Genomic DNA, 56,651 nt, shown 5'->3' with positions numbered 1-56,651 from the left:
GATCATCGGGTTCATGCCAATGCGCTTGTACAACGGCAGCATGGCCGCGCAGGTAATCATGTAGGTGGTGGTGCCGTCACCGTCCAGCGCCACCAGCAACGACAACAGCGCAGTGCCGATGGCGATCTTGATCGGGTCGCCATTGACGCGTTTGAGAATCTTGCGAATCAGCGGGTCGAACAGACCGGCATCGATCATCAGGCCGAAGAACAGGATGGCGAACAGCAACAGGGCCGCTGAAGGCGCCACCATTTTCAGGCCATCGAGCATCATCTTGCCCAGTTCGGGGGCAAAGCCGCCGATCACGGCGAAGACAATGGGGACTACGGTGAGTGCAACAATTGGCGACAGGCGTTTACTCATGATCAGGTAGGTGAAGGTCACCACCATGATCAAGCCCAGGAGTGCGAGCATGGTTTTTTCTCTTGTTTTTATTCTGTTGCGGCCGCCAGCAAGGCAGACAGCCCCCTACCCCACTCGACACCGCCGGGATGTCGAGTGGAATTTTATGACAGCAACGCGTGGTGGAAGAGGCTTTTAGCCGTGATGCCGAGGCTCGGCAGACCAGTCGACCCGCACTGCGTCAGCCTCGTCTGCTGCGACCGGAGTGCCGTTCAGCCGACCCAGCAAGGTCTCCCGATCACAGGCATTCTCCGACAACGAGATGACCACGGTGGCTACAGCGTTGCTGGCCAGGCTGGTCAGGGCGCGCGCTTCGGACATGAAGCGGTCGATGCCGATCAGCAAGGCAAGCCCTGCCAACGGGATGTCGTGAATCACGGTCAGGGTCGAGGCCAACGCCACGAAGCCACTGCCGGTCACACCTGCAGCACCTTTGGACGACAGCAGCATGATCGCCAGCATGGTCACTGTCTGGCCGAGGGTCAGGTCGATGTTGCAAGCTTGCGCAATGAACACCGCCGCCAGCGACAGGTAGATGGCCGTACCGTCGAGGTTGAAGGAATAACCGGTGGGCAGCACCAACCCCACCACACCTTTCTTGCAGCCCAGCTTCTCCAGTTTTTCCAGCATGCGTGGCAGCACAGGCTCGGTGGACGATGTGCCGAGCACCACCAGGAACTCCTCGCGGAAATAACGCAGCAGTTTCCACAAGCTGAAGCCATGGGCACGGCAGATGCCGCCGAGCACCACCAGCACGAAGAACGCACAGGCGATGTACAACGTGCCGACCAGCTTGGCCAACGCGCCAAGCGACGTCACGCCGTACTGCCCAACGGTGAACGCCAGCGCACCGAAGGCGCCGACCGGCGCGAAGCGCATCAGGTAGCCGAAGATGCGAAACACCATGGTCGAGGCCGACTCGAGTACATCGAGTACCGGCTTGCCCTTCTCGCCCATCGACGACAGGGCAAAACCGCTGAGCACCGCGATGAACAGCACCGGCAGCACTTCCCCCTTGTTGAACGCACCGATGAAGGTGTCGGGGATGATGTGCATGAAGAAATCGACCACGCTGAGCTTCGCTGCAGATGCCGCGTACTGGCTTAGCCCGGCGGTGCTGAGGGTGGCCGGGTCGATGTTCATGCCAACCCCCGGACGGAACAGATACACCGCCGCCAGGCCGATCATCAGGCTGACGACGGTCAGCACCAGGAACAGCAGCAGGGTCTTGCTCATCAAGCGCCCCAGTGAGCGCTTGTCGGTCATGCCAGCGATGCCGGTGACGATGGTGCAGAACACCACCGGGGCGATCATCATCTTGATCAGCTTGATGAACGCGTCACCCAGCGGCTTGAGCGCAACGGCCTGTTGCGCCCAGAAGTGGCCGACCACCACGCCCAGCAGGACGGCGCAGAGGATCTGGAAGTACAGCGATTTGGCGAGTCTCATGAGGCATCACCCATTGTTGAAATTGTGCGGATGCGCTTGTTGCGAATATAAAGCTCTCTCTATGCCTGGCCTATCCCGCCAACCTGCGGAATGTAGGGGCATAGACGAAGCCGGAGAACAGCCGTCGGGCGGTTCGCACCACCGAGGCCTGGAGGGTCTTGCCATCGGCACCGCTGCGCGACAGGGCAACATCGATACCGCCGCTTGGGTGCTCCAGGCGCACCTCGGTCAATTGCGCGGCGCCCTCGCCCAGCAGCTCAGCGATGACCGTATCCGGGCTGACGCAGGCAGTCGCCAGCCCTATCGCGCCGGTGATGGCCAAGGCGCGGTGACAGGTGTGCGGCATGAAGTAGCGAACCTGCAAGGTGCCGTCGTAGCGGGGCTTGGATACCAGCACCGGTTTGGGAATGACCATACCGCTGACATCACCCAGCCCCATGGCCTTGCCGGCCTTCAGGCGTAACGCCTCGAGGCGCTTGAGCAGTGCACCGTTGGCGTCGAGTTCGGCCGGGGTCTGCGAGCCACTGACGCCGAGCTGGCTGGCTTCGACCACCATCATTGGCATGGCCATGTCGATACAGGTGACCGCTACACCGTCAATCACATCCCTGGCCTGGCCAGTCGGGAACAGTTTGCCGGTCTTGCTGCCAACTGCATCGAGGAAGGTCAGGTGCACCGGGGCGGCAGTGCCCGGTACACCATCAATCGCCGTACGGCCTTCATAACGCACGATGCCACCGGGCGTTTCAACCAGCGAGTTGACGAACGTTCCGGTGTTGAGGTTGCGAATACGCACCAGAGTCTTGCCTTCCTGGCCTTTGACCAGCCCTTGCTCGATGGCGAACGGGCCAACCGCGCACAGCATGTTGCCGCAGTTAGGCGCGGTGTCGACCCGGCGCTGGGCAACCATGACCTGGACGAACAGGTAGTCGACATCGGCGTCGGCATGCAGCGAAGGGCTGACAATCGCTACCTTGCTGGTCTGCGGGCTACCGCCACCAATACCGTCGATTTCCAGTTCATGCCCGGAACCCATCAGGTTGATCAGCAATTCGTCGCGTTCGACCACATTGGCAGGCAAATCCCATGCATGGAAAAAGGGCCCTTTGGAGGTACCACCGCGCATGAGTACGCAAGGAATTCGTTGCATGTTTTCGCACTCTTGTTGATCAATGGACATCATTGATGTTGTGGACACAAGATTGACAGGGCCGAATAAATCAATCCAATGCAAATATCGTAGGTATTATTCCACTATAAGCATCAATAAAATCCCCAGGCCAAAGGGCACTCCAAGATGGAATACGAGCTACAAGACATTCGATCTTTCGTGAAAATCGCCGAACTTGGCAGCTTCCACGAAGCTGCAGAAGCGCTGCACTTGTCGCAACCCGCCCTCAGCCGGCGGATCAAGAAGCTTGAAGAAGGGTTGGGCACTTCCCTGCTGGAGCGCACCACGCGTCGTGTCAGCCTGACCAGTGTCGGGCGTGATTTCCTGCCCAAGGCCAGGCGCCTGCTGGATGACTTCGAGGACTCGATCCTGAGCATTCGCGAGCTGGCCGAGCGGCAGACCGGTCAAGTCACGCTCGCGTGCATCCCGACTGCAGCGTTCTATTTCCTGCCGTCGGTGATTCGCGACTACAACGAGCAATACCCGAAAATCCGTATTCGCCTGCTTGACCTCAGCGCCAACGATGGCCTCGAAGCCGTGCTGCGCGGTGAAGCCGATTTCGGTATCAACATGATGAGTGGCCAGCACCCGGACATCGAGTTCGTTTCCCTGGTCCAGGAGCATTTCGTGCTGGCCTGTCGCCGCGACCACAAGCTGGCCAAGCGTGACACGGTCACCTGGACAGAACTGACCGACTACCGGCTGATCGGCGTGGGCCGCCTGAGCGGCAACCGCATGCTGCTGGACCATGCCTTGTCCGGCCTCAACCTGCGGCCCAAGTGGTTCTATGAGGTTCAGCACCTGTCGACTTCGCTGGGCATGGTCGAGGCCGGGCTGGGCGTGTCGGCCATGCCCAGCCTGGCCATGCCCAACGCCGACCACCCGACGCTGGTCAGCGTGCCGCTGATCGAACCCCAGGTCACCCGCACCTTGGGCCTGGTCTACCGCCGAGGGGCCTCGCTGTCGCCAGCGGCGGAAAAATTCGTATCGATCCTGCTGGAGAAGTGGCCCAACCGTTGAACGGTATGCCTTGCTTCTGCCAGGGCGTACGCTGGGCAACAGCACGGCATCACTATCACCACTGCATACCCCTGTCGGAAACTGACCGTCTCATGCCTGTTAGCGAAAGCGCATCGATCATCTGGGCGGTAGCCGCCCTGGCCACCTGCGGCGTCATCCTGCGGCCGTGGCGGGTACCGGAATACGTCTGGGCAATGGCAGGCGCGTTGCTGCTCGTCTGCCTTGGCCAGATAACGCCACGCAGCGCATTGGCCGCAGTCGCCGAAGGCAGCGACGTCTACCTGTTTCTGATCGGCATGATGGTGCTGGCTGAACTCGCCCGCCAGGAAGGGTTGTTCGACTGGCTGGCACGCTATGCGGTCCAGCATGCCCGGGGCTCGGGGCAACGGCTGTTTGACCTGGTGTTCCTGGTGGGCACGCTGGTCACGGTATTCCTCTCCAACGATGCCACCGCCGTGGTGCTGACGCCGGCGGTGTATGCCGCCTGCAAGGCCGCCAGGGCCGAGCCGTTGCCCTACCTGTTCATCTGCGCCTTCATCGCCAATGCCGCCAGCTTCGTGCTGCCCATATCCAACCCGGCCAACCTGGTGGTGTTCGGCAGCCATATGCCGCCCCTGCTGGATTGGCTGAGGCAGTTCAGCCTACCCTCGCTGGCGGCAATCGGCTTGACCTACCTGGTGCTGCGCCTGACCCAGCGCCGGCAGATCTGCCAGCCGCTTGCGCTGAGCGTAGACAGCCGGCCACTGAGCGCCGGCGCCCGCCTGTGCGCTGTGGGCATCGTTTTAACCGCTGGCTTGCTGCTGGGCGCTTCGGCCATGGACCGGGCGCTGGGCCTGCCGACGTTCTGTGCCGGCGTAGCGACCACCGCATTGATCCACCTGCGCCAGCGACGCAGCCCAATGCGGGTGCTGCGCCATGTGGCCTGGGGCGTGCTGCCTCTGGTAGGCGGTTTGTTCATACTGGTCGAAGCCGTCGGCCAGACCGGCGTGCTCATGCGTCTCGCCCAGGCGCTGGCCGCCCTGTCGGCACAGGCGCCGATCAGCGCCAGCTGGGTGGGCGGCGTGGGCGTGGCGATCGCCAGCAACTTGATGAACAATCTGCCGACCGGGCTGATTGCCGGCTCCATGGGTTCGCTGGTGGCGCTGCCGCAGCAGACGACCGCGGCATTGCTGATCGGCGTCGATTTAGGGCCGAACCTGTCGATTACCGGGTCGCTGGCTACCCTGTTGTGGCTGGTGGCGATTCGCCGGGAGGGTGAACATGTCAGTGCATGGCGCTTCCTTTGCCTCGGCATGCGGGTAATGCCACCGGCACTGGCGGCAGCCCTGCTGGCATTGTGGGTATGAACGCGGAGAAAAAGAATGGTTGATACGTACCCCAAAGTGAACGGGCATTCGTCAGCGCCAGTTACCCTGCAACCCATTGGCTTGTACGAGGCCTTCCTGTTCTGGCTGAAATTAGGCTTCATCAGCTTTGGCGGACCCGCCGGGCAGATTTCGATCATGCACCAGGAACTGGTTGAGCGTCGGCGCTGGATCAGCGAAAAACGGTTTCTGCACGCACTCAACTACTGCATGTTGCTGCCTGGTCCCGAGGCTCAGCAGCTTGCCACCTACATCGGCTGGCTGATGCACCGCTCCTGGGGCGGCGTGATTGCCGGCGCCTTGTTTGTGCTGCCATCGCTGTTCATCCTGATCGGTCTGTCCTGGGTCTATCTGGCCTTTGGCGCGGTACCGGTCGTCGCGGGGATCTTTTACGGCATCAAGCCGGCGGTCACGGCCATCGTTGTCCACGCTGCCCATCGCATTGGCTCACGGGCCCTGAAGAACGGCTGGCTGTGGGCCCTCGCCGGCGCTTCATTCGTTGCCATCTTCGCCCTCAACGCGCCGTTTCCGCTGATCGTGCTGGTGGCCGCTGGTATCGGCTACGTGGGCGGGCGGGTCGCCCCGGGCACGTTTACGATCGGCGGCGCTCACGGCGCGGCAAAGAACAGCTACGGCCCTGCACTGATCGATGACGACACCCCTCCCCCTGCGCATGCGCGCTTCAGTGGGTGGCATCTACTACGCCTGCTGCTGATCGCGGCCGGGCTCTGGGCCTTGCCCATGGGGTTGCTGACGGTTTCGTTTGGCTGGGATGGAACGCTGACGCAGATGGGCTGGTTCTTCACCAAGGCCGCACTGATGACGTTTGGCGGTGCATACGCTGTGCTGCCGTATGTCTACCAGGGCGCTGTCGGGCATTACGGGTGGCTGACGCCAGCCCAGATGATCGATGGCCTCGCCTTGGGGGAGACCACGCCAGGGCCATTGATCATGGTGGTAGCGTTCGTCAGCTTCGTCGGCGGCTATGTACATCCGATGTTCGGTGCGCAACACCCATTTCTTGCCGGCGCAGTCGCGGCAAGCCTCGTCACCTGGTTCACCTTCTTGCCTTCGTTCATCTTCATCCTTGCCGGTGGGCCGCTGGTGGAGACGACCCACAACGAGATGAAGTTCACTGCGCCACTGACTGCCATCACCGCCGCAGTGGTCGGGGTGATCCTCAACCTCGCCGTCTTCTTCGGCTACCACGTGCTTTGGCCAACGGGCTTCAGCGGGGCGTTCGACTGGCCTGGGGCACTGATCGCAGTGGCAGCTGCAATTGCTTTGTTCCGCTTCAGGAAAGGCGTCATCCCGGTGTTGTTTGCCTGCGCGCTGGCTGGCCTGGCCATATTCATGCTACGTGCCTGACGGCGCCGTCAGGGCGGAAAATGGCAAGGTGTTCTCCGTGCCTTATGCAGCGCCTGGTAGATCGAGCGCCGCCCGCGCGGCGCTTCGCGGCACAAGGCCGCTCCCACATCTGTTTCGGGCCAGTTACTCCTGCCATCTGCGCACTCGCACCCTGGGTGCATGGCTGGAAACTGATGATGAGCAGCGTCACTGCCGGTGTCGAAGGGAACATACAGGGCGGCCAGAGGTTATCTCACAGGAGTAATTGGCCCGAAACAAATGTGGGAGCCTGGTAGATCGAGCGCCGCCCGCGCGGCGCTTCGCGGCACAAGGCCGCTCCCACATTTGTTTCGGGCCAGTTACTCCTGCCATCTGCGCACTCGCACCCTGGGTGCATGGCTGGAAACTGATGATGAGCAGCGTCACTGCAGGTGTCGAAGGGAACATACAGGGCGGCCAGAGGTTATCTCACAGGAGTAATTGGCCCGAAACAAATGTGGGAGCGGCCTTGTGCCGCGAAGCGCCGCGCGGGCGGCGCTCGATCTGACAGGCAACCAAATCCCAAGGCAAGCACCTGTCAGCCTTTACCGCTTACCTGACTGGTTTCAAATTTCCACTGCACCGCTGATCAACCCATCAAGCACGCCTGCCACATCGCCATCCTGCAACCGCAACAACCGGATCGGCACGCCCCGCAGCTCCGCCGGGGTATCAACCAGGCCCTCACCTGTCACGGCCAACGGGCAGGCGACTTCCATCTGCAGTGCGCGCAGGGTTTTCAGCAGTTGCGGTTTCACCGGTAGCTGCAGCGCAATCACCAACGCCGCGGGCTGAATCGCGGCGCACAACAGCGCCAGTTCGTCCAGCGGCTGCCCGACGCCGAGCACATCGATGCGGTGCCGGTCGCTACAGAGCGCCAGGCCGATTGCCAGCAATTCCAGTTCCGCCACGCCGTCGACGCCGGCAAGCAGTACCCGCGGGACGTCGGGCTGGTTCATCTGCAGGCGCAACAGCAAGCGGGCGCGCAGAAAACTGTCCAGGAACAACCACTGGCTGTGCGCGCCAAACGCGGTTGTACCCTGCAGGCTGCGCCATACCGGCATCAATACCTCGCGCCACACGGTGGCCTTGGGTAACACCGTGAGCAGCTGCCCGTGTAGGCCCTCCAGCGCCGGCATGTCAAAGGCGCGCGTGGCGCGCAGCACTGCCGCGCGCCACTGCGCCAAGGCATCGCCCTGCTGCGCAGGCACTTCATGCTGACTGGCGAGCATTTCGCCAACCTTGCTGATCGGCAGGCCGTTGGTCGTCCAGCCCAGGATGTCGCGGATAAGTTGCACGTCCGCGGCGGTGTACAGGCGGTGGCCACCTTCGGTACGGTGCGGGCGGATCAAGCCGTGGCGCCGCTCCCAGGCACGCAGGGTGACCGGATTGATGCCAGTCAGGCTGACAACGTCGCGCATGGGAAGCAGATCGGGTGGGGTAGGCTCAGTCATTGCATGGATCATCCGAGAAGTGGCCCATTCTAAACCCATACACCCCTTCTGCGGCGAGCCTCGCTGGGTCATCATGCAGCTAAGCCGGACAATGCCCTTCGCACAGGGTTACACGCCGGCACATCACCGACTGCAACCTTCCGGGTGGGCCCACATGATCAATGCAAAACTGCTGCAACTGATGGTCGAGCACTCCAATGACGGCATCGTCGTCGCCGAGCAGGAGGGCAGCGACAGCATCCTCATCTACGCCAACCCCGCCTTTGAGCGCCTGACCGGCTACAGTGATGACGACATTCTTTACCGCGACTGCCGCTTTCTTCAGGGCACTGACCATGCTCAACCGGGCGTGGCCGCCATTCGCGAGGCGATCCGCCAGGGCCAGCCTTGCCGCCAGGTGCTGCGCAACTACCGCAAGGACGGCAGCCCGTTCTGGAACCAGTTATCGATCACCCCGGTGTACAACGAGGCTGACGAGCTCACCTATTACATCGGCATCCAGCACGATGTCACCGCGCAGGTCGAAGCCGAGGCCCGGGTACTTGAACTGGAAGCGGAAGTGGCGCGCTTGCGTGAGCAACTGGCGAAACATCGAGGCTGAATTAAAACTGTACAAGATTATTGTGCTTGTACAATTTTGAGCCTAGGATTCTGGTATATCTGTACAACAAGCCCAGCTTGTACAAGTCTGCCAGGAGCCCTCAATGTCAGCCTTTCTGCAGCAATTCGCCGAGCGCTTCGCGCGCCTTGAGGCGGACCACCTCGACGGCTTGCGAAACCTGTACAGCGACGACATCGTCTTCCGCGATCCTTTGCACCAGATTCACGGGCTGCCAGCCCTGCAGGCCTACTTCGCCCAGTTGTACGCCAATGTGCAGGATATCCACTACACGTTCAGCGGCGCCGACGAAGTGCAACCGGGCCAGGGCTACCTGCGCTGGACCTTGCAGTTCCGCCACCCACGCCTGGCGGCGGGCCGGCAGATCGACCTGCAAGGCTGCAGCCACCTGCAATGGCGTGACCGGGTGTACCGGCACCAGGACTACTTCGACGCCGGTGCGTTGCTTTATGAGCACATCCCGCTCATGGGCGGCGCCATTCGCTGGCTCAAAGGCCGCCTGGCGTGAGCCGCTGCTGGCTGACCGGTGCCAGCAGCGGCATCGGCGCTGCCTTGGCACAATGCCTGCTCGAACAGGGCCACCAGGTTGCCCTGGGTGGGCGCAACGCCGAGCGCCTGCTGCCACTGACCGAGCGCTATGCCGGGCAGGCGCTGCTGGCCGTTGGTGACCTCGACGACCCGGCACAGGTGGCCCGGATCGCGGCGCACATCGAGCAGGCGTGGGGCGCGGTGGACCTGGTGATTCTTAATGCCGGTACCTGTGAGTACCTGGAACCCGGCCGCTTTGATCCGGCCTTGGTCGAACGGGTGCTGCGCACCAATGTTATCGCCCTGGGCTACTGCCTGGCAGCCGCCCTGCCCCTGCTGCGCCGCGGCCGGCAAGCACATCTGGTGGTGGTGGGCAGTTCAGTGAGCTGGCTGGCCTTGCCCCGTGCTGGTGCGTATGGCGCGTCCAAGGCGGCAGTGCGCTACCTGGTCGAGTCGCTGCGCATCGACCTGGACCGCGAGGGCATCGCCACCACCCTGGTCAGCCCCGGCTTCGTCGACACACCCCTGACCCGCCGCAACGATTTCCCCATGCCGCAACTGTGGACGGCCCAGCGTGCCGCCGCCTACATCGCCAGGCGCCTGCCCGGGCGCCCGCTGGAAATAAACTTCCCCGGCCTTTTCATCTTCGCCTTGCGCCTTCTCGGGGCCTTGCCGGTGCGCTTGCGCCTGGCCCTGGGAAAACGCCTGGCACGCCACGAACAGGACTGATCTCCATGCGTATCGCCATTATCGGCAGCGGCATCGCCGGCCTGACTTGTGCCCACCTGCTGTCACGGCAGCACACCGTGACGGTGTTCGAAGCCGAGCAGTGGGTCGGCGGCCACACCCACACGGTCGATGTGAACTGGCGTGGCCAGGCGTACGCCATCGACACTGGCTTCATCGTGTTCAATGACTGGACCTACCCCAACTTCATTCGCCTGCTGGGCCAGCTAGGGGTAGCCTCGCGGCCGACCGAAATGAGCTTCTCGGTGCACGACCCACTCAGCGGCCTGGAATACAACGGGCACAGCCTGAATACGCTGTTTGCCCAACGGCGCAACCTGCTGTCGCCCAGGTTCTGGGGTATGCTCGGTGACATCATGCGCTTCAACCGCCAGGCCCTCGGCGACCTTGCGGCACAACGTATCGACCCGGACACCACGCTGGGCAGCTACCTCGAACGCCAGGGTTACGGGCAGCGCTTCGTCGCCCATTACATCGTGCCGATGGGCTCGGCGATCTGGTCGATGTCACGTCGCGACATGCTCGCCTTTCCGCTGCGATTCTTCGTCACGTTCTGCCGCAACCATGGCCTGCTGTCGGTCAACGATCGCCCCCAGTGGCGGGTAGTGGAAGGCGGTTCGCGCAGCTACGTCGAGCCGCTTTGCCGGCCATTCGCCAAAAACATCCGCCTGGGCTGCAAAGTGCAACGGGTGGACCGTGATGAAGCGGGCGTGAGTGTGCTCAGCAACGCCGGCAACGAGCGCTTCGACAAGGTGGTGTTCGCCTGCCACAGCGACCAGGCGCTGGCCTTGCTCGCAGCCCCCAGCCCGCGCGAGCAGGCAGTGCTCGGCGCAATTGGCTACGCCGACAACGACGTGGTGCTGCACACCGATACCCGCCTGCTACCACGTCGCAAGCGCGCCTGGGCCAGTTGGAACTACCGCCTTGACGCCAGCGCCCAGGCGCCGGCAGCGGTCACCTACAACATGAATATCCTGCAGGGCCTGCAAGCGCCGGCAACGTTTTGCGTCAGCTTGAACCAGACCGCCCTGATCGACCCGTCGCAGATCCTTGCACGCTTTCGCTACGCTCACCCCCAATACAGCGTGGCTGGCGCTGCGGCGCAACTGCAACAGCCCCAGCTGCAGGGTCACGCTCACAGCTATTTCTGCGGTGCCTACTGGGGCAATGGCTTCCATGAAGACGGTGTGGTCAGCGCCCTACAGGTCGCCAGCCACTTTGGTGAGCAACTGTGAAAAGCGCCCTGTGCCTGGGCTGGCTCAGCCATCGGCGGCTGACGCCGCGGCCTCACGCGTTTCGCTACCAGGTGGGCATGTTCGAACTGGATCTGGATGAGCAAGGCCAGTGGCTGGGCTTGTCTCGCTGGCTGGGGCGCTGGCGCCTGGCGCCGCTGTGCTGGCGAGAGACCGACTACCTGCCAGCCCTGACCGGCCAAGGCATGCCCTTGGCCCAGGCCGCAAGGACCCTCGTCGCCCGGGCCACAGGCCACAGCCCCGACGGGCCGGTGCGCCTGCTGACGCAGTTGCGCTGCTGGGGCCTGTCGTTCAACCCGGTGAGCTTCTACTTTTGCCACGATGCCAACGGGCAACTGGTGGCGATCCTGCTGGAAGTACGCAACACGCCCTGGCGCGAGCGCTTCCACTATGTGCTGCCGGTGCAGGGTGACCCGACGTCGCCGTTACGCATGGCCAAGGCCTTCCATGTTTCGCCCTTCATGCCTATCAACATGGACTACCGCCTGAGGTTCAACGTTGAGGCGACACACCTGCGCATCCACATGCAGAACTGGCAGGGCAGGCAGAAAGTGTTCGAGGCCGACCTGGCCCTGCGTCGCCAGCCGCTCGATCGCCGCGGGTTGCATGGCTACATCCTGGCCTTCCCGTGGATGAGCCTGCGCACGGTCGTGGCTATCTATTGGCAAGCCCTGCGTCTGCTGCTGAAGCGAACCCCCATCCACGACCACTGCAAAGGCCAGGGCGACCTGGCCCTTGGCCAACCCTGCGAGGAACCCGAACATGTCCAACCCGACCCTGAGCGTTAGCAAATTCGCCGGCCTGGCGCCATGGCTCGGTGCGCTGGCACGCGGCGCCGTGCTGGCCCAGCTGGGCAAGTTGCGCCATGGCCACCTGCGCCTGCTTAGCCATGGGCAGCAATGGAGCTTTGGCGATGCCGCCAGCCCGCTGCAGGCCGAGGTGGAGGTGCTTGATGACGCGGCGTGGGGGCTGATTGCCGGCAATGGCTCGATCGGCGCCGGCGAGGCCTACATCCACGGTTACTGGCGCAGCCCGGACCTGGCCCTGGTGACCCGCCTGTTCGTTGCCAACCTCGAGGTGCTCGATGCCCTCGAAGGCGGCCTGGCGCGGCTCGGGCGCCCGGCCCTGCGCCTGCTGCACCGGCTCAACCGCAACAGCCGGCGCGGCGCCCGGCGCAATATCCTGGCCCATTACGACTTGGGCAACACCCTGTTCGAGCAGTTGCTCGACCCCACCATGATGTATTCGGCTGCCCAGTTCGAGCACCCTGGGCAAGCGCTGGAGCACGCGCAGTTGCACAAGCTTACGCGTATCTGCCAGAAGCTCGAACTGAGCCCCGACGACCACTTGCTGGAGATCGGCTGCGGCTGGGGCAGCCTGGCCATTCATGCAGCCACCCATTATGGTTGCCGAGTCACCACCACCACGCTGTCCGAAGCGCAGTACAGCCACACCTGGCAACGGGTAAAGGCCTTGGGGCTGGAGCAGCGGGTGACGGTGCTGCGCGACGATTATCGCGACCTGCGCGGGTGCTATGACAAGCTGGTGTCGATCGAAATGATCGAAGCGGTGGGCCATCAGTACCTGCCGGACTACTTTCGACAATGTGCCACACTGCTCAAGCCCGACGGGCTGATGCTGCTGCAGGCGATCACCATCCGCGACCAGCGCTACGCCCAGGCGCGCCGCTCGGTGGATTTCATCCAGCGCTATATTTTCCCTGGCGGCGCGCTGCCCTCTCTTAGCGTGATGCTTGAGGTCGCCAGCCGCCATACCGCGCTGAACCTGGTGCACCTGGAAGACTTCGGGGTGGATTACGCACGCACCCTGGGCCACTGGCGCGACAACCTGCGCCAGGCACGGCCTGTGCTGGCTGACTTGGGTTATGACGATACGTTCCAGCGGCTGTGGGAGTTCTACCTGTGTTACTGCCAAGGAGGCTTCGAGGAGCGCGCCATTGGCGTGGCCCAGCTCATGTGGGCCGCTCCCCAAGCCCGGCGTGCACCGTTGCCGGCGGCCTGATGCGCCCTGGCCCGTGGCGGCTGCTCAACGCGCTGTGGCTACAAGCCGGCTGGTGGCTTTGCGTGCTCGGCGCCCAGCGGCCGTTATTGCTATGGCTGGTGCCGGTCGGCCTCGCCGCGCACCTGTACCTGTGTTCGTCCCCTCGGGCAGAAGCCCGCGCGCTGTGCCGGGTGGCGCTGGCCGGCTGGCTGCTGGACAGCCTGCTGGGGGCCATCGGCGTATTCGACTTTACCGCCTGGCCCCTGCCGTTGTGGCTTGCACTGCTGTGGCTGGTACTGGCCTGCGGCTTGCGCCACAGCCTCGCCTGGGCTGGCCAACCGTTCTGGCTGGGGGCCGCGCTGGGGGCGTTATCCGGCCCGCTGGCCTACCTGGGGGGCGCCCGGCTGGCGGAAGTTACCCTGCCCTTGGGCCAACTGCAGACAGGGCTGCTATTGCTGCCGGTCTGGGGCCTGGCCTTGCCGCTGCTGGTGCGCCTTGCCGCCCGACCGTGAGCGGCAAGGGCTGACAGGTGCTAGCCTTTAGAGGTTGGTTGCCTGTGAGAACGAGCGCCGCCCGCGCGGCGCTTCGCGGCACAAGGCCGCTCCCACATCTGTTTCGGGCCAATTAATCCTGTGCCTTCGCGCGCACCCAGGTGCATGGCTGGAGTTTGTTGAGAGCAGCGGCGCTGCCGATATCGAATGGAAAAAACAAGGCGGCCAGCGATGACTTCACAGGAGTGATTGGCCCGAAACAAACTGTGGGAGCGGCGGTGCGGCGATCCGACTTGCCCCGCGAAGCGCCGCGCGGGCGGCGCTCGATTTCACAGGCGCTGAAAATGTGATGACAAACCCCTGTCAGCCCTCACCCAATCCCCCGCCCTGCCCCCGATACCAACACTCCCTCCACCTGTAAGACATTTCCCCCACGCCCTCCAAGTGATGGCCGGCATCGAAGCAGGGTCGCGTCATGGCTGCCAGGTGTTCGCCAGCACATTTGCAGCGCCTGTGAAATCGAGCGCCGCCCGCGCGGCGCTTCGCGGCACAAGGCCGCTCCCACATCTGTTTCGGGCCAATTAATCCTGTACCTTCGCGCGCACCCAGGTGCATGGCTGGAGTTTGTTGAGAGCAGCGGCGCTGCCGATATCGAATGGAACAAACAAGGCGGCCAGCGATGACTTCACAGGAGTGATTGGCCCGAAACAAACTGTGGGAGCGGCGGTGCGGCGATCCGACTTGTCCCGCGAAGCGCCGCGCGGGCGGCGCTCGATTTCACAGGCGCTGAAAATGTGATGACATACCCCTGTCAGCCCTCACCCAATCCAGGCGCGGCGCGGCTACCACTGGCTAGCCAGGCTGACGGGCAGGCGCAACGGCGCGACCGGCCCTTCCCGCTGCCCGCACATCTCGTCATGCACCACTTGCTGGACGAGCACGCACGGCACGACGGGCAACTCGCCCAGCAAGTCGCGCAGTTCGGTGGTGGAGCGCAGGCGCAGGGGCTGGCCGTGGGCGTCGCTCAGGGTAATCGGGCCATTGGCGGTAAGCGCGCGCAGGAGGTAGAAACCACCCTCCAGCGACAGCAGTTCCAGTTCGTCGACATGGCCGTTGGCGATGTGTTCGCCGAACGCACTCAGTTGCATGACATACCCTCCGACAGGGGGCGGAAGAACAAGGTTATCTGGCCGATCTCCACGCCGAGCTTGCGCATGCTCGAGCGGTTGATCAGGGTGTCGTCGTCCATCAGGTACATCCAGTCGTCCAGGTCCACCTGCCAGTGCTGCCCATCGACCGGCAAGTCCAACCGGTAGCGCCAGCGCAGGGCGTTACCAGCCACTTCGCCACGGGCTTCACCGATCACATCGCCCGCGCTGCCGCGCCAACGGCCAGGGCCGTCCGGTACCAAGGTCCAGACCCTTTGCTGGCGTTCGCCATCGCTGTAGACGAAGCGCTCGTCCAGGATCAGCCGCTGGCCTTCGCGGTGGCTGGTAATGCACACATGAAAGCGCCGGGCCACTTCCCCCGAGCGCTTCTGGAAAATGCCCCACGCCTGAACCGGGCGCGAGAAGAACGCTGCCAGGTCAAGTTTCGGTTGCTCTTGGGCGTAATGCTCGACGCCCACGTTTCCACAGCTACCCAGCAGCAGGCAGGTTACCAGCAGTAATGCTTTGTTCATGGTCGTGGCCCTCCGTCACCTGCCTGACCCAGCAGATGCAACCGTAATTGCGGGTCGCGCGCCCGCGGGTCCAGCCAGATGGCGAAAAACGCTTCGGCAAAAGCAGCATCGCGTACCTCTGCGCTCAACGTGCCGTCCACATAAAAGCGGCACCCGCCCCCAGGCAGATACAAGCCGGCGATCCGCATGCCGGGGCGCACATCGGTAAAGGCCGTTTGCATGATCTGCGCCCAGCTGGCCAGTTGCGCCGGAGTCACAGCGCCATCCCCAAGGCGCCGCATTTCCTGCAAGCTGGCCTGCACCAGGCTGTCACGGGTCAGCGCACGGTGATAAAGCAGTTCGAGGGCAAATGGCCGCGCCCAATCCTGGCGGTGCCCGTCGGTCCACAGGCGGGCGGTGTAGAGCCGAAAACCCCACCATGTAAAGTCGCCACTGCCCTGTTGCTGCGCCGAGGGCAGCGCTGCGCGCCAATCGCCAGCCAGCAATGGCGCTGCGAGCATGACCGCACATAAGGCAGCCCATCGAAGCCTACGCATCATGTCATCGGACCTTGCTTCAAATTACTATACAAGGATAGCCCTTTGTACAGATATTTACAGATATCTGTACAACTTTTAGGCGAGCTGACACGGCGCGCCCCGGAAGATCAGGCGCGCGCCGAGCTGGACATGAAGCATGGGTGAGTGGTCGGCCTGCACCGGCCAATGCATCAAAGAGAGGGCGACGCGGCCTCGGCGGGCTGGGCATCCTGCTGCACCTGGATCGGTGCAGCCTCGGCCGGTGGCGCTACAGGTTGGGACCCCTGTGTGTCATTCACCACCGGCGCCGCCGCTGCTTCACTGGCCGGGGCAACGGCCGCGGCTTCTGGCGCAGCCGAAGGCGCTGGAGCAGGCGCCGGTGCCACCGGGTTCGCCGCCGCCTGCTCTGGCAGCCCAAGGTCAACCGCCGGTTTTTCCTGCTTGGGCGCCTCGACCTTGGCCTCGCTCACCTTCTTCGGCTTGGGCAGGTAGCTTTCCACCAAGGCAAAGTAACGGTCATAGAACTGCGCCGCCGTCACCGTCTCGCTGGCCACCTTGACCATCGAGTCGTCACTGGAGCCGATCGGCATCGACACCGAGCCCAGCACGCCCACGCCCAGGCTGGCGGAGGTGTTGGACTTCTTCAGTGCGTAACGGTCTTGCAAGGCGTTAGCGAACATGGTCGAGCGCTGCTCGTCGCTCACGTCCGGCGCACAAGTGACGTTGAAGCTGATCTGCAGGTGATTCTCGCTGTTCTGCTGGAAGCTCTTGTTGCCCACCACCTGGTTGGCGCCGCTGTTGGTAATGATGTAGCCCTGGCTGAGCAAGGCGCGCCGGGCAGCCTCGCAGGAGCCGGCGTCGCTTACCGGGAAGCTGCGCGAAAAGGTGCCCGAGTCATCGAAGTTCTCGTGCTCGTAGACGGCCGCTTTTTTCGAGGAACAACCGCTCACGCCCGCCAGCACCAGGGCCAGCCCGAGCGCACCAAAGACGGAAGATCTGGTCATTGCGAATTCCGGGTATGTCGAGAAGGTGCCTATTGTGCAACACAGCGGGCAGGCACAGGAACCACTGGTCGGTGAAGAACCTGTCAGGTAGGTGTAAATCTGGGTTAAGACAGGCAATTGCCAGGCGCCAGAACGAAAAAAGCGACCCGAAGGTCGCTTTGACGTTGCTTCAAGGCGTTCATGGGGCCTTGAGGCTAAGATGGCGCAGCGGACGGGACTCGAACCCGCGACCCCCGGCGTGACAGGCCGGTATTCTAACCGACTGAACTACCGCTGCGTATCATTCAGGCTTGCGCCCGATTGAAACCTGGGTCTACCCTTCCGGCGCGATGGCCTCAGGGCAGGCACAAAAAAAGCGATAACGTGATCGCTTCTCTTGTGTTTGCTTCAAGGTGTTCTAGGGACCTTGAAACGAAGATGGCGCAGCGGACGGGACTCGAACCCGCGACCCCCGGCGTGACAGGCCGGTATTCTAACCGACTGAACTACCGCTGCGTATCGTTCAGGCTTGCGCCCGATTGAAACTGGGATCAGCCCAAGGTGTTTGCCTTGTGGCTTCAGACCGGTGCCAGGCACCCATCTGTTACTTGAAAATGGCGCAGCGGACGGGACTCGAACCCGCGACCCCCGGCGTGACAGGCCGGTATTCTAACCGACTGAACTACCGCTGCGCAGTGCGTTCCTCTCTGGCTTTTGGCTTCTTTCGAAACCTGGAGCGGCAGGAACATCTCAGGAAGTGGTGGGTGATGACGGGATCGAACCGCCGACCCTCTGCTTGTAAGGCAGATGCTCTCCCGGCTGAGCTAATCACCCTCGCGATGTTGCTTGTTGCGTTTGCTTCGCTGAGGCCGCGAAATTTACGCAGGTGGCGAAGCTAAGTCAATAGCCCCATTGAATTTTTTTTCAAAGCAGCTGCAAGCTGTAAGCTTCAAGCTGCAAGCAAAAGCGTGGTGTCGCCTGATAAATTTCTGAACCCTGCACATGACGAAGGGACCTTGCGGTCCCCTCTTGTAGCTTGCAGCTTAAAGCTTGCCGCTCAGGTGTAGATCATCTTGCGGCTCATGCCGCCATCGACCACAAACTCCTGACCGGTCACGAACGCCGCCTGGCGCGACAACAGCCACGCCACCATGGCCGCCACATCCTCCACCGTCCCTACCCTGCCCGTCGGGTGCTGGGCATGGTCGGCATCGGTCAATGGTTCGGCACGGCGCTGCGCGGGGTCGCGGGCATCGATCCAGCCCGGGCTTACCGCATTGACGCGGATCTCCGGGCCCAGGCTCATGGCCAGGGCATGGGTCAACGCCACCAGGCCACCCTTGCTCGCGGCGTAGGCCTCGGTATCCGGTTCGGATTGCCGCGCCCGGGTCGAGGTCAGGTTGACGATCGCGCCGTTGTGCGCACGCAGGTACGGCGCACAATGCTTGGCCAACAACATCGGGCCGTTGAGGTTCACCGCCAGTACCCGGTTCCATTGCGCCAGGCTCAGGCTTTCCAGTGTCTGGTTGTGCGGGTTGGCGATGGCGGCATTGCACACCAGGGCATCCAGCCGGCCAAACTGCCCGAGCACCTCAGACACCCCGGCACTGACCTGGGCCTCGTCGGCAACGTCCATGGTGATGAACCACGCGTTGTCACCCAGGGCCTTGGCCACCTTGGCGCCACGCGGGCGGTCAAGGTCGCTGAGCACCACTTGCCAGCCCTCGCAGATCAGCCAGGCGGCAATGCCCAGGCCGATGCCGCGCGCGGCACCGGTTACCAGGGCAACCCGGCCATTGTGGCCCGGGGTACTGCCGCCAATCTGCATCACAGTGCGGCCAACCCACGCGCCAGGTCGGCTTGCAGGTCAGCCACGTCTTCCAGGCCCACGGCTACGCGGATCAGGCTGTCGCGGATACCTGCAGCTTCCCGCTCCTGCGGCGACAGGCGGCCGTGGGAGGTGGTAGCCGGGTGGGCGATGGTGGTCTTGCTGTCACCCAGGTTGGTGGTGATGGAAATCACCCGGGTGGCATCGATGAAGCGCCAGGCGCCCTCTTTGCCGCCCTTGACCTCGAAGCTGACCACCGCACCAAAGCCACTCATCTGGCGCTTGGCCAGTTCGTGCTGCGGGTGGCTCGGCAGGCCGGCGTAATGCACCTTCTCGATACCGTCCTGCTGCTCCAGCCACTCGGCCAGGGCCTGGGCGCTTTCGCAGTGCGCACGCATGCGCAGGCGCAGGGTTTCCAGGCCCTTGGTGAAGATCCAGGCGTTGAAGGGGCTGAGGGTGGGGCCTGCAGTACGCAGGAAGCCCACCACTTCTTTCATCTGCTCGGCACGGCCGGCAACCACGCCGCCCATGCAACGGCCCTGGCCATCGATGAACTTGGTGGCCGAGTGGAACACGATGTCGGCGCCCAGCTTCAGCGGCTGCTGCAACGCCGGGGTGCTGAAGCAGTTGTCCACCACCAGCATCGCGCCATGGGCATGGGCGATTTCGCTGAGGGCGGTGATATCGACCAGTTCGGCCAGCGGGTTGGATGGCGATTCGACGATCAGCAGCTTGGTGTTGGCCTTGATGGCCTTTTCCCAGCCAGCAAGGTCGACCAGTGGCACGTAGTCCACCTGTACGCCAAAGCGCTTGAAGTACTTCTCGAACAGGCTGATGGTCGAGCCGAACACGCTCTGCGACACCAGCACATGGTCACCGGCGCTGCACAGCGACATGACCACGGCAAGAATCGCCGCCATGCCGGTGGAGGTACCCACGGCCTGCTCGGCACCTTCCATCGCCGCCAGGCGTTCCTCGAAGGCACGCACCGACGGGTTGGTGTAACGCGAATAGACGTTGCCCGGTGTTTCACCGGCAAAGCGCGCAGCGGCATCGGCCGCCGTGCGGAACACATAGCTGGAGGTCAGGAACAGCGCTTCGCTGTGCTCACCCTCTGGTGTACGGTTTTGACCGGCGCGCACCGCCAGGGTGTCGAAACCGACACCCTCGAGGTCGCTGTCCAGTCGCCCGGCATCCCATTGATCCGTCATGCCGTCGCTCCCTGAATCAGTTGTTGTAGAGGTCGATGATCGCGCTGACAGCCTGGTTCTTGACCTTGGCCAGGTCATTACGGGCCTGCTCGATACGCTCGAGGTAGGCCTCGTCGATGTCGCCGGTGACGTACTCACCGTTGAACACCGCGCAATCGAAGTGATCGATCTTGATCTTGCCACCACCAACCGACTCGATCAGGTCCGGCAGGTCCTGATAGATCAGCCAGTCGGCGCCGATCAACTCGGCTACCTGTTCGGTGGTACGGTTGTGGGCGATCAGTTCGTGAACACTCGGCATGTCGATGCCGTAGACGTTGGGGTAGCGTACAGCCGGGGCTGCGGAGCAGAAGTAGACGTTCTTGGCGCCGGCTTCGCGGGCCATCTGAATGATCTGCTTGCAGGTGGTGCCGCGCACGATCGAGTCGTCCACCAGCATCACGTTCTTGCCACGGAACTCCAGTTCGATGGCATTGAGCTTCTGGCGCACCGATTTCTTGCGCGCGGCCTGGCCGGGCATGATGAAGGTACGGCCAATGTAACGGTTTTTGACAAAGCCTTCGCGGAACTTCACGCCCAGGCGGTTGGCCAGTTCCAGCGCGGCGGTGCGGCTGGTATCCGGGATCGGGATGACCACGTCGATATCATGCTCAGGGCGCTCGCGCATGATCTTGTCGGCGAGTTTTTCACCCATGCGCAGACGGGCCTTGTACACCGAGATACCGTCAATGATCGAGTCCGGGCGGGCCAGGTAGACGTGCTCGAAGATGCACGGCTGCAGGTTCGGCGCTTCGGCGCACTGTTTGGTGATCAGCTGGCCTTCTTCGGTGATGTACACCGCTTCGCCCGGCGCCAGGTCGCGGATCAGGGTAAAGCCGAGGACGTCCAGGGCCACGCTTTCCGAGGCGATCATGTATTCCACGCCTTCGTCGGTGTGACGCTGGCCGAACACCACCGGGCGGATGCCGTGGGGGTCGCGGAAGCCGACGATGCCGTAGCCGGTGATCATGGCCACCACCGCATAACCGCCAACGCAGCGGCTGTGCACGTGGGATACGGCGGCGAACACGTCTTCTTCGGTCGGCTGCAGCTTGCCGCGTACCGCCAGCTCATGGGCGAACACGTTCAGCAGCACTTCCGAGTCGGAATTGGTGTTGACGTGACGCAGGTCGGACTCGTAGATCTCCTTGGCCAGCTGCTCGACGTTGGTCAGGTTGCCGTTGTGCGCCAGGGTGATGCCATAGGGCGAGTTGACGTAGAACGGCTGGGCCTCGGCCGAGGTCGAGCTGCCCGCAGTCGGGTAGCGCACGTGACCGATACCCATGTGGCCTACCAGGCGCTGCATGTGGCGCTGCTGGAACACGTCGCGCACCAGGCCATTATCCTTGCGCAGGAACAACCGGCCGTCATGGCTGGTCACGATACCGGCAGCGTCCTGGCCGCGGTGCTGGAGGACCGTAAGCGCGTCATACAGCGCCTGATTGACGTTCGACTTACCGACGATACCGACGATGCCACACATGCGACGCAACCCCTACTTTGACGAAACTTGAGTGAATAGCGCTCAGGGCTTTGCCGGCCCGAGCAACTGTTCCTTGAACGGCAGATCAGCCGGAGCGCTGATCAGCCCACCGGGCGACCACTGGCCGGTGAAACCCAGGATCAGGTTTTTCGACCAGTCGGCGACCAGGAGAAATTGTGGTATCAGGCGTGATTCCTGCCACCAGGTGTCTTGTTGAACCGGCCCCAGGCTGATCAGGCCGATGGCCACCACTACCAGCAAGGCCCCGCGCGCGGCGCCGAAGGCCATGCCCAGGAAACGATCGGTACCGGACAGCCCGGTCACGCGGATCAGCTCGCCGACAAGGAAGTTGACCATGGCCCCCACCAGCAAGGTGGCGACGAAAAGAATGGCGCAGCCGGCGATGACGCGCATCGATGGCGTCTGGATATAGCTTTCAAGATACACCGAGAGCGAACCGCCGAACATCCAGGCAACCGCACCGGCAATGATCCAGATGAGCAAGGACAAGGCTTCCTTGACGAAGCCGCGCTTGAGACTGATCAGTGTGGAGACGGCGATGATCGCGATGATCGCCCAATCAACCAGGGTAAATGCCACGGTGCTGCCTGCAGACGTTTGAGGCGGCGCATTTTACCAGAGCGGCGAGCTGGGAGTAAGCGGAATGTCAGTTGGATTGGCGACAGGCCCTTCGCGGGTAAACCCGCTCCCACAGGGACCGCGTTACTGCATGGGAGACGCCAACATATGTAGGAGCGGCCTTGTGTCGCGATCGGCCGCGCAGCGGCCCCAGCAATTCCGGCTGTGGCCGAGATCGTGGGGCCGCTTTGCGGCCCGATCGCGACACAAGGCCGCTCCTACACGGGATCGAGTCAGCCAGGCTTAGCCGCGCTCGGGCTGGAAGCGCACCACAAAGCCCTTTAGGCTGTTCTGGCGGTTGACCGCATCACGCACGCGCTCGGCCTCGGCGCGCTCGATCAATGGCCCTACGTACACCCGGTTCATGCCACCGGCCGAACGGATATAGGCGTTATAACCCTGGCTACGCAAGGTTTGCTGCAGCTTCTCGGCACCGGCCCGATTGGACAGGCTGGCCAACTGGATCGACCAGCTGACCGGCAGGCCATTGACGTCGATCTTCGATGGCGCGGTCGGCGCTGGCGTTGCAGCGGCTTTCGCCTCGACCTTGGGTGCTGGCGCTGGCGCCTGTGGCTTGGCCGGCAGGTTTTGAAGCTGAGCCTGAACCTGCGCCTGGGTCTGCGGCGACGGAGTAATCGGCTGGCTGGGTGTGCTGGCCTGTGCAGTCGATTCGTTGACCACCACTGGCGCCTGCTGCGGCTCGTCCGCAATGACCTGCGGCTCCGGCACGGCGACCGGCTCCACCTTCACTTCCGGCAGGCTGGGCATGGCCGGTGCTTGCGGGGCTTCGACGTGCACCTGGCGCATCTCGTCCTCGCGGGTGAACAGCATCGGCAGGAAGATCACCGCCAGCGCCACCAGCACCAACGCACCCACCATGCGCTGTTTCATCCCTTTATCCAGCACTGCCATCTACTCCACCCTCCTGGGTGTGCCGCTCCAGCCACTCCAGCGCCTGGGCGACACAGAAAAACGAACCGAACAGCAAGACCTGGTCGTCCGCCGTTGCCTGCGCGCATTGCGCCTCAAGGGCGGCGTCGACACTGGCATAAGACTTCACCGCCGCACCGAGGTTCGTCAAGGCTTCGGCCAGCTCCGCAGCCGGGCGGCTGCGCGGGGTGTCCAGCGGTGCCACTGCCCAGTCATCGACCAGCCCCTGCAGCGGCGCAACAACACCGTTCAGGTCCTTGTCGGCGAGCAGGCCGAATACCGCCAGGCGGCGCCCTTTGAGCGGCCGGGCCGACAGGCGCCGCGCCAGGTAATCGGCGGCATGCGGGTTGTGCCCGACATCCAGCAGCAGCTCCACGGGCTTGCCCTGCCAGCTCAGCTGGCGGCGGTCGAGACGCCCGGTAATACGGGTATCCAGCAGTGCCTGGCGAACCTGTGCGGCCTCCCACGGCAGCCCCATCAGCAGGTAAGCCTGCATGGCCAGCGTGGCGTTTTCCATCGGCAGGTCGAGCAACGGCAGGTCACGCAGATCTACCGGAGTGCCCTCCGCCGCAGTACCGCGCCAGGTCCAGCTGCCTTCGGCGCAGGCCAGGTCGAAGTCACGCCCGCGCAGGAACAACGGCGCTGCCAATTCGGCAGCTTTGTCCAGCAACGGTTGCGGCGGGTCGAGGTCGCCACACAAGGCCGGCTTGCCCGGGCGGAAGATGCCGGCCTTCTCAAAGGCCACCCGTTCGCGGGTGTCGCCCAGGTAATCGACATGGTCGACACCGATACTGGTCACCAAGGCCAGATCGGCATCCACCACGTTGACGGTGTCCAGGCGACCACCGAGGCCCACTTCCAGCACCACGGCATCCAGCTGCGACTGGTAGAACAACCAGAATGCGGCCAGCGTGCCCATCTCGAAGTAGGTCAGGGAAATATCGCCCCGCGCCGCCTCGACGGCGGCGAAGGCTTCGCACAGGCGCTCGTCGCTGGCCTCTTGGCCATCGATCAGCACCCGCTCGTTGTAACGCAACAGGTGCGGCGAGCTGTACACGCCGACCTTGAGCCCCTGGGCACGCAGCAACGCGGCCACGAAGGCGCAGGTCGAACCCTTGCCGTTAGTGCCGGTTACGGTTACCACGCGTGGCGCCAGCTTGCCCAGCGCCAGCCGGGCAAGCACCTTCTGCGACCGCTCCAGGCCCATGTCGATGGCCGAGGGGTGCAACTGCTCGAGGTAGGCGAGCCATTCGCCCAGGGATTTTTGTTTCATCACGCGACGGCAGCCGCCTCACGCGCTTGCTCCGGGGTGTCCTGGCCGGTCATCTGCGCCAGCAGGCGGGCCAGACGCGGGCGCAGTTCGCCACGGGAGATGATCAGGTCGATGGCGCCGTGCTCCAGCAGGAACTCGCTGCGTTGGAAGCCCTCTGGCAGCTTCTCGCGTACGGTTTGCTCGATCACGCGTGGGCCGGCGAAGCCGATCAGCGCCTTCGGCTCACCGACGATGACGTCACCGAGCATGGCCAGGCTGGCGGAAACACCACCGTACACCGGGTCGGTCAGTACCGAGATGAACGGGATGCCTTCTTCGCGCAGGCGCGCCAGCACGGCCGAGGTCTTGGCCATCTGCATCAGCGAAATCAGCGCTTCCTGCATGCGCGCACCGCCCGAGGCTGAGAAGCAGACCATCGGGCAACGGTGCTCCAGGGCATAGTTGGCCGCGCGCACGAAGCGCTCGCCGACGATGGCACCCATGGAGCCACCCATGAACGAGAACTCGAAGGCGCTGACCACGACCGGCATGCCCATCAGGGTGCCGCTCATGGAGATCAGCGCGTCTTTTTCGCCGGTCTGCTTCTGCGCGCCGGTCAGGCGGTCCTTGTACTTCTTGCCGTCACGGAACTTCAGGCGGTCGACCGGCTCGAGGTCGGCGCCCAGTTCGGCACGGCCTTCGGCGTCGAGGAAGATGTCGATGCGCGCACGTGCGCCGATGCGCATGTGGTGGTTGCACTTGGGGCAGACATCCAGGGTTTTTTCCAGCTCCGGACGATACAGCACGGCCTCGCAGGACGGGCACTTGTGCCACAGGCCTTCAGGCACCGAGCTCTTCTTCACCTCGGAACGCATGATCGAAGGGATCAGTTTGTCGACTAACCAGTTGCTCATGCTTTCTTTCTCCAGTATTGGCAGGCGGAGGCCGTTATCGCCGGCCCTGCCCTGCCCTTGAGCTCAAAATCTTTATGAAACGATGATGGACCGGCCGCCGGGGCTTCCCGCGTGCCACTCCACCGTTAATGTGTTGTGTTGCCGCCACAGGTACAGGCGGCTGCCCCGCAGGGCTGCGAAAGCTATGGACGATGGCGCGCAGCCAGCCGTCACATCTGCTATCACGCCTGTTTCACCGCATGCATGAAGGCTTCGATTTTCGCCGCGTCCTTGATGCCCTTGGCCTGTTCGACGCCGCCGCTGACATCCACCGCATAAGGCCGTACCTGGGCAATGGCCTGGCCGACGTTATCGGCCGACAGCCCACCTGCGAGAATGATCGGCTTGCTCAGGCGCGCCGGCACCAGAGACCAGTCGAATGCCTCGCCGGTTCCGCCGGGCACGCCGGCCACGTAGGTGTCCAGCAAGATGCCGCGGGCACCGGCATAAAGCTGGCAGGCGGCCTCCAGGTCATCGCCCGGGCGCACCCGCAGGGCCTTGATCCAGGGGCGGTGGTAACCTTCGCAGTCCTGCGGGGTTTCGTCGCCGTGGAACTGTAGCAGGTCCAGCGGAACCACTTCGAGGATCTCGTTCAGCTCGCAACGCGAAGCATTGACGAACAACCCGACCGTGGTCACGAAGGGCGGCAGCTCGGCGATGATGGCCCGCGCCTGGCGCACATCCACGGCCCGCGGGCTCTTGGCATAGAAGACGAAACCGATGGCATCGGCACCCGCTTCGGCAGCGGCCAGTGCGTCTTCGATGCGGGTAATCCCGCAGATCTTGCTGCGAACATTGCTCATGGAACGCGAACCCTGGTTATTACGCTGAGGCCGGATGTTAGCAAAAGGCTTTTCGCCCGTCAGTCTGCCAACGCTTCGTAACCGCTCAAAAAGTGTGGGCCGATGTAACGCTTGGGCAGGGCGAACTGCTCAGGGTACTCCACCTGCACCAGGTACAGCCCGTAGGGGTGTGCGGTAACCCCGCCTTCACTGCGGTTGCGCCCTTCCAGCACTTCACGCGCCCAGGTTACCGGGCGCTCGCCGGCACCGATGGCCATCAGCACCCCGGCAATGTTGCGTACCATGTGGTGCAGGAAGGCGGTGGCGCGTATGTCCAGCACGATCATCTGGCCGTGGCGGGTAACGCGCAGGTGGTAAATGTGCTTGATGGGCGACTTGGCCTGGCACTGGCTGGCGCGGAAGGCGCTGAAGTCGTGGGTACCGAGCAGGAACTGCGCGGCCTCGGCCATGCGCTCGACGTCCAGCGGGCGGTGGTTCCAGGTCACTTCCTCGGCCAGGTGTGCCGGGCGGATCGGGTCGTTGTAGATGACATAACGGTAGCGCCGGGCACACGCCTTGAAGCGGGCATGGAAATCGGCCGGCATCGACCGCGACCAGACCACGCTGATGTCGTGCGGCAGGTTGAAGTTGGTGCCCATGGTCCAGGCGCGCTCGTCGCGCACGGCACGGGTGTCGAAGTGCACGATCTGCCCGCAGCCGTGCACGCCGGCGTCGGTGCGGCCGGCACAGATGACCGAAATCGGCTCGTTGGCGACCGTGGACAGGGCTTTTTCCAGGGCCTGCTGGACACTCGGCACGCCACTGGCCTGGCGCTGCCAGCCGCGGTAGCGCGCGCCCTTGTATTCCACGCCCAGGGCGATGCGGGAGTAGCCTTCGGCCGCGGATTCGGGGGCGGCGGTGTCGATGATGTCCAAGAGCATGAAACCTGTGGGGTGTACGGAATGGCGGGGATTATAACGACAACGGCAGCCTTGTTGGGCTGCCGCTGTCGATGGAACATCAGATTGCCGTAGATCCCCGTAGGAGCGGCCTTGTGTCGCGATGGGCCGCGAAGCGGCCCCAGGATATGTGCTGTGAAGCTGAAAACCTGGGGCCGCTTTGCGGCCCATCGCGACACAAGGCCGCTCCTACACTCAGACTAACCGGGAGAGCATGTCCTCGGCTTCCTGGCGCTGGCTGTCGTCGCCGTCCTTGACGACTTCGTCGAGGATATCGCGTGCACCCTGGCTGTCGCCCATGTCGATGTAGGCCCGGGCCAGGTCGAGCTTGGTGGCCACTTCGTCACTGCCGGAGAAGAAGTCGAAGTCGAGGTCGTCCAGCGGCTCGGGCTCTGGCTGCGCAGCTGCGTCTTCGCTGGTGAAATGCGGCTCCAGCGACGGCGACTCAAGGCTTTGCGACAGCTTGTCGAGCTCGGCGTTGACGTCGTCGAGCTCCGAGGCAAAGCTTTTGGCTGCAGGGGAGTCGTCTTCCAGCGACAGCGACAGGTCGAAGTCCGACGGCAGGTCGAACTCGGAAACCGGGTCGAACTCTGGCACGCTGTCGAAGGCGGCCAGCTCGGCGGCGACATCGACTGGGGTTTCAGCGACTGCTTCCGGCGCAGCCGGGGCAACGGGCTCGCTGACATCAAGGTCGAAATCGGACAGGTCTACCGCAGGCTGCGGCTCGGCCTGGGCCAGCATGGCTTCGAAATCGGCGTCGGCTTGCAGTTCGGCATCCATGGCGAACGGCGCTTCTTCTGGCTGTGCTTCTTCCTGCTCCGGCTCGTCCAGCACAGGCTCGGCAATCACCAGCTCGTCGGGCACATGCTCATTCACCACAGCCTCGTTCACCACAGCCTCGTTCACCAGCCCCTCGTCCAGCGGGTCTTCCCCCGGCAGCTCTTCACCCAGACTCAGGTCGAAAGCGCTGTCCAGGTCCGGCTCGCCCAGGCCCTGGTCCTCCAGGCCCGCAACATCGAGGATCGGCACTTCATCGAGTGCATCCAGTTCAGCATCAGGCTCAAAGGCAACCTCTGGCTCAGCCTCGATTTGCGGCTCGAACTCAGGCGCTTCTTCGGGCACCACATCGGCAGCCACCGGCGCCTCGGGCTCATCGTGCAGCAGTTCCTGCACGTACTGCTCGTCCATTTCGGCAGCCAGCGCCGCCGCACCCAGGCCGGCCGCGGCCAGGCCAAGCATGGCCGGGTAACGTTCTTTCAGCCCGGCGACAGCAGCACTGTTGTGCTCGCTAGCCGGCAACTGGCGCTCCTGGTCGACGAACGCGCTCTGATCACCTTGGCGGGCGTACACGTCCATCAGTTTCAGGCGCAGGTCATCACGCGCCGGGGCAGCGGCTACAGCAGGCTCCAGCAGCGCGCTCGCGCGGTTCAGGCGGCCTTCGGCCAGGCACTGGTCGACTTCCGCCAGGAGTTCGGCATACGCGCCGGCTTGCGACCCCTGTGCCGGCGCTGCCTCGGCAGCAGGCTCAGCCACTTTTTCCGCTGCAACAGCCGCAGCGGCCGATGCGGCTACCACCGCAGGCGACAGGGTAACGCTTGGCTCCGAGACTTCGACGCCGTCGAGGCTCTCGGTATCGCTGTCGAAACCTGTGCCCTGCTCTTCTTCCAGCGCCCGCGCCATGCGCAGGTGCTTTTCTGCCTCCTGCTGGGCCTTGCGCTTGCGCGCCAGCAGCCAGAGCAGCAGCGCCAGCACCAGGATGCTGGAGCCGGCAATCAGCCACAGCAGCCATGGGTTACCGAGAACCTGCTGGAGTGCGCCATCCGCCTGGCTGGCCGGGGCCGGCTTGGCATCCTCTGCTGGCTTGGCTGCGGTGGCCGCCTCGGCAGGTGCCGGCTCGGCCGATGGCTGGGCATCTGCCGCCGGGGCCGCAGCAGGCGTGGCGCCAGCTGCGGTCGGCGCGGCTGCGCCCTGCGCCTGAAGGCGCGCCAACTGGTCGTTTTTCAGGTCGATCAGACGCTGCAGCTTGTCCAGTTGGCTCTGCAGGTCGCTCATGCGACTCTTGAGTTCGTCATTGTCACGACGGCTGGTGTCCAGGCTTTCCTGGGCCACTGCCAACTTGTCGTTGAGCGCTTTAGCCTGGCCGGCACCGGCCTGGTTGCCCGGGCTGACCAGGCGCAGGTTGTCGCCCTGGGCGACACGCGCCGGCGCCGCGTCTGCGGCACCACGGCGGGTGGCGTCGAGTTGGCGGGCACGTGGCCCAAGGCGACGGCCTTCACGCCAGGCAGCATATTGCTCAGCCACTTCGCTGTTGGCCTCGCCCTGCGGGATGCTCTGGACCTGCTGCTGGTCGGGCAGGCGCAATACCTGGCCAACCTTCAGCTGGTTGATGTTGTTGCCGATGAAGGCGTCCGGGTTCAATGCCTGGATGGCGATCATGGTCTGCTGGATCGAACCACCGCCCTGGGTGTTGCGCGCAGCAATCTGCCACAAGGTGTCGCGGCGCTGGGTGGTGTAGCGGCTGGCACCGGTGGTGGCCGGCGTGACATTGCCTGCAGCCGGCTTGTCGCCCTGGGCCTTGGCCTGGTCGAGCAGCACGCTGTAGTCACGCAGCAAGCGGCCTTGTGGCCACATCACCTGGACCAGGAACTTGACCACTGGCCCTGGCAGCGGCTGGCTGGAGGTAACCCGCAGCACACTCCTGCCGTTGGGGTTGATCACCGGTGTGAAGGTCAGGTCTTCGAGGTAGGTCGGAAACGCCACCCCGGCCTTGCTGAACTCTTCCGGCGGCGCCAGGCTTGGCGCCACTTCGGCGGCCTTGAGGTCGCGCACGTCGAGCAATTCGATCTCGGCGTCCAGCGGCTGATTCTGTGCCGACTTCAGGGTCAGCTCCCCCAGGCCCAGCGCATTCGCCATGCCAGACGACAGCGCCGATGCTGCAGCCATGGCCAGAACCAGTTTGCGAATTCGAAGCATGACCTCTTCCCTTGTATGAATCGTCCCGGAACCTGCAAGCGGAGCAGGACAAAAGTGCTCGCCAGTATCTTTTACGGCATGTGTTTAATCAACAATTGTGCCACTTGCACGGCATTGAGCGCGGCGCCTTTGCGCACGTTGTCGGTGGTCAGCCAGAGGTTGAGCTGCTGGTCTTCATCAACACCGTGACGTACACGACCAACATAGACCACGTCTTGGCCGACTGCGTCACCTACCGGGGTCGGATAATCATCGTTCTCCACCCACTCGACGCTATCGGCTGCTTCCAGGGCCTGGTTGACCGCTGCCAGGTCGACCGGGCGGCGGCTTTGCACAGCCACACTGAAGCTATCGCCGAAAAACACCGGGACTTGAATGCAGCTCACGGAAATCTTCAGTTCAGGCAGGCCCAGCAGCACGCGCAGTTCGCTGACCAGGCGGCGCTCCAGCGCAGTGTGGCCTTGCTCGTCGGCAGCACCCACCTGGGCAAGCAGGTTGAACGCCACCTGGCGGTCGAAGAAGCGCGGTTCCAGCGGCCGGGCGTTGAGCAGTTCAGCGGTTTGCCGGGCCAGTTCGCTGACCGCTTCACGGCCTTGCGCAGACACCGCCAGCGCGGCCATCACCTGCACCCGCTCGATATCCAGCAGGCCCTTGAGGGGCGCCAGCGCGACGGCCAGGGCGACCGCGGCCGAGCAGGGGCTGACAATGCGTGCGGGCAGTGCCAAGCCGGCCAGGCGTTCGGCGTTGGCTTCCGGCACCAGGGCCAGGGCATCGTCCAGGCCGCCGGAAAGGTCGATGACCGTGCAGCCGGCCTGCAGCGCTTTGCCGGCAAAGCTGCGGCTGACGGCAGCGCCGGTGGCGAAGAAGGCCAGCTTGACCTGGGCGAAGTCGAAGCTGTCGACCTCACGCACCTTGAGCTTCTTGCCGGCGAACATCACGCTGCTGCCGGCTGATTCCATGCTGGCCAGCAGGTGCAAGGTGGCGACCGGGAAATTCAGTTCTTCAAGGATCTGTACCAAGGTTTCACCGACGCTGCCGGTGGCGCCGACAACGGCGATGTCCAATGGGTGTGTCATGGTAGGGATCCTCTTGCAGAAACGGCGGGGGCGGCACTTTACTCGTATTGTAGGGTTTTGTCTGTGATGACCTTAGCCTCGCCGGGTAAGGTTCTTCAGTAGGTTGTGTGATGGCAGCCTGGGGTTGTCGCAAGATTTGCAGCGCCTGCGAGATCGAGCGCCGCCCGCGCGGCGCATCGCGGGACAAGCCCGCTCCCACATCTGTTTCGGGCCAATCACTCCTGTGAGGTCACCTCCGTCCGCCTTTTTCTGTTCCCTTCGGTATTGAAGGTTGCCCCGCTGCACTTCATCAACCTCAAGCCATGCACAAAAGTGCAACCCACCTGGCACAGGAGAGACTGGCCCGAAACAGATGTGGGAGCGGGCTTGTCCCGCGATGCGCCGCGCGGGCGGCGCTCGATCTCACCGACACTAAAAATGCTGTGGCGAACACCCCAAAAAAAACCCGCACTGTCGCCAGCACGGGTTTTCAGTCAAACCAGAACGATCAACGCTCCAGCAGGATCCGCAGCATGCGGCGCAGTGGCTCCGCAGCGCCCCACAGCAGCTGGTCACCCACGGTGAATGCGCCCAGGTACTGCGAACCCATGTTCAGCTTGCGCAGGCGGCCAACCGGAATGTTCAGGGTGCCGGTGACCTTGGTCGGTGCCAGCTCCTGCATGCTGATTTCACGCTGGTTCGGCACCAGTTTCACCCAAGGGTTGTGCTGGCTGATCATGCCTTCGATGTCGGCGATCGGCACGTCCTTGTTCAGCTTGATGGTCAGCGCCTGGCTGTGGCAACGCATGGCGCCGATGCGCACGCAGATGCCGTCGACCGGGATCGGGCTCTTGAAGCGGCCGAGGATCTTGTTGGTCTCGGCCTGGGCCTTCCACTCTTCGCGGCTCTGGCCGTTCGGCAGTTCCTTGTCGATCCACGGGATCAGGCTGCCCGCCAGTGGCACGCCGAAGTTCTCGGTCGGGTAGGCTTCGCTGCGCATGGCCTCGGCAACCTTGCGGTCGATGTCGAGGATGGCGCTGGCCGGGTTGGCCAGGTCATCGGCAACGGCTGCGTGGGTAGCGCCCATCTGCTTGATCAGCTCGCGCATGTTCTGCGCACCGGCACCCGAAGCTGCCTGGTAGGTCATGGCGCTCATCCACTCGACCAGGCCGGCTTCGAACAGGCCGCCCAGGCCCATCAGCATCAGGCTGACGGTGCAGTTGCCGCCGATGTAGTTCTTGGTACCGGCATCCAGCTGCTGGTCGATGACCTTGCGGTTGACCGGGTCGAGGATGATCACTGCGTCATCCTGCATGCGCAGGGACGAGGCGGCGTCAATCCAGTAACCCTGCCAGCCGGCTTCACGCAGCTTGGGGAAGACCTCGTTGGTATAGTCGCCGCCCTGACAGGTCAGGATCACGTCGAGGGTCTTGAGTTCTTCAATCGAATAAGCGTCCTTGAGCGGCGCTGTATCCTTGCCCACGTTCGGGCCTTGGCCGCCAACATTGGAGGTAGTGAAGAACACCGGCTCGATAAGGTCGAAATCCTGCTCCTCCAGCATCCGCTGCATGAGCACGGAACCGACCATACCGCGCCAACCGATCAGACCTACACGTTTCATCGCAACTACACCTTTGCTAAAAGTGGGCCGCCACCGGGAATGTGGGGTGGCGGGCCAGAGAGATTACAGATTCCGCAGCGCCGCGACTACTGCGTCGCCCATTTCCTGCGTACCCACTTTGCGGCAGCCTTCCGAGAAGATGTCGCCGGTCCGCAGGCCCTGGTCCAGCACCAGGCTCACGGCCTTCTCGATCGCCTCGGCGGCAGCCGACTGATTGAAGCTGTAACGCAGCATCATCGACACCGACAGGATGGTCGCCAGCGGGTTGGCGATGCCAAGGCCAGCGATGTCCGGTGCCGAGCCGTGGCACGGCTCGTACATGCCCTTGTTGTTGGCATCCAGCGACGCCGAAGGCAGCATGCCGATGGAACCGGTCAGCATGGAAGCTTCATCCGACAGAATGTCACCGAACATGTTGTCGGTCACCACCACGTCGAACTGCTTGGGTGCACGCACCAGCTGCATGGCGGCGTTGTCGACGTACATGTGGCTCAGTTCCACATCCGGGTAGTCCTTGGCCACGTCTTCGACCACTTCGCGCCACAGCTGGCTGGAGGCAAGGACGTTGGCCTTGTCCACCGAACACAGCTTCTTGCCACGGACGCGGGCCATGTCGAAACCGACACGGGCAATGCGGCGCACTTCGCTTTCGCTGTACGGCAGGGTGTCGTAGGCCTGGCGCTCGCCGCCTTCCAGCTCGCGCTGGCCACGCGGGACACCGAAGTAGATACCGCCGGTCAGCTCACGGACGATGAGGATGTCCAGGCCGGAAACGATTTCTGGCTTGAGCGACGAGGCATCGGCCAGTTGCGGGTAAAGGATGGCCGGGCGCAGGTTGGCGAACAGGCCCAGTTGCGAACGGATCTTCAGCAGGCCGCGCTCCGGGCGAATGTCACGCTCGATCTTGTCCCACTTCGGCCCGCCCACGGCGCCCAGCAGCACGGCATCGGCCTTGCGCGCACGCTCCAGGGTTTCGTCGGCCAGCGGCACGCCGTGCTTGTCGATGGCCGCGCCGCCGATCACGTCGTGGGCCAGGCTAAAGTCGAGCTCGAACTTGTCGTTTGCCAGCTCCAGCACCTTGACCGCTTCGGCCATGATTTCCGGGCCGATACCGTCACCTGGGAGAATCAGAATCTGCTTGCTCATGCTTTCCTCTATTCATTCATGCGGTGCGGCCAAGCGGGCCCCACCGAAAAGTTCTTATCGCTCGGCCCACAACACCAGTACATCGGTGCTGAACGAGCCATCGGCCTCGATCTGGTAATACTGCCGTACTTCTTCGCCCATGGCTTGCTGCAATTGGCGTATCGCCACGCGCAACGGCTCGGGGGTGCGCATGCGCTCGACCCAGGTGTTCCACTCCAGGCGCAGTGCCTGGCGGGTGTGGCTGCGCACGTGCAGGCCGGCTTCGCTGACCTGGCGTTGCCATTCGGCGGCGGAATAATCGCGCACGTGGCTGGTGTCGCGCAGCACCTCGACGGTTTGCAGGTAGGTGTCGAGCAACGGGCTGCCCGGCGACATCACGTCGATGAACGCCGCCACGCCACCCGGCTTGAGCACCCGGCGCACTTCGCGCAGGGCCAGGCCCAGGTCGCTCCAGTGGTGGGCCGAGTAGCGGCTGAAGACGAAGTCGAACGAGGCATCGGCGAACGGCAGGCGTTCGGCGGCGCCGCGCTCGGTGGTGATATTGGCCAAGCCGCGCTCGGCGGCGGCGCTGGCGACCACGTCGAGCATGGACTGCGAGAGGTCGTAGGCGACCACTTCGGCAACCAGCGGGGCGACGTGGAAGCTGACATGGCCGGCACCGCAACCCAGGTCCAGCACGCGGGCAGCGCCCTGCCCTGCCAGCTCGGCCTGCAGCAGGGCGAATTCACTGCCCTGGGCGTGCACGGCGCTGCTGAGGTAGGCGCTGGCCTGTTCGCCGAACTGGCGCTGGACCACGTCGGTGTGTTGGGTGCTGGTCATGTCTCAATCCTTTTGGTTTTGGGTTGTCTCTACTGGCCCTATCGCCGGCAAGCCAGCTCCCACAGGGAACCCACAGTTTTCAGACCTGTGGTATTCCTGTGGGAGCTGGCTTGCCGGCGATGAGGCCAGCAAACCCGATTACATCACTCAGGCATCCCGGAACAACCAAGGCTGCCCGGCGCGGTGCTTGCCTTCGAAGGCCTTGATCGCATCGCTGTCCTGCAGGGTCAGGCCGATGTCGTCCAGGCCGTTGAGCAGGCAGTGCTTGCGGAATGCATCGATCTCGAAGTGCAGCACCTTGCCGTCCGGGCGGGTCAGCGCCTGCGCCTGCAGGTCGATGGTCAGCTGGTAGCCCGGGTTGGCTTCGACCTGCTTGAACAACTCGTCCACTTCTTCATCGCTGAGGATGATCGGCAGCAAGCCGTTCTTGAAGCTGTTGTTGAAGAAAATGTCGGCAAAGCTTGGCGCGATCACGCTGCGGAAGCCGTACTCGTCCAGCGCCCACGGGGCGTGCTCACGGCTGGAGCCGCAACCAAAGTTCTCCCGCGCCAGCAACACGCTGGCACCTTGGTAACGTTTGTGGTTAAGCACGAACTCTTCGTTGAGCGGGCGCTTGCTGTTGTCCTGGTAGGGCTGGCCAACGTCCAGGTAGCGCCATTCGTCGAACAGGTTCGGACCGAAGCCGGTGCGCTTGATCGACTTCAAAAACTGCTTGGGGATGATCTGGTCGGTGTCGACGTTGGCTCGGTCCAACGGCGCGACGAGGCCAGTGTGCTGGGTAAAGGCTTTCATGCTGCGCTCCCTTGGATCAACTCGCGGACATCAATGAAGTGGCCGGCTACAGCAGCAGCGGCAGCCATGGCCGGGCTGACCAGGTGGGTACGGCCACCGGCGCCCTGACGGCCTTCGAAGTTACGGTTGGAGGTGGACGCGCAGTGCTCGCCGCTCTCCAGGCGGTCCGGGTTCATCGCCAGGCACATCGAGCAGCCGGGTTCACGCCATTCGAAACCGGCTTCGAGGAAGATCTTGTCCAGGCCTTCACGCTCGGCCTGGGCCTTGACCAGGCCCGAACCCGGCACGACGATGGCTTGCTTGACGCTGGTGGCGACCTTGCGGCCCTTGGCGATTTCTGCCGCAGCACGCAGGTCTTCGATGCGCGAGTTGGTGCACGAGCCGATGAATACGCGGTCCAGCTTGATGTCGGTGATCGCCTGGTTGGCGGTCAGGCCCATGTACTTCAAGGCACGCTCGATCGAACCACGCTTGACCAGGTCGGCTTCGGCGGCCGGGTCCGGCACGCGCTGGTCGACGGCCAGGACCATTTCGGGCGAGGTGCCCCAGCTGACTTGCGGCTTGATCTGGCTGGCATCCAGCTCGACCACGGTATCGAACACGGCGTCGTCATCCGACACCAGGTCTTTCCACGACTCGACCGCTTGCTTCCACTGCTCGCCCTTCGGCGCATACGGGCGCCCTTCGACGTAGGCAACGGTGGTGGCGTCGGTGGCCACCAGGCCCACGCGGGCGCCGGCCTCGATGGACATGTTGCAGATGGTCATGCGGCCTTCCATCGACAACTCGCGGATGGCGCTGCCGGCGAATTCCATGGCGTGGCCGTTGCCGCCAGCGGTGCCGATCTTGCCGATCACGGCCAGCACGATGTCCTTGGCGGTAACGCCGGCCGGCAATTGGCCTTCCACGCGCACCAGCATGTTCTTCATCTTCTTGGCGACCAGGCACTGGGTGGCGAGCACGTGCTCGACTTCGGAAGTGCCGATGCCATGGGCCAGGGCACCGAAGGCGCCGTGGGTGGAGGTGTGCGAGTCACCGCAGACCACGGTCATGCCTGGCAAGGTGGCACCCTGCTCCGGGCTGATGACGTGGACGATGCCCTGGCGCTCGTCGTTCATCTTGAATTCGACGATGCCGTATTCGTCACAGTTCTCGTCGAGGGTCTGCACCTGCAGGCGCGACACCTGGTCGACGATGGCCTCGATACCGCCCTTGCGCTCAGGCGTGGTCGGCACGTTGTGGTCCGGGGTGGCGATATTGGTGTCGATGCGCCACGGTTTGCGGTTGGCCAGGCGCAGGCCTTCGAAGGCCTGGGGCGACGTCACTTCGTGGATGATGTGGCGGTCGATGTAGATCAAGGACGAGCCGTCATCACGGCGCTTGACCTCATGGGCTTCCCAGAGTTTGTCGTAGAGCGTTTTGCCAGCCATCAGACTGTTCCTCATCAGCGTCGTTCTATGCCAAAAACCCCTTGGCTTGTATGGACGATGCTATGGGGTTAGATTGAATAACTCAAATTCATAATTTTTATGCTTTGGATAACCCAGAGGAATACAACACCATGGACCTGGCCAACCTCAGCGCCTTTATCGCCATCGCCGAAACCGGCAGCTTCTCAGGGGCGGCCGAACGTCTGTTCCTGACCCAGCCGGCTATCAGCAAACGCATCGCGGGCCTTGAGCAGCAGCTGGACGTGCGCCTGTTCGACCGCCTGGGCCGCGAGGTGACCTTGACCGAGGCCGGGCGCGCCCTGCTGCCGCGGGCGTACCAGATCCTCAACGTCCTTGATGATACGCGGCGGGCACTGACCAACCTGAACGGGTCGGTAAGCGGTCGCCTGACCCTGGCCACCAGTCACCACATCGGTCTGCACCGCCTGCCGCCGTTGTTACGAGCGTTCACCCGCGAGTACCCGGCGGTGGCGCTGGATATTCAGTTCATGGATTCGGAACAGGCCTACGACGAGATTCTGCATGGCCGCGCCGAAATTGCCGTGATCACCCTGGCACCCGAGCCGCACCACCTGGTCAAGGCCGTGCCGGTGTGGGACGACGCCCTCGACTTCGTCGCCGCCCCCGAGCACCCGCTGGCCAGCAACCAGGCTGTCAGCCTGGCCGACGTGGCCCGCCACCCGGCAGTGTTCCCCGGTGGCAACACCTTTACCCACCATATTGTCCAGCGCCTGTTCGAAAGCCAGGGCCTGGCGCCGAACATCGCCATGAGCACCAACTACCTGGAAACCATCAAGATGATGGTGTCGATCGGCCTGGCCTGGAGCGTATTGCCGCGCACCATGCTCGACGAACAGGTTGCACCCATCGCCTTGCCCGGCATACAGCTGTCGCGCCAGCTAGGCTACATTCTGCACACAGAGCGAACGCTGTCGAACGCGGCCAGGGCATTCATGGCCCTCCTCGACAGCCAAGCAGGGTCCGCCTGACCGGCCGTCAGCCCGGCATTTCCACTTCATGGATGCGTCATAGCCAAAGGTCTGGTACCGATGCCCAAATCAGCAAACCGCTTTTTGCGCCTGCCGCGAATACCTGCGGCCGACCCCCAGGAGTCCGAACAAGCCTGGCAGAACGCCCCGCAGCTGCTGGCCGCGCTCAACGGCGCGCGCCTGGGTGCCTGGCTCTGGGATATCGAGAGTGGCCGGGTCAGCTGGTCGCGGGGCACCCAGGCCCTGTTCGGCTTCGACCCGCAGCGGCCACTGCCTGCCGATGTCGATTACCTCGACCTGCTGCCCGAGGAAGACCGCGCCCGCACGCGCCAGGTGTTCCAGGCCGTGTTCAACGGCGAACCGGTGGAACAGGCCATGCGCCACCGCATTCGCTGGCCGGACGGCAGCCTGCACTGGCTGGAGATCAACGGCAGCCTGACCCACGACCAGCACGGGCGGCCACAGATGATCGGGGTGATCCGTGAGATCACCCGCCAGCGCGAGCGGGAAACGGCGCTGATCAACTCGGAAAAGCGCTTCGCCACACTGTTTCACCTCAGCCCAAACGCCATTTTACTCACCCGCCGCCACGACGGCATGATCTTCGAGGTCAACCAGCACTTCGAAGACATGTTTGGCTGGCCCGGCAGCCAGGTGATCGGCAAGACCAGCCTGGAGCTGGGCCTGTGGGTCAACCCCGAGCAGCGCCACCAGGTGATGGAGTCGACCCGCGCCAGCGGCGGCCCACTGATTATGGAAGTGCAGTTCCGCGCCACCAGCGGCAAGGTTCACGACGGTATTCTGTGCACCCAGGGCATCGAACTGGAAGGCGTAACCTTCCTTATCAGCACTTTTGTCGACACCACCGAGCGCAAGCGCGCCGAGCAGGCCTTGAAGGACAGCCAGGAGCGTCTGGACCTGGCCCTGGACTCGGCGCAACTGGGCACCTGGGACTGGCACATTCCCAGCGGCATGCTTTACGGCTCGGCCCGTGCCGCACAGCTGCACGGCCTGCCGCCGATCCCCTTTCACGAATCGTTCGACGCGTTTTTCGAAGGCGTGCCGGAGCAAGAGCGCAACTCCATGCGTCAGGCCTACCGCAGCCTGCGTGAAGGGCCTGCCGGCAACTACCAGATCACCTACCGGGTGCAGCTGGAAAACGGCATTTCGCGCTACATCGAAAGCCGCGCGCGGCTGTACCGCGACGAACAGGGCAACCCGCTGCGCATGGCCGGCACCCTGCTCGACATCACCGACCAGGTGGAACGCGAGCAGCGCCTGAGCGCTTCGGAAGAGAAATTCGCCAGCCTGTTCCAGGTCAGCCCCGACCCGATCTGCGTTACCCGCCAGGACACCGGCCAGTTCATCGAGATCAACCCGGCCTTCACCCAGACCTTCGGCTGGGGCAGCGACCAGGTACTTGGCCGCACAGCCGAGGAAATCGGCCTGTGGGCCGAATCCATCGAGCGCGCGCAACGCATCGAGCGGGTGATTCGCGAACAGGCCCTGAGCAACGTCGCCGTGGTGGTCAACCACCGCAAGGGCGCGCCGCTGACCTGCGTGATTTCCAGCCGCCTGATCACTGTCGACGACCAGCCCTGCAGCGTCACCACCCTGCGCGACATCACCCAGCAGCAACGCGCCGAGGCCGCGCTCAAGTCCAGCGAAGAGAAGTTCGCCAAGGCTTTCCACTCCAGCCCCGACGCCATCACCATCACCGAGCGCCACAGCGGCCGCTATCTGGAAATCAACGACGGCTTCTGCCGCCTGACCGGGTACAGTGTCGCCGAAGTGGTCGGCCACACGGTGTACGAAATCGGCATCTGGGCCGACGACAAGCAACGCAGCGCGCTGCTGGCCGAACTGCGCGAGCGCGGCCGGGTGCACCACCGGGAGATGCTCGGGCGCAACAAGCGCGGCGACATCCTTACCGTGGAAGTATCGGTGGAGCCGATCACCCTCAACGAGGTGGAATGCCTGCTGCTCAATGCCCGCGACGTCAGCCAGTTGAAGAACGCCCAGGCGCAGATCCGCCACCTGGCCTACCACGACCCGCTGACCAACCTGCCCAACCGCGCCCTGCTGATGGACCGCCTGAGCCAGCAGATCGCCCTGCTCAAGCGCCACAACCTGCGTGGCGCCCTGTTGTTCCTCGACCTCGACCACTTCAAGCACATCAACGACTCGCTGGGCCACCCGGTGGGCGACACCGTGCTGAAGATCATCACTGCCCGCCTGGAAGCCAGCGTGCGCCTGGAGGACACCGTGGCACGCCTGGGTGGCGACGAGTTCGTGGTGCTGCTCAGCGGCCTGGAAGGCAGCCGCGAGTTGGTGGAAGAGAAAGTCCGCGAACTGGCCGACACCCTGCGCGAGTTGCTAGCCGAACCCATGTCGCTGGATGGCCAGCGCTTGCAGGTCACGCCGAGCATCGGCGTGGCGCTGATACCCGACCACGGTGCCACCCCGGCGGACCTGCTCAAGCGCGCCGATATTGCCCTGTACCGGGCCAAGGATTCCGGGCGCAACACCACACAGTTGTTCCACACCACCATGCAAAAGGCCGCCAGCGAGCGCCTGCGCATGGAAAACGACCTGCGCCTGGCCCTGGCCCGTGGCGAACTGGCGCTGCACTTCCAGCCGCAGGTGGATGCCCGCGACAACCGCATTGTCGGCGCCGAGGTGCTGCTGCGCTGGCACCACCCGCAACTGGGCCAGCAACCGCCGGCGCAATTCATCCAGGTACTGGAAGAAAGCGGCCTGATCCTTGAAGTTGGCAGCTGGATCCTTGACGAAGCCTGCGATGCCTGCGCGCGCATGCTGACCGACGGGCTGATCGACGCCGACGATTTCAGCCTGTGCGTGAACATCAGCCCGCGGCAGTTCCGCCAGAACGACTTTGTCGGGCGGGTGCTGCGCAGCCTTGATGACTACCGCCTGCCGCGGCAGATGCTGAAGCTGGAGATTACCGAAGGCATCGTTATCCAGAACCTGGAAGACACCATCAGCAAGATGCGCGAACTGAAGCGTTACGGGGTGAGTTTTGCCATGGATGACTTTGGCACAGGCTATTCCTCGCTGACGTACCTCAAGCGCCTGCCGGTAGATGCGCTGAAGATCGACCAGACGTTCGTGCGCGATGCCCCGATCGACCCCAACGATGCGGAAATCGTCCGCGCCATTGTCGCCATGGCCCGCAGCCTGGACCTGGCGGTGATTGCCGAAGGGGTAGAGCTGACTGAACAGCTGGAGTTTCTGGAGCGGCTGGGCTGCCACTTGTACCAGGGGTACCTGCACAGCCGGCCGTTGCCGCTGCAGGCGTTTCGGCAGATGTTGCTGGAGGCGCCGGCGGATTACTGAACCTGACGCGGTCCTAGTAGGAGCGGCCTTGCGTCGCGATGGGCTGCGCAGCAGCCCCGGCAATCTGTGCTGGGGCTGAGATTTTGGGGCCGCTGCGCGCCCCATCGCGACACAAGGCCGCTCCTACAGGGGGACCGCGTTGCATGGCTGACGGGCACAAAAAAGGGCACCCGAAGGTGCCCTTTTTCACATCAACGCGATCAGTTCAGCGCTGGTTTGTCGCCATTGATCGGGATGCGCTTGGCCTTGGCTTCTTCAGGCACGATGCGCAGCAGGTCGATACTGAGCAGGCCGTTGGCCAGGCCGGCGGCCTTGACCTCGATGTGGTCGGCCAGGCGGAACGACAGCTTGAAGGCGCGTTGCGCGATACCCTGGTGCAGGTAGGTCACTTCAGCGGCGCCATTGTCGCGCTTGCCACCGGTAACGGTCAGGACACCTTTTTCGACCTGCAGGTCGAGATCCTCTTCCTGGAAACCGGCTGCAGCCACCACGATGCGGTAGTGGTCATCACCATGCTTTTCCACGTTGTAGGGCGGGTAGCTGCTACCGGCCTCGTTACGTGCCGCGGATTCGAACAGGTCGTTGAAACGGTCGAAACCAACGGAGTGGCGGAACAGTGGAGCAAGAGAGAAAGCGGTAGTCATGGTCATAAACTCCTGAGATTCAGCAAGTAAGTCATTACGCGACCCGACTTCGGCATCGCGTACTCAAGAGATATGGCCGGGGTAAAAGCTTTCAAGGGCCAAGCAGAAAAAATTTGATTCTTGCGTTGGGTTTGATGGCCTAATCGCCGGCAAGCCAGCTCCCACAGGGACCCCACAGGCCTCGAAACCTGCAGCATTCCTGTGGGAGCTGGCTTGCCGGCGATTAGGCCCCATCAGGCAATACAAGCTTCAAAGGAAACCGCATCAACCCCAAGCAACCGGCTGATCCGCGCGCAATCATCTTCCCGCCGCAACTCGGCAAACAACACCACCGCCTCGGGATAACCGCGGGTCAGCATCGCCAGCCACTGTTTCATCCGCCCCGGCGCATAACGCGGCGACAGCTTGGCCTGGGCCTGGCGCCAGAACTCGCGCAGCAGCGGCAGCAGGTCCTCCCAGCTCATCGGCTGATACTCGCGGCCATCACGCGCCGCCGCAATCTGCAGGCCCAGGTCCGGGCGCGACACCAGCCCACGGCCGAGCATGATGTGTTCAGCGCCGCTGACCTCACGGCAGCGCCGCCAGTCATCCACGGTCCAGATCTCGCCATTGGCAAACACCGGCACCTTGACCACGTCCTGCACGCGCGCCACCCACTCCCAATGCGCCGGCGGCTTGTAACCCTCGGCTTTGGTCCGCGCATGCACCACCAGGTGCGCCGAACCGCCTTCGGCCAGTGCCGTGGCACATTCCAGCGCACCCTCGGGGCTGTCGAAGCCCAGGCGCATCTTCGAGGTTACCGGGATATGCGCCGGCACCGCGCGGCGTACCTCACGCACGATGGCGTGCAGCAGTTCCGGCTCCTTGAGCAGCACCGCGCCACCGCGCGACTTGTTCACGGTCTTGGCCGGGCAACCGAAGTTCAGGTCGATCACCGGCGCACCCAACTCACAGGCCAGTGCCGCGTTTTCTGCCAGGCATACCGGGTCCGAGCCCAGCAGTTGCACGCGCATCGGCACCCCGGCAGCCGTCAGCGCGCCCTGGCGCAGTTCGGGCGCCAGCTTGTGGAACGAGGCAGGCGGCAACAGGCGGTCGCACACGCGAATGAACTCGGTGACGCACCAGTCGATACCGCCCACGCGGGTCAGCACGTCGCGCAGGATGTTGTCGACCAGCCCCTCCATGGGGGCCAGGGCAATTTGCATGTCGGGGTCTCGGCGGAAAAAGCCGGCAGTCTAGCAAAAATTGCCGGTGTTTCAGGCGCCGATCAGCGCCGGGCCGTAACCGTCGAGGAATTCTGCCGGCATGCGCCGCGGTTTGCCGCTGGACAACTCGATGCAGGCGAAGGTGGTTTGCGCGCGCAGCAGGGTCACGCCGTCACGCGGGCGCTTGAGCTGGAAGCGCCGGGTCATGCGCAGGCGCTGGTCCCAGTCGATGATCCAGGTGGCCAGTTGCAGTTCGTCGTCTTCGTAGGCGGCGGCCAGGTAGTCGATTTCGTGGCGCACCACGGCCATGGCCCGGTCCAGCCGGCGGTATTCGGCCAGGTCCAGGCCCAGACGCTGGGAATGGCGCCAGGCACAGCGCTCCAGCCAGGTTACGTAGACCGCGTTGTTGGCGTGGCCGAGGCCGTCGATGTCCTCGCTGCCGACACGCAGGTCGATGACGAAGGGTGTTGCCAGGTCCCAGCTCATGTTCGCTTCCTTGGCACAAAAGGGAATTTAGCAGCGACCTGCGGGGCAATGTCCAGCCCTGGTGAGCCTGACGCGGTCGGTGTAGGAGCGGCCTTGTGTCGCGATGGGCTGCGCAGCAGCCCCAAAATCTCAGCTTCTGCACAGACTGTCGGGGCCGCTACGCGCCCCAATCGCGACACAAGGCCGCTCCTACACCGACCGTGCCAGGCCTGTAACTAGGCGCTTTGCCGCGCGGGCGCAGCCGCCCGGGCCAGTAATTCGAGCACGGCTTCACTCAGCCGCGGGTCGGCCAGCACACGCTGATGGCCGCCCGCCTCCAACACCATCAACCGGCTGTCGAACCAGGCCTTGTGAATAATGTGGGCCTCATCGGCCGACACCAGTGCATCATCGGCGGCATGCACCACCAACCCCGGCAACTCCAACTGGTAACCGCTGACATCCAGCCGCGCAATTTGCATGCCCACATCGCGCTCCACCTGGCGAATGAACGCCGCCCGTGCCCGCGCAGGCATGCCAAGGCGATGGGCAAAACCACGCAGCACGCCCAGCAACCGCGCCGGGGCAGCAATGCTCACCGCCGCCTCCGTGCGCAGCCCCATCTGCAAGGCCAGCAACACACTGGCACCGCCCATCGAATGGCCAATCACCGCACGCAATGGCGGCAGCTCGGCAGCAGCTTCCAGCAGTGCCCGGGCAAACAGCACCACATGTGCCTGCTCACCCGGCGAACGGCCATGCGCCGGGCCTTCCAGCGAGACCACGGTGTGCCCCGCATGGACCAGGGTTTCGATCAAGGCCGCAAACTGGGTCGGGCGCCCCTCCCAACCGTGCATCAGCAACACAGTCGGCCCTTGGCCCCAGCGCAAGGCCGACAGGCCAAAACGCAGGGTGATGCGCTCGGCGCTGGCCAGCATGGGCAACTCCCACTGGCGCGGCGGCAGGTTGCGTGGGGTCAGGAAAAAACGGCGCATCTTGCCCGCGACATGCTCGGGGGCCAGGCGGCCCAAGGTGCCATTGACACCGCGAATCCAGCTCAACGTGGTCATCGCCATGCTCCAGGTATTCATACCACCGCCGATTTGGCGGCGCGCAGAATACGGTCAGAAAGTTCGTTGCTACCCAAAGCACGCGCCAAGGCAATTCCACCGACCATCAGCGCCAGGTCAGCCAGCGCCTTGTCGGCATCTTCAGGGCGGTCAACCATGGCAGCGGTCATCAGTTCGATGTGCTCGGCCAGCACATCACGGAATACCTCTGGCAGGCGCTGCATCTCGCCCAGCGAGTTGGGCAGCGGGCAGGCATGCACTTCGGCGTCACGGTGCTTGCGCGACAGGTAGAACGCGCCGACCAACGCCCGGCGCTCAGCGCCATCAAGGTTCGGGTCGACCTGGGCAAGCAGCTCCCGACGCTCGCCCAGCAACTGGCGGAAGGCTTCGAGCATCAGTTCGTCCTTGCTGTCGAAGTGGGCATAGAAGCCACCTACGGTCAGGCCTGCAGCTCCCATCACCTGGCTGACACTCGGCTCGGCCGGGCCATGCTGGATCAGCGCACTGCGCGCCGCTTGCAGGATGCGTTCGCGGGTTCTGCTCTTCTTGTCGCTCATAAGGCACTCGCCAAGCAAAAATATGATGATCGAAATATTATTCCTATCATATTTTTTGGCAAGCAGAATCTGCGTCCGTTGGTCGACGGCGGAGTTTTTGAGAGGGTAGAAAAACAAAAGGCCCATTCAATAATCGAATGAGCCTTCAAAGTCCCGCAAAACGCGGGTAAAAATGGCGTCCCCTAGGGGACTCGAACCCCTGTTACCGCCGTGAAAGGGCGGTGTCCTAGGCCACTAGACGAAGGGGACGTAACCTTCGCGAAGATCCACTTGCGTGAACCCTGGCAGAAATGGTGGAACTTAAATTGGTGGAACTTAAATTGGTGGAGCTAAGCGGGATCGAACCGCTGACCTCCTGCATGCCATGCAGGCGCTCTCCCAGCTGAGCTATAGCCCCGAAACAAAAGGCTCATCAATAATCGACGAGCCTTTTTAAGCCCTGCAAAACGCAGGAAAAAGTGGCGTCCCCTAGGGGACTCGAACCCCTGTTACCGCCGTGAAAGGGCGGTGTCCTAGGCCACTAGACGAAGGGGACGTAACCTTCGTGCCGATCCGCTTACGCGAACCGCGGCAAAATTGGTGGAGCTAAGCGGGATCGAACCGCTGACCTCCTGCATGCCATGCAGGCGCTCTCCCAGCTGAGCTATAGCCCCGGATTTTTAGCCTCGCGGCCCAGCGACATAATGAAACATCGCTTGTGCAAAACTGGCGTCCCCTAGGGGACTCGAACCCCTGTTACCGCCGTGAAAGGGCGGTGTCCTAGGCCACTAGACGAAGGGGACGAACCTTCTTACCTTCAAGACCCGGTTGCTGGACCCGGTCTTGCTTACCAGCCATGGCTGCTAAGCGGAATTTGGTGGAGCTAAGCGGGATCGAACCGCTGACCTCCTGCATGCCATGCAGGCGCTCTCCCAGCTGAGCTATAGCCCCACAATGTCGCTTTGAACCGAATCGCTGGCTGGGTGCCTGGCGTTTCGTTTTCGTTCATCGCTGTGGACGGGGCGCATATTAAGATCGGATTGCAGGGCTGTCAAACGAATTTTCAAAAATAATCAAAAAATTTTTCACAGATAACAATCACTTACCGCCCTGCCCCCTCTAAAAGCGGAACAGTGAGCCCTGAGGGGGCGGGTTTATCCGCGAATGCGGCGGTGCACGCACCATCGTATTCGCGGGTAAACCCGCTCCTACAGGATTTGGGGAATGCTGTCAGGCAATCGACGCCAGCAGCTTTTCCCACTCTTTGTTTTCTTTCTTCGACACGCCACCCAGCAGGTCCAGGGCCTGGCGCAGGCGGTAGCGGGTCAGGTCGGGGCCGAGGATTTCCATGGCGTCCAGTACCGATACCGAGCTCGCCTGGCCAGTGATAGCGGCGAACATCAGCGGCATGGCGTCACGCAGCTTCAGCTCCAGCGCCTCGACCACGGCCTGGATGCAACCGGTGATGCGCTCTTTTTCCCACTGACGCAGGCTTTCGAGCTTCCACAGGATCAGCTGGATCACCTGGCGCACCTGGTCGGCCGACAGTTTCTTGCTTTCGAACAGCTTGGCATCCAGCTTCAGCGCGCCTTCGAAGAAGAACCCGCCCAGCGGCGCAACCTGGCTGAAGGTTTCCACCCGGCCCTGCACGTGCGGTGCGATCTTCATCATGTAGTCGCTGTTGAACGCCCACTTCTGCAGGCGCGTGGCGAATTCTTCGAGGGGCAGCTCGCGCAGCCACTGCCCATTGAGCCAGGACAGTTTTTCGATGTCGAAGATCGGGCCACCCAGCGAGATACGCGACAGGTCGAAGTGCTCGACCATTTCCGCCAGCGAGAACTTCTCGCGCTCGTCCGGCATCGACCAGCCCATGCGGCCCAGGTAGTTGAGCATCGCTTCAGGCATGAAGCCCATGCGCTCGTAGAAGGTGACCGAGGTCGGGTTCTTGCGCTTGGACAGCTTGGACTTGTCCGGGTTACGCAGCAGCGGCATGTAGCACAGCTTGGGCTGCTCCCAGCCGAAGTACTCGTACAGCTTGATCAGCTTGGGCGCCGACGGCAGCCACTCTTCGCCACGCAGCACATGGGTGATGCCCATCAGGTGGTCGTCGACCACGTTGGCCAGGAAGTACGTCGGCAGGCCGTCGTTCTTCATCAGCACCTGCATGTCCATGCGGTCCCACGGGATTTCGACATCGCCACGCAGCATGTCCGGCACCACGCAGATACCTTCGCTCGGCACCTTCATGCGGATCACGTGCGGCTCGCCAGCGTCCAGGCGGCGCTGTACTTCTTCGGCGCTCAGCAACAGCGCGCGGCCGTCGTAGCGTGGGGTTTCGCCACGGGCTTGTTGTTCGGCGCGCATCTGCTCCAGCTCTTCGGCGGTGCAGAAGCAGTAGAAGGCGTGGCCGGCGTCAACCAGCTCCTTGGCGTACTTGGCGTAGATCTCGCCACGCTCGCTCTGCCGGTACGGGCCGTGCGGGCCGCCGACGTCCGGGCCTTCGTTCCATTCGATGCCAAGCCAGCGCAGGGCGTCGAAGATCTGCTGCTCCGACTCGCGCGTGGAGCGCAACTGGTCGGTGTCTTCGATGCGCAGGATGAACTCACCGCCGTGCTGCTTGGCAAAGCAGTAGTTGAACAGGGCGATGTAGGCAGTGCCGACATGGGGGTCGCCGGTAGGCGATGGCGCGATACGCGTGCGTACGGTGGTCATGGAGAGTCTCGAACGAAAGATGAAACAAAGGCGGAATGGTAGCAGGTGGCGGGCACCGGGCTCCAGCAATGGCGCGAACGTCACTTGTCGACAGCCCCTGCGGCGCTGTTAAATTTATTTACATTTCTGGAACCCTAGCCCCCATGCCTGCCCAACTCAAACGCCGCCTGGCGATCTTCTTCACCTTGGTGGCCATCATCGCCCTCGCCTTCCTGGCCCACTGGTACTTCAAGGGCCGCTTCTACGAGAGCACCGACAACGCCTACGTGCAGGGCGAAATCACCCGCATTTCCAGCCAGCTCGGCGCCCGAATCGACAGCGTGCCGGTCGAGGACAACCAGCATGTCAACCAAGGCGACCTGCTGGTGCGCCTGGAGGCTGCCGATTTCGAGCTGGCGATCGAGCGCGCCCGTGCTGCCCTGGCCACCCGCGAAGCCGAGTATGCCCAGGCGCAAAGCCGCCTGACCCAGCAAGGCAGCCTGATCGCCGCCGGTCAGGCCCAGGTGGCGGCCAACCAGGCCACCTTCGACCGCTCACGGCTGGACCTGAGCCGCGCAGAAAAACTGCGCAAGCCGGGTTATGTTTCCGAAGAGCGGGTCACCACCCTCTCGGCCGACAGCCATGTCGCCGGCTCCCAGGTGGACAAAGCTCGCGCCGACCTGCAAAGCCAGCGCCAGCAAGTCAACGCGCTGAATGCCGAGCTCAAGCGCCTCGATGCGCAAATCACCAACGCCCGCGCCGACCTGGCCCAGGCCGAACTGAACCTGACCCGCTGCGAAATCCGCGCGCCCATCAGCGGCACCATCGGCCAGCGCAATGCGCGCAATGGCCAGGTGGTGCAGGCCGGCGCCTACCTGCTGTCGATCGTGCCCGACGAAGACATCTGGGTGCAGGCTAACTTCAAGGAAACCCAAATTGGCCACATGCAGCCGGGCCAGCGCGCCGAACTGTTGTTCGACAGCTACCCCGACACACCCATCGAAGCCCGCGTCGACAGCCTGTTCGCCGCCTCGGGCGCGCAGTTCAGCCTGCTGCCGCCGGACAACGCCACCGGCAACTTCACCAAGGTAGTACAGCGCATCCCGGTAAAGCTCACCTTCCGCGCCGACAACCCCCTGCATGGGCGCATCCGCCCGGGCATGTCGGTCACCGCCACTGTCGACCTGCGCAACCAGGACGAAGGCCACGATGGCCGGTGATCAGCTGCTGCGCCCCACGGCGGAGCCCACCCGTCGCGACTGGATCGCAGTGATGAGCGTGATGCTCGGCGCCTTCATGGCGGTACTGGACATCCAGATCACCAACTCCTCACTCAAGGACATCCAGGGCGCGCTGTCGGCCACCCTGGAAGAAGGCTCGTGGATTTCCACCTCGTACCTGGTGGCGGAAATCATCATGATCCCGCTGACCGCCTGGCTGGTGCAGCTGCTGTCGGCGCGGCGGCTGGCGGTGTGGGTTTCCGCCGGTTTCCTGCTGTCGTCGTTGCTGTGCTCGATGGCCTGGAACCTGGAAAGCATGATCCTGTTCCGCGCCTTGCAGGGCTTTACCGGCGGCGCGCTGATCCCGCTGGCCTTCACCCTGACCCTGATCAAGCTGCCCGAACACCACCGTGCAAAGGGCATGGCGATGTTCGCCATGACCGCCACCTTCGCCCCGTCCATCGGCCCCACCCTGGGTGGCTGGCTAACCGAGAACTGGGGCTGGGAGTACATCTTCTACATCAACATCCCGCCGGGCCTGGTGATGATCGCTGGCTTGCTGTACGGGCTGGAAAAAAAGGAGGCGCACTGGGAGCTGCTGAAAAGCACGGACTACGCGGGCATCATCACCCTGGGCGTGGGCCTGGGCTGCCTGCAGGTGTTTCTGGAAGAAGGCCACCGCAAGGACTGGCTGGAATCGCAATTGATCGTCGGCCTGGGCAGTGTTGCGCTGGTCAGCCTGATCACCTTTGTGATCCTGCAGTTTTCCAAGCCACACCCGTTGATCAATTTGCGAATTCTCGGCAACCGCAACTTCGGCCTTTCGAGCATCGCCAGTCTGGGCATGGGCGTGGGGCTGTACGGGTCGATCTACCTGCTGCCGCTGTACTTGGCGCAGGTGCAGGGCTACAACGCGCTGCAGATCGGCGAGGTAATCATGTGGATGGGGGTTCCGCAGCTGTTCCTGATCCCGCTGGTGCCGCAGCTGATGAAGGTGATTGCGCCCAAAGTGCTGTGTGCGCTGGGGTTCTGCCTGTTCGGCGCTGCCAGTTTCGGCTCGGGGCTGCTCAACCCGGACTTTGCCGGGCCACAGTTCAACCAGATCCAGATCATCCGCGCGCTTGGCCAGCCGATGATCATGGTGACCATTTCGTTGATTGCCACGGCGTATATCCAGCAACAGGATGCCGGGTCGGCGTCGAGCCTGTTCAATATCCTGCGTAACCTGGGCGGGGCAATTGGCATTGCCTTGCTGGCCACCCTGCTGGATGCGCGGACCAAGGTGTATTTCGATTACCTGCGCGAAGCGGTGGTGCCGAACAACCCGCAGGTGGCGGAGCGCCTGGCGCAACTGGCGGAGCGTTTAGGCAGTGACAATGCAGCACTGGGCAAATTGAGTGAGATTACCCACCAGCAGGCGTTGATCATGGCTTACAACGATGCCTTCCATTTTGTCGGCATTGGCTTGGCGGTGAGCATGGTGGCGGTGTTGTTGACCCGCAAGTTGCCGCAGGGGGTGAAGGCCGGGGAAGCCCATTAAGCCAATTTCAGCTGCTGCGCGGTCTCTTGTAGGAGCGGCCTTGTGTCGCGATGGGGCGCGCAGCGGTCCCAGGATTTGTGCCTTAAGCTGAAATTTCCGGGGCTGCTGCGCAGCCCTATCGCGACACAAGGCCGCTCCTACAGGGACCGCGCAGCCCTTGAGGGTAGCGGTACTTCCGCTAAGAGAATCAGCTGGTGATCAAGCGCTCGCGCAGTTGTGTGATTTCGTCGCGCAGCTGCGCCGCAGCCTCGAACTCCAGGTCGCGGGCAAACTGCATCATCTTCTCTTCCAGCTGCTTGATACGCTTGGTGATCTCGCCCGGCGTGCGCAGTTCGGCTTCGTAACGGGCGCTCTCTTCTGCCGCCTTGGCCATGCCCTTGCGCTTCTTGCTGCGCGCGCCGGGCACGGTGGCGCCTTCCATGATGTCGGTGATGTCCTTGACCACACCCTTGGGCACGATGCCATTGGCTTCGTTGAAGGCGATCTGCTTCTCGCGGCGGCGCTCGGTTTCGTCGATCGCGCGCTGCATCGAGCCGGTGATGTTGTCGGCATACAGGATTGCCCGGCCATTGAGGTTACGCGCCGCACGGCCAATGGTCTGGATCAGCGAGCGCTCGGAGCGCAGGAAGCCTTCCTTGTCGGCATCGAGAATGGCCACCAGCGACACTTCAGGCATGTCCAAACCTTCACGCAGCAAGTTGATCCCCACCAGCACGTCGAAGGTACCCAGGCGCAGGTCGCGGATGATCTCCACCCGCTCCACGGTATCGATGTCCGAATGCAGGTAGCGCACCCGCACATCGTGATCGGCCAGGTAATCACTGAGGTCCTCGGCCATGCGCTTGGTCAGCGTGGTAGCCAGTACCCGCTCGCCCGCGGCGACACGCTTGCGGATCTCCGACAGCAAGTCATCGACCTGGGTCAGCGCCGGGCGAATCTCGACCTGCGGGTCGACCAGCCCGGTCGGGCGCACCACCTGCTCCACCACGCGCCCGGCGTGCTCGGCCTCGTAGGGCCCCGGGGTGGCGGAGACGAAGATGGTCTGCGGGCTGACATCTTCCCATTCGTCGAAACGCATGGGCCGGTTATCCAGCGCCGACGGTAGGCGGAAGCCGTACTCGACCAGGGTTTCCTTGCGTGAGCGGTCGCCTTTGTACATGGCACCGACCTGCGGCACGCTGACGTGGGACTCGTCGATCACCAGCAGCGCATCGGGCGGCAGGTAGTCGTACAGCGTCGGCGGTGGAGCCCCGGCCGGGCGCCCGGACAGGTAGCGCGAGTAGTTCTCGATGCCGTTGCAGTAACCCAGCTCCATGATCATTTCCAGGTCGAAGCGGGTGCGCTGCTCCAGGCGCTGGGCTTCGACCAGCTTGTTGGCCTTGTGCAGGTACTCCAGGCGATCCTTGAGCTCTTCCTTGATGCCCTCCACCGCCTCCAGCAAGGTTTCCCGCGGGGTGACGTAGTGGCTCTTGGGGTAGAAGGTGAACCGCGGCAGCTTGCGGAAAACTTCGCCGGTCAGCGGGTCGAAGGCGGCAATGTTCTCCACTTCGTCATCGAACAGTTCGATGCGGATCGCCTCCAGGTCCGACTCGGCCGGGAAGATGTCGATCACATCACCGCGCACGCGGAAGGTGGCACGGGCAAAGTCCATTTCGTTGCGGGTGTATTGCAGGTCGGCCAGGCGGCGCAGCAGCGCGCGCTGGTCGAGCTTGTCGCCGCGGTCGACGTGCAGGACCATTTTCAGGTAGGTCTCGGGGCTGCCCAGGCCATAGATGCACGACACGGTGGTGACGATGATCGCATCGCGCCGCTCCAGCAGCGCCTTGGTCGCCGAAAGGCGCATCTGCTCGATGTGGTCGTTGATCGAGGCGTCCTTCTCGATGAAGGTGTCCGACGACGGCACGTAGGCTTCCGGCTGGTAGTAGTCGTAATAGGAAACGAAGTACTCCACCGCGTTGTGGGGGAAAAATGCCTTGAACTCGCCGTACAGCTGCGCGGCCAGGGTCTTGTTCGGTGCCAGCACCAAGGTCGGGCGCTGCACCTGTGCGATGACATTGGCGATGCTGAAGGTCTTGCCCGAGCCGGTCACCCCGAGCAGCGTCTGGTGCGACAGCCCCGCCTCGATGCCTTCGACCATCTGGCGGATGGCCTCGGGCTGGTCGCCGGCCGGCTGGAAACGGGTGACGAGCTGAAACTCGGACATGACGGACCTCGCGGTGCTGCAGCAACTGTAAATTTAGCCAGTAGTCTATACGCAAATGCGCCCGCCAGGGGGCGCTTTCAAGGTACACCTGTCAACGGGTATTACGGTGGACCGGGCAATTAGACCAATGGTCAAAAAATATTTGCGCAAATCGCCGCAAAAGGTGCGCCAGAGTGTCGCGGTGACCGGTCGGTATCACTATACTGACTCCCCGTTTGTGCACCGCTTCAGTGCATTCGGCTGGAGCGTGTACGCCCTATCACTCTCCAATCAGAGCCGAAGTAACAATGAGCCTGTTTTCCGCTGTCGAGCTGGCACCCCGCGACCCTATCCTGGGCCTCAACGAAGCATTCAACGCCGACCCACGTACCGACAAGGTCAACCTGGGCGTGGGCGTGTACTGCAATGAGGAAGGCCGCATTCCGCTGCTGCGCGCCGTGATCGAAGCCGAGACCCAGCGTGCTGCCCAGCACGCCTCGCGCGGCTACCTGCCGATCGACGGTATCGCGACCTACGACCAGGCCGTGCAAACGCTGCTGTTCGGCGCCGAATCGCCACTGCTGGCCGCTGGCCGCGTGGTCACCGTGCAGGCCGTCGGGGGTACTGGCGCACTGAAGATCGGTGCCGACTTCCTCAAGCGTATCTCGCCGAACGCCGTGGTTGCCATCAGCGACCCGAGCTGGGAAAACCACCGCGCACTGTTCGAATCTGCTGGCTTCCCGGTGCAGACCTACCGCTATTACGACGCGCCGACCAACGACGTCAACCGCGCCGGCATGCTCGAAGACCTCAACGCCCTGCCATCCGGCTCGATCGTGGTACTGCACGCCTGCTGCCACAACCCGACTGGCGTCGACCTGACGCTGGAAGACTGGAAAAACGTGCTGGAAGTGGTCAAGGCCAAGGGCCACGTACCGTTCCTCGACATGGCCTACCAGGGCTTTGGTGACGGTATCGCCGAAGACGCCTTCGCCGTGCGCCTGTTCGCAGAGTCCGGCCTGGAGTTCTTCGTTTCCAGCTCGTTCTCCAAGTCGTTCTCGCTGTACGGCGAGCGCGTGGGCGCACTGTCGGTGGTCACCGCCTCGAAAGACGAGAGCACCCGCGTGCTGTCGCAGGTCAAGCGCGTGATCCGCACCACTTACTCCAACCCGCCAACCCACGGCGCAACCATCGTTGCCACCGTGCTGAACAGCGCCGAACTGCGCCAGATGTGGGAAACCGAGCTGGCCGAAATGCGCGAGCGCATTCACGGCATGCGCAAGCAGATGGTTTCGCTGCTGGCCGAATACGGCGCCACCCGCGACTTCAGCTTCGTCGGTCGCCAGGTCGGCATGTTCTCCTACTCGGGCCTGACCGTAGAGCAGGTCGCCCGCCTGAAGAACGATTTCGGCATCTACGCCCTGGACACCGGCCGCATCGCCGTGGCCGCGCTGAACCAGAGCAACATTCACGTGGTCACCAAGGCCATCGTGGAAGTGCTGTAACTGCTTGATTTGTCAGGGGGCGGCTTGACTTCCCCCAGATAATCAGTAAGATACGCGCAGATTCCGCGATAGCTCAGTCGGTAGAGCAAATGACTGTTAATCATTGGGTCCCTGGTTCGAGTCCAGGTCGCGGAGCCAAATACTGAAACCTCCAGGTGCGTCAGCATTTGGAGGTTTTTTTGTGGGCTTCCTTTACGCCCACGAACTCATGGTTACTGTATCGTCTAAACCTTTTGACGAGTACAAGCCTGCATGTCAGCCAACGATTTCGCCCTCGACGCCCAGCAAGCGGTGGCCATCAGCGCCCGGCAAGCCCTGCTCGCCGACCACCAGGGCACCTTTGCAGTGGGCGGCTGCATCATCGAAAACGCCACTGGCAAAATAGTGGTCGCCCTGCACAATCAGGTGCTCAAGCCCTTCGCGGGGAGCCAGGCACAACCGCCCTACCGGCTCCATGACCCGACGGCACACGGCGAACGGCAACTGGTCGACTGGTATTATGACAATCAGCACGCACTTGGCCTTCCCCCCACCCATGAACTGACCGTCATTACGTCACTCGACCCCTGTGCAATGTGCGCGGGGGCGTTGATCACGGCCGGCTTCAACGTAGCGGTAAGTGCGCACGATAGCTTTGCCGGAATCAATTATAACGGCCGCTTCGATTTCCCAAGCTTGCCTGCAGGGCCGCGATTGCGCGCACAAGCCAGGTGGGGTTACTACGCCGTTGGCACCCCGTGGGACCGTGGCTACGTGGGTTCAGTGAACGGGCCAGTCTATGCTGGCGAATGCATCGACGCAGCGACCCTGAGCCTTACCCGCTCCGTATTCGAAGCCAGCGTCAACCTGGTGCATGACGAAAGCAGCAGCACGGGCTTGACCCCTTCTGCGTTGAAAGACCCGGCCACCCTGCCCGCCTTGAGCACGGTACGCCAAGCCCTGGAAAGCCTGAGCCGGTGGAGCCTGCGCGTAAAAAGCGAAAACCCGCGCATACCTGGCCTCGAACTGGCCGAACCGCTGCTGGACACTGCCCTGCAGAGCGTATCGGGTAATGCCGTAGCCATGCTGGACCCGTTCGGCAATCTACTGGCGTGCCTGGCCGGGGCAGAACAGCGCTCCCCCATACGTACTGCTTTCATGGAGACCACGCGCAGTTACGCTGCTTTGCGCTGGCGACTGATGAACTACGAAGAATCGGCTGTTCGAGACGAAGCGCTTCAATACCTGCCTCACCCACGTCACTGCACGTTCATCCTGTTGCGCTTTCCAAACCCCGCCGAGAGCGAAGCAGTCATGACGCTGGGCGCATATGGCTCCACTGTAGAACGACACACGCTACCGTCATTTCCTTCCAGCCTGCAGTACGTAATGCTCCCTGCCGGCTGCACCGCCAAGGCTGTAGCCCAACTGGCACAACGCCTACCGCCGTTCTATACCAGCAACGTTGAGGTTGCGCCTTGTCAGGTACACGATGAGGCTTTGATCGAGGCAGTATCCAGCGGCCTGGCTCAGGCTCAGCGTGCTGAACCGGTTGCCGAAAGGGGTATGGTGACTTCGCGCCCCTGATCGACCAGGCTCCAGACCAGCAGCTTGGCTGGCTGGGTCTTGCTGGCGTTGCGCGACACACTGTGCACGGTGCCGGGTGCTTCGTACCAGTATTCTCCGGCCTTGTAGGTTTTCTCCGGCTCGTCATTCAGCTTCGATACCACCGCCCCTTCCAGTACGTAGGCCATGACGGCGCCTGGGTGCTGGTGGGCGGGTGAAGCTTCGCCGGGGGCGTAGCTGACGGTGAGCATGACGGCGGTTTTACCTGGGGCGTTGGAGGGCTGCTGTTGCTGCAGGACCTTGACCTGGTCGGCGACATCGCCGTGGGCCCAAGCTGGGGTCTGGGCGGCGAGCAGGGCGAAAAGGAAGATGGCTAAGGGTTTCATGGGCTTTTTCCTGGAGGGCAGATGCCTGCAGGTTAGGCCCTGAGGGGCTGATGACAAATGGCCAATCCGGGGGAAATGCAGGGGGCCGATTTTTCGCCTGTGCCGGCCTCTTCGCGGGTAAACCCGCTCCCACAGGTACGGTGGCCCACTCTGGGCCTGTGAAATATCTGTGGGAGCTGGCTTGCCGGCGATTGGGCTGCACAGCAGCCCCAGAGATTTCAGGAGGGTGTCAGAAATTTTGTGTTCGGGCATAACATGAGTAAGAGGTGCATGTATGCCAACCAAAAAGAAAACCTTGCGTGACCTGCCCAAAATT

Annotated in this window: 48 protein-coding genes and 11 tRNA genes (1 of these 59 running past the window's edge); 17 read left to right on the top strand and 42 right to left on the bottom strand. The window is 63.3% G+C overall.

Annotated features, from left to right (window positions below; translation table 11 throughout):
• From ACI2KG_RS20655 to ACI2KG_RS20645, 3 genes are all read right to left on the bottom strand, one after another.
• On the bottom strand, positions 1–414 hold the beginning of the coding sequence (locus ACI2KG_RS20655; RefSeq protein WP_404663087.1) for a CitMHS family transporter. It extends 891 nt beyond the left edge of the window; 414 of the gene's 1,305 nt are visible here — the first part of the coding sequence; the start codon lies at positions 412–414; its stop codon lies off the left edge, out of view.
• A 123-nt stretch (positions 415–537) separates the two neighbouring features.
• The gene (gene dctA / locus ACI2KG_RS20650; RefSeq protein ID WP_400617672.1) at positions 538–1,851 is read right to left on the bottom strand and encodes a C4-dicarboxylate transporter DctA; all 1,314 of its coding nucleotides are present in this window, start codon (positions 1,849–1,851) and stop codon (positions 538–540) included.
• A gap of 70 nt (positions 1,852–1,921) precedes the next feature.
• Positions 1,922–3,001 (bottom strand): 4-oxalomesaconate tautomerase, encoded by a 1,080-nt coding sequence (locus ACI2KG_RS20645; protein ID WP_404663086.1) that lies wholly within the window; start codon positions 2,999–3,001, stop codon positions 1,922–1,924.
• A 147-nt stretch (positions 3,002–3,148) separates the two neighbouring features.
• On the opposite strand from ACI2KG_RS20645, the gene ACI2KG_RS20640 reads away from it, so the two are divergent.
• From ACI2KG_RS20640 to chrA, 3 genes are all read left to right on the top strand, one after another.
• A complete protein-coding gene (locus ACI2KG_RS20640) occupies positions 3,149–4,042 on the top strand; it encodes a LysR family transcriptional regulator (protein ID WP_400617676.1) in 894 nt (297 codons plus the stop codon).
• Positions 4,043–4,134: 92 nt separating this feature from the next.
• Positions 4,135–5,388, top strand: a complete 1,254-nt coding sequence (locus ACI2KG_RS20635) for an arsenic transporter (RefSeq protein WP_400617678.1) — start codon at positions 4,135–4,137, stop codon at positions 5,386–5,388.
• A 15-nt stretch (positions 5,389–5,403) separates the two neighbouring features.
• Positions 5,404–6,774: a chromate efflux transporter gene (gene chrA, locus ACI2KG_RS20630; RefSeq protein ID WP_404663085.1), complete on the top strand. Its 1,371-nt coding sequence runs from the start codon at positions 5,404–5,406 to the stop codon at positions 6,772–6,774.
• A gap of 584 nt (positions 6,775–7,358) precedes the next feature.
• Here chrA and ACI2KG_RS20625 read toward each other — a convergent pair.
• The gene (locus ACI2KG_RS20625) at positions 7,359–8,246 is read right to left on the bottom strand and encodes a MerR family transcriptional regulator (protein WP_404663084.1); all 888 of its coding nucleotides are present in this window, start codon (positions 8,244–8,246) and stop codon (positions 7,359–7,361) included.
• A gap of 154 nt (positions 8,247–8,400) precedes the next feature.
• On the opposite strand from ACI2KG_RS20625, the gene ACI2KG_RS20620 reads away from it, so the two are divergent.
• The 7 genes from ACI2KG_RS20620 to ACI2KG_RS20590 all read left to right on the top strand — a co-directional run bounded on the left by ACI2KG_RS20620 (position 8,401) and on the right by ACI2KG_RS20590 (position 13,906).
• Positions 8,401–8,847, top strand: a complete 447-nt coding sequence (locus ACI2KG_RS20620) for a PAS domain-containing protein (protein WP_404663083.1) — start codon at positions 8,401–8,403, stop codon at positions 8,845–8,847.
• A 103-nt stretch (positions 8,848–8,950) separates the two neighbouring features.
• Positions 8,951–9,373 carry a nuclear transport factor 2 family protein gene (locus ACI2KG_RS20615; RefSeq protein ID WP_404663082.1) on the top strand — a complete coding sequence of 141 codons (423 nt, stop codon included), beginning with the start codon at positions 8,951–8,953 and terminating at the stop codon, positions 9,371–9,373.
• Positions 9,370–10,122: an SDR family NAD(P)-dependent oxidoreductase gene (locus tag ACI2KG_RS20610; protein ID WP_404663081.1), complete on the top strand. Its 753-nt coding sequence runs from the start codon at positions 9,370–9,372 to the stop codon at positions 10,120–10,122. Before ACI2KG_RS20615 ends, ACI2KG_RS20610 begins: the two co-directional genes overlap by 4 nt.
• A 5-nt stretch (positions 10,123–10,127) precedes the next feature.
• Complete coding sequence (locus ACI2KG_RS20605; protein WP_404663080.1) at positions 10,128–11,375, top strand: NAD(P)/FAD-dependent oxidoreductase; 1,248 nt, start codon at positions 10,128–10,130, stop codon at positions 11,373–11,375.
• Positions 11,372–12,181 carry a DUF1365 domain-containing protein gene (locus ACI2KG_RS20600; protein ID WP_404663079.1) on the top strand — a complete coding sequence of 270 codons (810 nt, stop codon included), beginning with the start codon at positions 11,372–11,374 and terminating at the stop codon, positions 12,179–12,181. Before ACI2KG_RS20605 ends, ACI2KG_RS20600 begins: the two co-directional genes overlap by 4 nt.
• Positions 12,156–13,415 carry a class I SAM-dependent methyltransferase gene (locus tag ACI2KG_RS20595; protein ID WP_404663078.1) on the top strand — a complete coding sequence of 420 codons (1,260 nt, stop codon included), beginning with the start codon at positions 12,156–12,158 and terminating at the stop codon, positions 13,413–13,415. The genes ACI2KG_RS20600 and ACI2KG_RS20595 overlap by 26 nt, the downstream gene beginning before the upstream one ends.
• Positions 13,415–13,906 carry a DUF2878 domain-containing protein gene (locus tag ACI2KG_RS20590; protein ID WP_404663077.1) on the top strand — a complete coding sequence of 164 codons (492 nt, stop codon included), beginning with the start codon at positions 13,415–13,417 and terminating at the stop codon, positions 13,904–13,906. The genes ACI2KG_RS20595 and ACI2KG_RS20590 overlap by 1 nt, the downstream gene beginning before the upstream one ends.
• An 821-nt stretch (positions 13,907–14,727) precedes the next feature.
• Here the strand turns inward: ACI2KG_RS20590 and ACI2KG_RS20585 are convergent.
• The 24 genes from ACI2KG_RS20585 to leuC form a co-directional block, all read right to left on the bottom strand.
• Entirely contained in the window at positions 14,728–15,033 is a 306-nt protein-coding gene (locus ACI2KG_RS20585; protein ID WP_404663076.1) for a DUF6482 family protein, read from the bottom strand.
• The gene (locus ACI2KG_RS20580) at positions 15,024–15,566 is read right to left on the bottom strand and encodes a DUF3833 domain-containing protein (RefSeq protein WP_404663075.1); all 543 of its coding nucleotides are present in this window, start codon (positions 15,564–15,566) and stop codon (positions 15,024–15,026) included. Before ACI2KG_RS20580 ends, ACI2KG_RS20585 begins: the two co-directional genes overlap by 10 nt.
• The gene (locus tag ACI2KG_RS20575; protein ID WP_404663074.1) at positions 15,563–16,105 is read right to left on the bottom strand and encodes a chalcone isomerase family protein; all 543 of its coding nucleotides are present in this window, start codon (positions 16,103–16,105) and stop codon (positions 15,563–15,565) included. Before ACI2KG_RS20575 ends, ACI2KG_RS20580 begins: the two co-directional genes overlap by 4 nt.
• Before the next feature lie 170 nt (positions 16,106–16,275).
• Positions 16,276–17,088 carry a DUF2242 domain-containing protein gene (locus ACI2KG_RS20570; RefSeq protein ID WP_404663073.1) on the bottom strand — a complete coding sequence of 271 codons (813 nt, stop codon included), beginning with the start codon at positions 17,086–17,088 and terminating at the stop codon, positions 16,276–16,278.
• Between the two features lie 200 nt (positions 17,089–17,288).
• Positions 17,289–17,365: transfer RNA gene (locus tag ACI2KG_RS20565), tRNA-Asp, on the bottom strand.
• A 141-nt stretch (positions 17,366–17,506) separates the two neighbouring features.
• A tRNA-Asp gene (locus ACI2KG_RS20560) sits at positions 17,507–17,583 on the bottom strand.
• Positions 17,584–17,682: 99 nt separating this feature from the next.
• A tRNA-Asp gene (locus ACI2KG_RS20555) sits at positions 17,683–17,759 on the bottom strand.
• A 66-nt stretch (positions 17,760–17,825) separates the two neighbouring features.
• Positions 17,826–17,901: transfer RNA gene (locus ACI2KG_RS20550), tRNA-Val, on the bottom strand.
• Between the two features lie 223 nt (positions 17,902–18,124).
• Positions 18,125–18,895, bottom strand: coding sequence for an SDR family oxidoreductase (locus tag ACI2KG_RS20545; RefSeq protein WP_404663072.1), 771 nt, complete (start codon positions 18,893–18,895; stop codon positions 18,125–18,127).
• The gene (locus tag ACI2KG_RS20540) at positions 18,895–20,106 is read right to left on the bottom strand and encodes an O-succinylhomoserine sulfhydrylase (protein WP_201207517.1); all 1,212 of its coding nucleotides are present in this window, start codon (positions 20,104–20,106) and stop codon (positions 18,895–18,897) included. The genes ACI2KG_RS20545 and ACI2KG_RS20540 overlap by 1 nt, the downstream gene beginning before the upstream one ends.
• A gap of 16 nt (positions 20,107–20,122) precedes the next feature.
• The gene (gene purF / locus ACI2KG_RS20535) at positions 20,123–21,628 is read right to left on the bottom strand and encodes an amidophosphoribosyltransferase (RefSeq protein WP_404663071.1); all 1,506 of its coding nucleotides are present in this window, start codon (positions 21,626–21,628) and stop codon (positions 20,123–20,125) included.
• Positions 21,629–21,670: 42 nt separating this feature from the next.
• Positions 21,671–22,228: a CvpA family protein gene (locus ACI2KG_RS20530; protein WP_201207519.1), complete on the bottom strand. Its 558-nt coding sequence runs from the start codon at positions 22,226–22,228 to the stop codon at positions 21,671–21,673.
• Between the two features lie 282 nt (positions 22,229–22,510).
• Entirely contained in the window at positions 22,511–23,179 is a 669-nt protein-coding gene (locus ACI2KG_RS20525; protein WP_404663070.1) for an SPOR domain-containing protein, read from the bottom strand.
• Complete coding sequence (folC, locus tag ACI2KG_RS20520) at positions 23,163–24,470, bottom strand: bifunctional tetrahydrofolate synthase/dihydrofolate synthase (protein ID WP_404663069.1); 1,308 nt, start codon at positions 24,468–24,470, stop codon at positions 23,163–23,165. Before folC ends, ACI2KG_RS20525 begins: the two co-directional genes overlap by 17 nt.
• The gene (gene accD, locus ACI2KG_RS20515) at positions 24,470–25,363 is read right to left on the bottom strand and encodes an acetyl-CoA carboxylase, carboxyltransferase subunit beta (protein WP_404663068.1); all 894 of its coding nucleotides are present in this window, start codon (positions 25,361–25,363) and stop codon (positions 24,470–24,472) included. Before accD ends, folC begins: the two co-directional genes overlap by 1 nt.
• A 221-nt stretch (positions 25,364–25,584) precedes the next feature.
• Entirely contained in the window at positions 25,585–26,205 is a 621-nt protein-coding gene (locus tag ACI2KG_RS20510; RefSeq protein ID WP_400617711.1) for a phosphoribosylanthranilate isomerase, read from the bottom strand.
• A gap of 59 nt (positions 26,206–26,264) precedes the next feature.
• On the bottom strand, positions 26,265–27,125 hold the full coding sequence (gene truA / locus ACI2KG_RS20505) for a tRNA pseudouridine(38-40) synthase TruA (RefSeq protein WP_404663067.1): 861 nt from the start codon (positions 27,123–27,125) through the stop codon (positions 26,265–26,267).
• A 213-nt stretch (positions 27,126–27,338) separates the two neighbouring features.
• Positions 27,339–30,116: a FimV/HubP family polar landmark protein gene (locus tag ACI2KG_RS20500; protein ID WP_404663066.1), complete on the bottom strand. Its 2,778-nt coding sequence runs from the start codon at positions 30,114–30,116 to the stop codon at positions 27,339–27,341.
• A 71-nt stretch (positions 30,117–30,187) separates the two neighbouring features.
• Entirely contained in the window at positions 30,188–31,192 is a 1,005-nt protein-coding gene (locus tag ACI2KG_RS20495; protein ID WP_404663065.1) for an aspartate-semialdehyde dehydrogenase, read from the bottom strand.
• Between the two features lie 487 nt (positions 31,193–31,679).
• Positions 31,680–32,792, bottom strand: a complete 1,113-nt coding sequence (asd, locus tag ACI2KG_RS20490) for an aspartate-semialdehyde dehydrogenase (RefSeq protein WP_400617718.1) — start codon at positions 32,790–32,792, stop codon at positions 31,680–31,682.
• Positions 32,793–32,855: 63 nt separating this feature from the next.
• Positions 32,856–33,938 carry a 3-isopropylmalate dehydrogenase gene (gene leuB / locus ACI2KG_RS20485; RefSeq protein ID WP_404663064.1) on the bottom strand — a complete coding sequence of 361 codons (1,083 nt, stop codon included), beginning with the start codon at positions 33,936–33,938 and terminating at the stop codon, positions 32,856–32,858.
• Between the two features lie 54 nt (positions 33,939–33,992).
• Entirely contained in the window at positions 33,993–34,757 is a 765-nt protein-coding gene (locus tag ACI2KG_RS20480; RefSeq protein ID WP_400617722.1) for a class I SAM-dependent methyltransferase, read from the bottom strand.
• A gap of 147 nt (positions 34,758–34,904) precedes the next feature.
• Positions 34,905–35,549, bottom strand: coding sequence for a 3-isopropylmalate dehydratase small subunit (gene leuD / locus ACI2KG_RS20475; protein ID WP_404663063.1), 645 nt, complete (start codon positions 35,547–35,549; stop codon positions 34,905–34,907).
• Complete coding sequence (gene leuC / locus ACI2KG_RS20470) at positions 35,546–36,979, bottom strand: 3-isopropylmalate dehydratase large subunit (protein WP_404663062.1); 1,434 nt, start codon at positions 36,977–36,979, stop codon at positions 35,546–35,548. The genes leuD and leuC overlap by 4 nt, the downstream gene beginning before the upstream one ends.
• 131 nt (positions 36,980–37,110) lie before the next feature.
• On the opposite strand from leuC, the gene ACI2KG_RS20465 reads away from it, so the two are divergent.
• Together ACI2KG_RS20465 and ACI2KG_RS20460 are read left to right on the top strand one after the other, a co-directional pair.
• Positions 37,111–37,989 (top strand): LysR family transcriptional regulator, encoded by an 879-nt coding sequence (locus ACI2KG_RS20465; protein ID WP_404663061.1) that lies wholly within the window; start codon positions 37,111–37,113, stop codon positions 37,987–37,989.
• 60 nt (positions 37,990–38,049) lie between these two features.
• Positions 38,050–41,346 (top strand): PAS domain S-box protein, encoded by a 3,297-nt coding sequence (locus ACI2KG_RS20460; RefSeq protein WP_404663060.1) that lies wholly within the window; start codon positions 38,050–38,052, stop codon positions 41,344–41,346.
• 200 nt (positions 41,347–41,546) lie between these two features.
• Here the strand turns inward: ACI2KG_RS20460 and ACI2KG_RS20455 are convergent, their stop codons facing one another.
• From ACI2KG_RS20455 to gltX, 12 genes are all read right to left on the bottom strand, one after another.
• A complete protein-coding gene (locus ACI2KG_RS20455) occupies positions 41,547–41,990 on the bottom strand; it encodes an Hsp20 family protein (RefSeq protein ID WP_084785084.1) in 444 nt (147 codons plus the stop codon).
• Between the two features lie 233 nt (positions 41,991–42,223).
• Positions 42,224–43,195, bottom strand: coding sequence for a tRNA dihydrouridine synthase (locus ACI2KG_RS20450; protein WP_404663059.1), 972 nt, complete (start codon positions 43,193–43,195; stop codon positions 42,224–42,226).
• Positions 43,196–43,246: 51 nt separating this feature from the next.
• Complete coding sequence (locus ACI2KG_RS20445; RefSeq protein WP_046617041.1) at positions 43,247–43,681, bottom strand: thioesterase family protein; 435 nt, start codon at positions 43,679–43,681, stop codon at positions 43,247–43,249.
• A gap of 215 nt (positions 43,682–43,896) precedes the next feature.
• On the bottom strand, positions 43,897–44,730 hold the full coding sequence (locus ACI2KG_RS20440; RefSeq protein ID WP_404663058.1) for an alpha/beta hydrolase: 834 nt from the start codon (positions 44,728–44,730) through the stop codon (positions 43,897–43,899).
• Positions 44,731–44,747: 17 nt separating this feature from the next.
• Positions 44,748–45,287, bottom strand: coding sequence for a TetR/AcrR family transcriptional regulator (locus tag ACI2KG_RS20435; RefSeq protein WP_400617735.1), 540 nt, complete (start codon positions 45,285–45,287; stop codon positions 44,748–44,750).
• A gap of 173 nt (positions 45,288–45,460) precedes the next feature.
• Positions 45,461–45,536, bottom strand: a tRNA-Glu gene (locus ACI2KG_RS20430).
• Between the two features lie 72 nt (positions 45,537–45,608).
• Positions 45,609–45,684: transfer RNA gene (locus ACI2KG_RS20425), tRNA-Ala, on the bottom strand.
• Positions 45,685–45,746: 62 nt separating this feature from the next.
• A tRNA-Glu gene (locus ACI2KG_RS20420) sits at positions 45,747–45,822 on the bottom strand.
• A gap of 42 nt (positions 45,823–45,864) precedes the next feature.
• Positions 45,865–45,940 (bottom strand) — tRNA-Ala (locus tag ACI2KG_RS20415).
• 53 nt (positions 45,941–45,993) lie between these two features.
• Positions 45,994–46,069: transfer RNA gene (locus ACI2KG_RS20410), tRNA-Glu, on the bottom strand.
• 72 nt (positions 46,070–46,141) lie between these two features.
• Positions 46,142–46,217, bottom strand: a tRNA-Ala gene (locus ACI2KG_RS20405).
• Positions 46,218–46,496: 279 nt separating this feature from the next.
• Complete coding sequence (gene gltX / locus ACI2KG_RS20400; RefSeq protein ID WP_404663057.1) at positions 46,497–47,978, bottom strand: glutamate--tRNA ligase; 1,482 nt, start codon at positions 47,976–47,978, stop codon at positions 46,497–46,499.
• Between the two features lie 143 nt (positions 47,979–48,121).
• Here gltX and ACI2KG_RS20395 point away from each other — a divergent pair, with 143 nt between their 5' ends.
• On the top strand, positions 48,122–49,177 hold the full coding sequence (locus tag ACI2KG_RS20395) for an HlyD family secretion protein (protein ID WP_404663056.1): 1,056 nt from the start codon (positions 48,122–48,124) through the stop codon (positions 49,175–49,177).
• Positions 49,178–49,226: 49 nt separating this feature from the next.
• Entirely contained in the window at positions 49,227–50,717 is a 1,491-nt protein-coding gene (locus tag ACI2KG_RS20390; RefSeq protein WP_404663113.1) for an MDR family MFS transporter, read from the top strand.
• A 187-nt stretch (positions 50,718–50,904) separates the two neighbouring features.
• On the opposite strand, the gene uvrB is transcribed toward ACI2KG_RS20390, so the two are convergent.
• Positions 50,905–52,920, bottom strand: coding sequence for an excinuclease ABC subunit UvrB (gene uvrB / locus ACI2KG_RS20385; RefSeq protein WP_404663055.1), 2,016 nt, complete (start codon positions 52,918–52,920; stop codon positions 50,905–50,907).
• A gap of 287 nt (positions 52,921–53,207) precedes the next feature.
• Between uvrB and ACI2KG_RS20380 the strand changes: the two genes are divergently transcribed.
• The 3 genes from ACI2KG_RS20380 (at position 53,208) to ACI2KG_RS20370 (ending at position 55,970) form a co-directional block, all read left to right on the top strand.
• Positions 53,208–54,404 (top strand): amino acid aminotransferase, encoded by a 1,197-nt coding sequence (locus ACI2KG_RS20380; protein WP_404663054.1) that lies wholly within the window; start codon positions 53,208–53,210, stop codon positions 54,402–54,404.
• Between the two features lie 62 nt (positions 54,405–54,466).
• Positions 54,467–54,542: transfer RNA gene (locus ACI2KG_RS20375), tRNA-Asn, on the top strand.
• A 114-nt stretch (positions 54,543–54,656) separates the two neighbouring features.
• On the top strand, positions 54,657–55,970 hold the full coding sequence (locus ACI2KG_RS20370; RefSeq protein ID WP_404663053.1) for a nucleoside deaminase: 1,314 nt from the start codon (positions 54,657–54,659) through the stop codon (positions 55,968–55,970).
• Here the strand turns inward: ACI2KG_RS20370 and ACI2KG_RS20365 are convergent.
• Positions 55,919–56,335, bottom strand: coding sequence for a cupin domain-containing protein (locus tag ACI2KG_RS20365; protein WP_404663052.1), 417 nt, complete (start codon positions 56,333–56,335; stop codon positions 55,919–55,921). The two genes, ACI2KG_RS20370 and ACI2KG_RS20365, sit on opposite strands and share 52 nt — an antisense overlap.
• Positions 56,336–56,651: the final 316 nt, after the last annotated feature.

The sequence above is a fragment of the Pseudomonas sp. NPDC089407 genome (assembly GCF_044900445.1).
Classification (GTDB): domain Bacteria; phylum Pseudomonadota; class Gammaproteobacteria; order Pseudomonadales; family Pseudomonadaceae; genus Aquipseudomonas.
The sequence above is the reverse complement of the archived record's forward strand: the minus strand, read 5'-3'. Positions and strand labels throughout refer to the sequence as shown.

Coding starts and splice junctions, on each gene's coding strand:
- ACI2KG_RS20445 (WP_046617041.1), bottom strand. CDS start 43,681: ATGAGCTGGGACCTGGCAACACCCTTCGTCATCGACCTGCGTGTCGGC.
- ACI2KG_RS20645 (WP_404663086.1), bottom strand. CDS start 3,001: ATGCAACGAATTCCTTGCGTACTCATGCGCGGTGGTACCTCCAAAGGG.
- ACI2KG_RS20460 (WP_404663060.1), top strand. CDS start 38,050: ATGCCCAAATCAGCAAACCGCTTTTTGCGCCTGCCGCGAATACCTGCG.
- truA (WP_404663067.1), bottom strand. CDS start 27,125: ATGCTCTTGGACATCATCGACACCGCCGCCCCCGAATCCGCGGCCGAA.
- ACI2KG_RS20510 (WP_400617711.1), bottom strand. CDS start 26,205: ATGAGCAATGTTCGCAGCAAGATCTGCGGGATTACCCGCATCGAAGAC.
- chrA (WP_404663085.1), top strand. CDS start 5,404: ATGGTTGATACGTACCCCAAAGTGAACGGGCATTCGTCAGCGCCAGTT.
- ACI2KG_RS20580 (WP_404663075.1), bottom strand. CDS start 15,566: ATGAACAAAGCATTACTGCTGGTAACCTGCCTGCTGCTGGGTAGCTGT.
- ACI2KG_RS20545 (WP_404663072.1), bottom strand. CDS start 18,895: ATGCAGATTGGCGGCAGTACCCCGGGCCACAATGGCCGGGTTGCCCTG.
- ACI2KG_RS20635 (WP_400617678.1), top strand. CDS start 4,135: ATGCCTGTTAGCGAAAGCGCATCGATCATCTGGGCGGTAGCCGCCCTG.
- uvrB (WP_404663055.1), bottom strand. CDS start 52,920: ATGTCCGAGTTTCAGCTCGTCACCCGTTTCCAGCCGGCCGGCGACCAG.
- ACI2KG_RS20570 (WP_404663073.1), bottom strand. CDS start 17,088: ATGACCAGATCTTCCGTCTTTGGTGCGCTCGGGCTGGCCCTGGTGCTG.
- ACI2KG_RS20500 (WP_404663066.1), bottom strand. CDS start 30,116: ATGCTTCGAATTCGCAAACTGGTTCTGGCCATGGCTGCAGCATCGGCG.
- ACI2KG_RS20380 (WP_404663054.1), top strand. CDS start 53,208: ATGAGCCTGTTTTCCGCTGTCGAGCTGGCACCCCGCGACCCTATCCTG.
- ACI2KG_RS20585 (WP_404663076.1), bottom strand. CDS start 15,033: ATGCAACTGAGTGCGTTCGGCGAACACATCGCCAACGGCCATGTCGAC.
- ACI2KG_RS20575 (WP_404663074.1), bottom strand. CDS start 16,105: ATGATGCGTAGGCTTCGATGGGCTGCCTTATGTGCGGTCATGCTCGCA.
- leuB (WP_404663064.1), bottom strand. CDS start 33,938: ATGAGCAAGCAGATTCTGATTCTCCCAGGTGACGGTATCGGCCCGGAA.
- ACI2KG_RS20480 (WP_400617722.1), bottom strand. CDS start 34,757: ATGACCAGCACCCAACACACCGACGTGGTCCAGCGCCAGTTCGGCGAA.
- dctA (WP_400617672.1), bottom strand. CDS start 1,851: ATGAGACTCGCCAAATCGCTGTACTTCCAGATCCTCTGCGCCGTCCTG.
- leuC (WP_404663062.1), bottom strand. CDS start 36,979: ATGGCTGGCAAAACGCTCTACGACAAACTCTGGGAAGCCCATGAGGTC.
- ACI2KG_RS20495 (WP_404663065.1), bottom strand. CDS start 31,192: ATGACACACCCATTGGACATCGCCGTTGTCGGCGCCACCGGCAGCGTC.
- gltX (WP_404663057.1), bottom strand. CDS start 47,978: ATGACCACCGTACGCACGCGTATCGCGCCATCGCCTACCGGCGACCCC.
- ACI2KG_RS20465 (WP_404663061.1), top strand. CDS start 37,111: ATGGACCTGGCCAACCTCAGCGCCTTTATCGCCATCGCCGAAACCGGC.
- ACI2KG_RS20450 (WP_404663059.1), bottom strand. CDS start 43,195: ATGCAAATTGCCCTGGCCCCCATGGAGGGGCTGGTCGACAACATCCTG.
- folC (WP_404663069.1), bottom strand. CDS start 24,470: ATGAAACAAAAATCCCTGGGCGAATGGCTCGCCTACCTCGAGCAGTTG.
- ACI2KG_RS20455 (WP_084785084.1), bottom strand. CDS start 41,990: ATGACTACCGCTTTCTCTCTTGCTCCACTGTTCCGCCACTCCGTTGGT.
- ACI2KG_RS20625 (WP_404663084.1), bottom strand. CDS start 8,246: ATGACTGAGCCTACCCCACCCGATCTGCTTCCCATGCGCGACGTTGTC.
- ACI2KG_RS20615 (WP_404663082.1), top strand. CDS start 8,951: ATGTCAGCCTTTCTGCAGCAATTCGCCGAGCGCTTCGCGCGCCTTGAG.
- ACI2KG_RS20605 (WP_404663080.1), top strand. CDS start 10,128: ATGCGTATCGCCATTATCGGCAGCGGCATCGCCGGCCTGACTTGTGCC.
- ACI2KG_RS20595 (WP_404663078.1), top strand. CDS start 12,156: ATGTCCAACCCGACCCTGAGCGTTAGCAAATTCGCCGGCCTGGCGCCA.
- ACI2KG_RS20365 (WP_404663052.1), bottom strand. CDS start 56,335: ATGAAACCCTTAGCCATCTTCCTTTTCGCCCTGCTCGCCGCCCAGACC.
- ACI2KG_RS20440 (WP_404663058.1), bottom strand. CDS start 44,730: ATGACCACGTTGAGCTGGATTCGCGGTGTCAATGGCACCTTGGGCCGC.
- ACI2KG_RS20525 (WP_404663070.1), bottom strand. CDS start 23,179: ATGGCAGTGCTGGATAAAGGGATGAAACAGCGCATGGTGGGTGCGTTG.
- ACI2KG_RS20435 (WP_400617735.1), bottom strand. CDS start 45,287: ATGAGCGACAAGAAGAGCAGAACCCGCGAACGCATCCTGCAAGCGGCG.
- ACI2KG_RS20540 (WP_201207517.1), bottom strand. CDS start 20,106: ATGACGGATCAATGGGATGCCGGGCGACTGGACAGCGACCTCGAGGGT.
- ACI2KG_RS20620 (WP_404663083.1), top strand. CDS start 8,401: ATGATCAATGCAAAACTGCTGCAACTGATGGTCGAGCACTCCAATGAC.
- leuD (WP_404663063.1), bottom strand. CDS start 35,549: ATGAAAGCCTTTACCCAGCACACTGGCCTCGTCGCGCCGTTGGACCGA.
- asd (WP_400617718.1), bottom strand. CDS start 32,792: ATGAAACGTGTAGGTCTGATCGGTTGGCGCGGTATGGTCGGTTCCGTG.
- ACI2KG_RS20395 (WP_404663056.1), top strand. CDS start 48,122: ATGCCTGCCCAACTCAAACGCCGCCTGGCGATCTTCTTCACCTTGGTG.
- accD (WP_404663068.1), bottom strand. CDS start 25,363: ATGAGCAACTGGTTAGTCGACAAACTGATCCCTTCGATCATGCGTTCC.
- ACI2KG_RS20370 (WP_404663053.1), top strand. CDS start 54,657: ATGTCAGCCAACGATTTCGCCCTCGACGCCCAGCAAGCGGTGGCCATC.
- ACI2KG_RS20590 (WP_404663077.1), top strand. CDS start 13,415: ATGCGCCCTGGCCCGTGGCGGCTGCTCAACGCGCTGTGGCTACAAGCC.
- ACI2KG_RS20640 (WP_400617676.1), top strand. CDS start 3,149: ATGGAATACGAGCTACAAGACATTCGATCTTTCGTGAAAATCGCCGAA.
- purF (WP_404663071.1), bottom strand. CDS start 21,628: ATGTGTGGCATCGTCGGTATCGTCGGTAAGTCGAACGTCAATCAGGCG.